Consider the following 57,671-nt stretch of genomic DNA (forward strand, 5'->3'; position numbering starts at 1 on the left):
CGTACCCTCAAACGGCGTGACCTTCCCGTTGTCGACACCGTCGTGGATGCATTACAATCCATCGCCTCCGGTCATGCACTCCCTCTATTTCCCGGCAAACTTGCTTCAGGCGGCTAAAGTGTTACAATTTTTCTATTAACTCATCTCTTACTGATGTTTTTCTCAAACTATGACTTCTTTGACGCAATAATTTCCGCCTATCTCTTTGCAATTCTGCAATCTTTTCAAACTCTTTGTCATTTTCAATTGATTCCCTGATTCTAATACTTCTCTCTCTTGAGAAAAGTAAGTATTCAGAATAGTTTTTCGCGTTACCATATATTGCAGTACCAAATGGGTTGTATGGATTTCTTGTATTCTTAATTACCCATAGTGAAACTTGATCTAATGTTTGAATTGATACATTGAGATCAATCAAGATTTTAAATAGCCATATTGAACCTGCCACTGACCCGCCGTACCAATTCAATTCTTTTTCTGCAAAGACTAAACCTTTAATTAGGAATACTAATTCTTGAGTTGATAATCCTGATACTTCTTTTTCCCAATCATTCTTGTTTATTCTATTAATATGTCCATAGCCATTCATATGCAATAGGCTTATGTGAGTCTTGAGATTATCAAGATCAGTCCCCACTTTTATTAATTGATTTATGATTGATTTATTATCCATTTTCAACTAGTTCAATTTATAAACTTTCTCAAAAATGCTTGATCGTTCGCTGCGAAAGGCATGGGTGCAGATCTGGGAGCGCCTGTGCAAAAGGGCCAGAAAGCCCGCATTGAAGCAAGCAGAGATGTACCCATGCCAATTAAAGAAATTCTATCTTGTGACTGACTTGCCTTATAAAAACCTTTCTATCGCTTTCTAATATACTCCGCCTGCTTGCGAAATCAATTCACTTTGTTTATTGTGATAAAAGCGCATTATCCTGATTGGTGGAGAGAACCATGACCACGTTTGAACTATCCCGCAGGCGGTTTAACGCATCCCTCATCGCAGCCGCAGCGGCGCCCGCATTAGCGACGACCGCATCGGCGCAGTCACAACTCAAAGACTGGCAGCGCGAATCGCTCGAAATGGCGCTTAAAAAAGCCGAAGACAATTACGACCCAGAAGTTCAACTCGTGCGCGGCACGGTCGGCAACATCGGCTACCACACAACACTCAAACAAGGAACGCCCATTCACCATACCCGCTCGTCGTCCGTCTATGCTGCGGCGCTGCTTGATTCAGGCAGAGAGGCCGACCTGCAACGCGCCCAAGATATCCTACGAAAAATCATCAGCCTGCAAGACCAGAACCCCGACAACAAAACCTATGGCATCTGGTCATGGTATTACGAAGAGCCGCTTAAGATGATGTCGCCGCCCGATTGGAACTGGGCTGACTTCAACGGCGTCCAGCTGTTACACGCATGGATCTACCACCGAGACCGCCTTGACGACGGCCTGCGCGAGGCGCTGCGCGAGTCGATCCTTCACGCCGCCCGCTCGATCCGCAAGCGTAACGTCGGCCCGGGCTACACCAACATCGCCATCATGGGGACCTATGTCACTATGGTTGCGGGCGAGCAAATGGACGACGACGGCCTGCGCGACTATGCGAAGAAACGCCTGCGCCGTTTTCACGAAGCCACCATGAAGACCGGGTCGTTCAATGAATACAACAGCCCCACCTACACCGTGGTGGCGCTATCGGAAATCACCCGCATGATGATGCACTTCGAGGACGCTGACGACCGCAAACTGGTCGAAGAGTTGAACCACACCGCCTGGAAACACACCGCCGTGCGCTTTCACCCGCCGACCGGGCAATGGGCCGGGCCGCATAGCCGCAGTTATCGAACGCTGCTCAATGATGACAGCCGCGTTTTTCAAGTGGTTGAAGTCGCGACCGGATTGCGAAAGAAGATTTCGGACAAACGCCCGCTTGACTTGGGGCTGGATGAATATCGGCTTGATTTCAAATGCCCAGATGAATTACTTACTCATTTTTTAGAACTCAAAGAGCCGAAGAGCATCATCGAAACCTTTCAAATCAACACGAAAGGCGATGTTGTCGGCACAACCTATTTACATCCCAACTACTGCATCGGCTCGGTTAATCGCGGCGACTTCTGGGTGCAGCGCCGCCCCATCATTGCCTATTGGGGAGACCGCGAAAATCCCCGATACTTACAGGTACGGTTTTTACACGACGGCTATGACTTTTGTTCGGCGCTTCCCTTCACCGTTCAAGACAAAAATTCACTGCTCTGTCATGTGGCTTTCGCGAACGACTATGGAGACACTCACGTCAGCCTCGACCGCATTCAAAACGGAACCATCAAAGCCAAAGACCTGCGCCTGCGCTTTGAATTCGGCGGCGCCGTCGACGGCTTAACGACCAAAATAGCAGGTTCACCAAGACGCACGGTTGGATTCAATGCAGATGACGGCGATATTTTGATTGACATGAAAACCGGGCAGAACTCCTTTGGCGACGGGCAGGATACGGTCCCTTGGGAAACTGGCGAAGGCGACGGTAAGAAGTGGGTGGACGCGGTCGCATTTCATTCAGACACAGAGCAGGAGATTATTCTTGATCGGCTGATTTCCGCGAATTTCGTCTTCGGGCTTACAGTTCGATTGAATACTGAACACCCAACAGGAAAAGGACGGCGCACCGACCAAAGCGGCGGGAGAATTAAAACGCATTGGCAGACAGAGAGCGGCGGCTTTTATCTGGAAACGCTTGACAGCCCGCGCCCGGTTAATGATGTAAAAAACGCGGTGGTCATCAAGACGCCGTAGAGAAAATGGAACCGAATAAATCAGGCTTTGGATTACTAAATGCTAACTCAAAAATACTTAAAAAACCGCTTAAATAGGCATGGTTACAACTCTGCTCGCTTCGGTGTGGGCTTTCAGGCCCTTTTGCACAGGCGCTCCCAGAGTTACACCCATGCCAAAATTGGCTTCTTAGTCTTTGATATGTTGGAAAGTATTTTCGTAATCAGTATTTTTGAGTTGGCTTCTAATAAATGACTGATTCAATTTACCCTAAACGATAATTGGGCGCTTCTTTGGTGATGAAGACGTCGTGGGGATGGCTCTCCTGCAAACTCGCTTGAGTCACCTGAGTGAACTGCGCTTTTTGGTGGAGTTCTTCGATGGTTGGAGTTCCACAATAGCCCATACCAGCGCGAACGCCGCCGATCAGTTGAAAGATGATGCCAGAGAGGCTGCCTTTATAGGGAACACGTCCTTCGATTCCCTCAGGCACCAATTTCTGATCTTCGGTGACTTCCGTTTGGCCGTAACGGTCTTTGCTGCCCTCTTTCATGGCGCCGACCGACCCCATACCGCGATAAATCTTAAAGGTACGCCCGCCATAGAAGATAGTTTCGCCAGGCGCTTCTTCGGCCCCGGCGAACAATCCGCCGATCATCACGGAATGAGCGCCCGCCGCCAACGCCTTGACTGCGTCGCCGGAAAACTTAACGCCGCCGTCTGCAATTAATTTGACGCCAGGGTATTTCTCGATTTCACATGCGCAATCAAATACCGCCGAAATTTGCGGAACGCCCGCGCCGCTGACCACTCGCGTCGTGCAGATCGAACCTGGCCCCATGCCGACTTTGACGGCGTCCACGCCCCGGTCGCATAAGAACGACACACCGTCTTTGGTCGCGATATTACCCGCAACGATGATCGCTTTTGGGTAATTCTGTTTAGCGCGCTGTACCGCATCGCCCACCCGCTTGGTGTAACCATGCGCGGTGTCAATGACGAGCGCATCAACGCCCGCTTCAAGCAAAGCGCCGGCGCGTTCATCGGTATCTTGCTCACTCACGCCAATGGCGGCAGCCACCCGCAATCGCCCCAGATCATCTTTAGACGCATTCGGGAACTTACGCTTTTTTTCAATATCTTTAATGGTAATCAGGCCTTTTAAACGGCCTTCGGCGTCAACAACGGGGAGTTTTTCTATGCGGTGTTTTTGTAAGACCGCTTGAGCCTGTTCTAAGGTAGTTCCCTCCGACGCGGTCACCAGGTTGTCTTTTGTCATATAGGTATGAATCGGCGCACTGGTTTCGTCCTCCGACAAAAAGCGCAAGTCACGGTTGGTCAAAATACCGACGAGTTTATCATCTTCCGTGATGGGGACGCCGGAGATGCGAAAACGCGCCATCAGTTCCAGCGCGTGCGCAATGGTTTCATTTGGCCCCAAGGTAAAGGGGTCGATTATCATCCCGCTCTCTGAACGCTTAACATGGTCGACTTCAGAGGCTTGGCGTTCAATCGTCATGTTTTTGTGAATTACGCCGATGCCTCCCTCTTGAGCGATGGCAATCGCCAGCCGGGATTCAGTCACGGTGTCCATTGCTGATGAGCAGAATGGACTGGAGATGCGAATGTTTCCCGCAAAGATCGTTGAAACATCGACCTCGTTGGGCACGAGTTCTGAATAGCCCGGCAAAAGCAGGACGTCATCGAAGGTGAGCGATACAGTGACGAATTTTTGGTCCCGGTCAATCATTGAAACGTTCACGGCTCCTATTTGTGTTTTGTTTGAAGCAAATCGGCCCGGCGATGCGCCAACCCAGGTGGTGATGATAATAGTGTAGCAGTCAGAAATAAATCAGGCCGACGAAAACCGTCGGCCTGAAGTGTGCATTCGTATGATAAAAAACGCAAGCGCGGCGTACAGGTTATCCTAATGGAACCGATGTACTGCCGCCGCCAGGAACAGCAATTTCATCAATTAAACGAAACGTGTTGATCGTCGTATTTAATTGTGCTGTACCACCAGTCGTATCCAAGACGGTAAAGGTAACGGTAAACAACGTCACATTACCCGTAGCGTCTGTTTCTTGAGTAGATTGGACGGTTACGCGGCCTTGGCTATTGATAATATCTGTGGTTGGCGTACCAAAGTTTGCGCCTTGGCTGACCGAATCCGCCCGTAATAACGCCGGATTGTAATCAACCGACACGTTGTATTCAACTAAACCAGTGGTATTTTTGTCAACAGCAACCACCGCAGTAAACGTTTCGTTGACATTGTAAGGCCCGCCTGCCACTGTAACGCCGAAGTTTTCAACCGGCCCGGGAGTCGCCGTCGGCGCTGGAGTCGCGGTTGGATCTACGAGTACAGGTGTTGCAGTCGGCTCTATCACTGGCGTCGCTGTTGCATCGACTGGAACAGGAGTTACGGTCGCGTCTACAGGAACCGGAGTTACGGTCGCATCCACAGGAACAGGGGTTACAGTTGAGTCAGCAGAAACAGGAGTCGCAGTTGCGTCAACCGAAACCGGGGTCACCGTAGCATCCACAGGAACAGGGGTTGCTGTGGGATCAGCCACTACTGGTGTTGCAGTCGGGGTTGCGTCGCCAATTACTGGCGTAGCGGTCGGATCAGTTATCACTGGCGTAGCAGTTGGTGTCGCATCACCGATCACCGGCGTAGCAGTTGGTGTCGCATCACCGATCACCGGAGTGGCAGTCGGAGTCGCGTCGCCAATTACTGGCGTTGCTGTCGGAGTTGCATCACCAATCACCGGAGTAGCGGTCGGGTCGGCTGGGACAGGAGTCGGCGTCGGAATTTCGGCGCCAGTTCCACTTTGAATGATTACGTTATCAATCGCCCACCACCAGTCATTGCCTGCTTCAAACATGATGAATGAAACAACCATTTCGCTGGCGCTGGTCGGGTTATTGATACTCAGAGCAACGGCTTCGTTGACCATATCGTCATGGAAGTTTGGATCTTCAGGATCAGACGTCCAACGCAACAACTCAACAGGCGCGCCGCCGTCGAATGAAACTTCAACGCGCACCTTTTGGGCGTCTTCGTCTCTCCAACTTGAATCAAACGACAGGTTCACTGTATTTTCAGTTACTCCCGCCAGAGAAATCGGAGGCGTACGCAATACGGCCAAATAACCGCCCAGCGATTCGGGATCACCCTTGTCATCCCATTCATCCGGGTCAACGATTGCGACGTTACCAACGCCCGACGTAAAGCCGGAGCGTTCTTGATCGCCCGCAACTTCCACCCATGCGTCTTTATTCGCAAACGCCCAGCCTTGCCATTCGGTCACACCTTGTTCTGGGTCAAATAAACCCGGAACGCCGCTACTGTCTACAGCCCAACCAAATGGGGGAACATTTGTCCAATCGGTTCCGTCACCGCCGACTTCGTCGACGAACGGCCCTAATATAACGCTTTCAAAATCTTCCGTTACTGGCATTGTCAGCGCAGGAATGGGGGTCGCCGTCGGCGGCAGCGGTGTGGCTGTCGGCGGAACCGGCGTTGATGTCGGCTCCGGCGTCGGCGTAATGGTCGCCGTCGGGATCGGAGTCACAGTCGGCGTCGGCGTCTTGGTCGGGGTTATATCAGCCTTCGCCTGGAAGGGTGAAAATTCGAGATCAAGCGCTTGCCATTTTTTAAGATCGCCGCTGGGGCCGGTGGGCAAGAACAAAGAGCTGCCCGGCAATGCGGGAACTTCACCATATTTATGGACTGTACCGAAGCGGTCTAACATATAGACGCCAACGATTTTTCCTTCGTCGTTGCCGACCAAGGTCAAGTCGCGGGCAAGATCAAATCCGAAGAACGGTTGATCGTCTAGAATGGTCGGATCAACAAAGTTGTCCGCCATGGTCGTACCAATGGAATTCACGATTTCGATGGCGCCCAAGCGGGTCAACAACGCATAGCCTTGACCGTTCGGGAAAATTTCGAGATCAACCGCAATGTTGAAGTTGAAGTACGGCGCATCCACCGAAGCGTCCATCAAACCGCTTGCGGGGCTTTCCCACGGAGCAGGAACGGGAACGCCCGCTTCTTCAACCATGGTATGAACCGCGCCGAATGCGTCTAAGACCGCATAGCCTTTGGTAACGAGAACGCGCTTGGTGTATTTGGTCGAAGCAATATTCAAGCGTTCGCTTGGAATCGCGATGGGGGAGAACAGTTTTGATTCATCGACGCCGCTGCCGGAGGCAATGGCGCTGCGGTTGTTTGAATCATCGACCAATGCCTGGTCCATGTCAACAAAGTCGCTGATAACTTCGAGGTCGCGAGCAACCGGGAAGTTAGCGAAGTAAGGCGCCGTCTTTTTGAAGGCGGAATCCGTACCGGCATAGTCTTGCATGTAAACAGGCTTGAAGCCAACGATGTTTTGGAACTGGTCGATGCCAGCCGTGCTCAATGCAAGTGAAACCGGCGTTTGTGATTCGTAATTTTTGACTTGTGCGACATTGGTCGGCGCGGTGTTCTTTTGGTACACAGCCAACAGGTCGCCGTTATTGATATAGTGAACGCCGCCGAATGCATCCAAGACATAAAGACCCTGGAAGCCATAGGTGGTTTGGCGCCAGTCAACCGCGATTTCGAGGTCGCGGGCGATAGCGTCGTCGCCGCCAGCGAATTTCACTGAGTCAGGCGCGATATCCGTTAATGTGAACGGGAAGTAAGGCAAACCGACTTGGTCGGCTTGTGCGCGGGTCGAGTTAAATTCAAGCACGGAATTGAAGTAATCAACTTGCGGGCCGTTGCCCGGCGTTGAGACGCCGATGCCTGGTTCGATCAATGCGCTGCCCAGGCTGGGGCCGGTAACAATGTTCCCGGGGCCTTGGACGGCTAAAGAGTGTGAACCCGCGAATTTATCTAAGGCGTACACGCCTGTCAAACGACCATTTTCGTTTGCCACGGTTTCGATGTCGCGCATCGAATCAAAGCCCAGATAGAACAGGCTCAGGGTTACGGGCATTCCATTGCGGTCAACTTCAAACAATTTGTTCAAACCAATCGGAAGCGAAGGATCGCTGACCGTCTTGGCGAGACCCATACTGTCAAAGCCGATTGCGCCGTCAACCAAATCGGGATTCAACTTGGCCGATTGTGAGCCGCCGCCGTCAAAACGCCCAGCAGGCGTTTCGGGGCCGAAGCCGATGGGCCAGGCATTGCCGAATTTCATCGCGATCCAGTCATAAGCCAAGGCTTGAGGACTGCCGCCGGATGTACGGCGAAAAGCGGTTTCAAAGAACTGACCAACGCCAATATCATCGGTGCGTTCGGATTCGTAAACTTTGACGCCGTCTTGCCAACCTTGGATCAACGACATGCCGTCGGCCGGGTCATCATCAATAATGACGATGCGAATCACGACCCATTCACCAGAAGCGCCGGTGCGGGTGTCGTTCTTGGTTCCATTGCCGTTGCGACTGTCATTGGTTTGACCAAATTCCCAACCAGCGGGGCCGTCGCCGCTTTCAGCGACATGGCCTAGCGTCCAATAAGGAACGCCGTCTGCGGCTGCGCCGTCATCAAGGCGAATATCCAAGACGGATTTTTCGCTGGTGGTGCCGAGGTCTTTAATGCGCATCACCAAAGTCATGCGCCCGTTCCAGTTGTTATAAATATCGTTAGCAAACGTATAGCCAGGCGCACTGTTTGAAGGACCGGAGTTGTCATCAATCCGGTTCCAAACGCCGCCGACCTGGGCGCCTAACGAAAAGTCGATGCTTTCGTATTCCAGGTTGCCTGCTTCCTGCCCCATCCAATCAACGCCGCCATTGGCGATGATGGTTTCAGGCAGCACATCGCCGTTGTAGACAAAGTCCCAACCAGCGGTGTCCGACAGGCCGTTTGGCGTCGCAGGGCCCTCGCCGGGGCCATAGGCTGACGACAAAGAGAAACGCAACCAACTGAATTGGTAGGTATTGACCGGGCTGGCGGAAAGAATGGTCCCGCTTTCGGGAACCACAGGGCCGTCAGCGCCCGCGAGTTGAATGCGGGAGTCATAGACCTTGGCGCCGTCGCGGTAACCGATGATTCGCAGGTTGGAATCAGCGGTATTTTGGTCTACCACAACAAGGCGAAGCACGGTCGATTCATTGACGCCGCCCGTCGCAACTGTTCCAGCGATACTGGAATAGCCCGACTCTTCGGCGTCATTCGCCGCAAACGTCCACCCTTGCGAGGTTTGCCCCAAAACCCAGGGAATGCTGACGCCGCCCTTATTAAAGGTCAACGTCACGGTAGACGTGGCGTCGGCGACCCCAAGATCGGTGGCCTTCAACACCATGGTCATTTGACCGTTCCAACTTGCGAGACCAGTCGGAACCGTCAAATCCCCAGCCGGAGGATCGTTAAGAGATAGATCCCAATCCTGGGCCAATGCGGGGAAAGCAAAACTGCAAACTAACAGCAACGGAAGTACACACGCTACGATCCAATTCTTCATGGGGCTATTTTCACCTCTTTTGAAGTCGTCCGCTCGAACCCAACGCATCCACGAGGAGTCGTAATCTTTTCGAATCGTTGAGACCAGATTGTTCATTTGGCCCCCCTCTGTGAAGCAGCCAGTTCTACGCCAAAACGGGCGCATCGTTTGTGTTAAACAAAAGAATGGACAATTATAATACTAGATTAAGGAATTTGACGCCAATGTCAAGAAAAAAAAGGGACTTATCCACATTTTTTCGTCATGTGCAGCCTATCAAGGCTCGTACCTAATCATTCTTTTGCTTCATAAAAATCTCTTCTTATAAAGCGTTGTCGTCAAAGCCCCTGCTTATTCACTACGATTTTCCTGTTGATTTTATCGAACACTCCGCCGCGACTGCTACGCACAAATGGCTGCTGCGCAACAAGTTGCTTGAGAGGCGTCAGTAAAATCTACGGGTACTTCCAAACCACACACTTTGCCAGTGCTCCGGCAGGGTAATTAAAGCGTTACTATAATAAACCCAAAATGATAAGAAGCAAGTTCTATTCCCTGGGCGCATTCAGTTCTATACTTTGCGCTCCGTCCCTACAAGGTTCGGTTCAAATAAAAGAATCTCAAGCAATTTCTTAACATTTTCACTGTTTATCGTGCATTATAAGGCGCGAAGAACATGCAACTTATTGCAAAAACTCGCTGGACTTTTTTTTAAAATTCGGCAATATTGTCCCATCACTTACCAATAAAAGGGGAAAACCGTGCAGCAGTCGCCCGAAGATGAAAAGCCCGATTTGTTAAATTCAGAGCCAGAACCTGAAAAGCGCTCGAATCTGTTCGACGAAGAAGACGAGAAAACTGAAGAGGACGCTGCGCTCGAAAAAGCCGCAGAAGAGGTGGAAGATGAGTATATTCCGACCACTGAACCAGGCGGCGTCTGGCCGTTAACTTTTTTCATTGGAGCCACATTGCTGTACCTGATGTTAGCGATCGGCAGCATTAGCGAAAAGTACGTCGACTTCGGCGACGGCAACTATCTATATATATCGTGGCGGGTTATGTTGGGCGAATTGCTATACAGCGACTTGCCCAGCCCTCAACCTCCGTTGTTGTTATTTCTCGGCTCGATTTTGATGGGGCTGGGTGGGGGCGAGGACATTTTTATTCGCCTCTGGCAGGTCATTCAACACGCGCTAACCGCCTGTTGCGTGGTCGCCATCGGCCACCGCATGTTCGCCCAAAACCTGGTTTCCTACCTGGCGGGGGCGATTTATCTCTTCCTGCCCGAGGGGGTTTGGTGGTCGGCGGGCTTTCAATCTGAGCCGCTGCTTATCTTACTGCAAGCGCTGAACTTGCTTTTATTTCTGACCGCTGTTCGAGAAAAGCAGGCGGGAAAAGCGCTCTATGCGTCTGCGCTGGTTTCGGTTTTATGCTGTTACGTCAACATGACAGCGCTGCCGTATGTCGTGCTGCAATGGTTCTTTGTCTGGCTGCATTTCCGCCCCATGATAAAAGAATACGCGCTGGCATTTTTAGCGCCCGCCATTCTGATGCTGACGTTTATGCTCTGGTACAGCAACGGGCAATATATTGACCACGTGTTTTTCCGCCAGGTGGGCACCTACCCCACTGAGTCGATGCAAGGCACGCTTTCTTACTTTATTTCTAAACTCGTAACAGACGGCGGCGACATCCTGCATTGGGAAGGCGGATGGGTTTTCGCCTCAATGGCGGGCATTCTTCTCTTCGCGGGCGACGACAGTACCAAAACCTTCCGGGCGAAACCTTATATTATCTGGTGGGCGATTTTTTCGCTGGGCTCGATTATTTTCGTCACCAAAGGCGGGACGGTCGAATATATATTCACTCTCGGCGAGCCAGCCGTCGCGTTGTTCGCTTCGTTTTTCATCTGCACATTTTTCATGGCGACCGGGGTCCCGGCGCCGTTTGGGACGGGCTTGCAGCCTGCGATTCAACTGGGCAAATGGGTATTGCTGATCTTTTTAGTGGTTCCGGCATTGGTGATGAAGCCCATACAGTTGAATTACTACACGTTTACCAATTCACCGGTTGTGTTTGAACTCTCACATGATGAGATGATTGCCATTCAGCGGCTCATTCAATCAAAGGCGGATGAAGACGATGAAATCCTGGCGCCGCCTTATTTCGCCTATCACGCCAAACGCAAAATAGTTGGAAATATGTCTTCGCTGTTTATCTTGCTGCACGCCTACTACACCGAGTGGGAGCAGCTCATCGAAGATCGCGATCTTCCGTTTGCGAATGAACTGCCCACCCGCAGCGGCTCGATCATCAGTTCGCCGCTGAGGCCGAGTTACGAACCTTCGGCGGTCCTGCAACTGGCCGCTCTGTTTGGCCGCGAGCCGAAACTGGCGGAAAGTTATCCAGCCATTGCGCTGTTTTTAGACGTTCGGAGCAAAATTCTTTCCGGCGACGTACCTATTATTATTGCGAACACCAATCACCCGTTTTTCCATGTACCGCCGCTGGACGACGCCATCCGCAAGGGCATGGTGCGCTCGCAAAACCAGCTCAGCCTCGCCAATCGCGAAGAAAACCTGATAATCTATGAATCGAGGAGATGAGGGAGGGGTAGGAATAGTCGGGCGCAGCACGCTGCGCCCCTACTGGGGAAAATTTATATCTTGTCTTTACCTGAACAAGACTGGCGTTCCTCACTACAGTTTTCGACTGGCGTTTTCAGCCCTTCCTGGATGGATACCCGCATGCCTTTAATTGAAAGAAGATAATCTGAATCATTCATCTTTTTGGGTAGTTCGGCGCTCTGTTGTTTCAATTTTTTTGCATAAGGATTCTTGCCTGATTTCTTAAAATCGTAGTTATCTTTCATAACGACAACCTTTTTCACGGTGAGATTTTCATTCCATACTTTATAATGAGCAATTATAGCCTTCGGAAATTTACACGGACATAAAATATTCGTTATCTTGAGAGGCTTCACCCGCCCCGCCAACCTTGAAAAAACGCGGGGGGCGGGCATACTATTCAACTGGCCTGGAGGCTTGCCTTTTTGTCGCTCCCGTGAATTCCATTCGCAATGAGCCAAACAAATCGAGTTCTGCCCCGTAAGCGCTATATCTTACCCCAAACAGGGTACTTAAGGAGTCTGACATGACAACTGTCAGCATGAAACAGCTCCTGGAATCTGGCGTCCACTTCGGCCACCAGACCCGTCGCTGGAACCCCAAGATGGCCAAATACATTTTTGGTCAACGCAACGGCATCTATATTATCGACCTCAAAAAGACGGTCCGCCTTCTGAAAGAAGCCTGCCGTTTTGTGCGCGATCTGTCGCAAGAAGGCGGCAAGATCATCTTCGTCGGCACCAAAAAGCAAGCGCAAGACACCGTCCGTGAAGAAGCCAAGCGCTGCGACCAATTTTACGTCAACCAACGCTGGTTGGGCGGTATGCTCACCAACTACCAAACCCTGCGCAAAAGCATCGACAAACTCAAATCGCTCGAAGAAATCCTCAGCGACGAAGCCAAGATGCACCACTTGAAAAAACGCGAGCGTCTCGAAATGTCGCGCCAGCGCGACCGCATCGACAAGTACCTCGCAGGCATTAAAGATATGGGCGGGATGCCGGACGCCGTGTTCGTCACCGATACCCGCAAAGACCGCATCGCCGTGCTCGAAGCGAGACGCTTGAAAATTCCGGTCATCGCCATCGTCGATACCAATTGCGACCCGGACATGATTGACTATGTGATTCCCGGCAACGACGACGCCATCCGCGCAGTGCGCCTGATCTCGTCGCGCATCGCCGAATCCGTCTTAGAAGGCCGTATGGCCGCAGCCGAAGGTCAAGACGATAAGACAGGCGAAGAAGACAATTCCGACACGCCCGTCAATTTGACCGCAGACGATAGCCCAGCCGCCAGTGCGCCAGCGGTTGAAACCGCCGCGCCTGCGCCTGCGCCTGCTGCTCCAGTCGCCGCCGCGCCCGTACAAGAAAGCGCACCCGTTGAAGCCGCTCCGGCGGTACAAACTGAACCCGGAAAAACTGAATAATCATAAGGATATAAGTACGATGGCTGAGATTAAAGCAACTTTAGTGAAGGACCTTCGTGAGAAAACCGGCGCTGGCATGATGGATTGCAAGAAAGCGCTGATAGAATGTGACGGCGATTTTGAAAAAGCAGAAAAATATCTGCGCGAAAAAGGCATCGCCGCCGCCTCGAAACGCAGCGGACGCCAAACCAAAGAAGGCGTCGTTTATTCGTACATTCACCCCGGCAACCGCATCGGCGTGTTGGTCGAAGTGAATTGCGAAACCGACTTCGTAGCGCGGACTGACGATTTCCAGACGTTCGCCAAAGACATCGCCATGCACATCGCCGCCTCCAGCCCTGCTTATTTGCAGCGCGATGAGGTTGCAGCCGACGAACTTGAGGCCGAGCGCGACCTCTTCCGCACCCAGGCCAAAGAAGCCGGTAAGCCCGACAACGTCATTGAAAAAATGATCGAAGGGCGCATCAACAAGTTCTATTCGCAAATCTGCCTTATGGAACAACCCTTCATCAAAGACATGAATGTTTCGATTGAAGATTTTCTAAAAGAAACCATGTCGAAAGTCGGCGAAAACATTCAAATCCGCCGTTTTGTTCGGTTCCAACTCGGCGAAGAGTAATCTTCATCGTGAATGACGACGCGGGGCGCGCCGTTCGGCGTCCCGCCAGAGCGAGACGCCATGGCAAAGCCACGCAGAGTACTCCTCAAGATTAGCGGAGAAGCCCTAGCCGGCGAAAAAGGCTACGGCGTCAATTTCCCCACTTTACAAACTGTTTCTCAAGAGATCGCCGCCGCCCATCAAGGCGGCGGTCTTGAGTTGACCCTGGTGGTCGGCGGCGGCAATATCTGGCGCGGCGCAGACGCAGGCGTCGCCTATATTGAAGAATCCTCCGCCCACTACATGGGCATGCTCGCCACTGTCATCAACGCGCTCGCGTTTCAAGCCAGCCTCGAACACGAAGGCGTATTTACCCGCGTTCAATCGGCGTTCCGCATGGAAGAACTCTGCGAACCCTATATCCGGCGTCGCGCCATTCGCCATATCGAAAAAGGCCGCGTCGTTATTTTTGCGGGCGGAACCGGCAATCCCTATTTCACCACAGACACCGCCGCCGCGTTGCGCGCCATTGAAATCGGCGCTGATATCGTTTATAAAGCGACCAAAGTCGACGGCGTCTATTCGTCTGACCCTCTGAAGAATCCAGACGCAAAGCGCTATGATGAACTGACTTACAAAGAGGTCTTAGCGAAAGGCCTGCGCGTGATGGACTCGACCGCCATCTCGTTATGTATGGAAAACAATCTGCCCATCGCCATTTTCAACATGAACAAACCTGGCGAAATTACCCGGGCGTTGCGCGGGGAACCCGTCGGCACGGTGGTGAAGGCTGAAGACTAACACGTTGGATGGATAGCAATGGATAACGAATTTTTAGAAGAATGCCAACTCGAATTTGAAGACGCCGTCGATTGGACGCGCCGCGAACTCTCTCACTTACGCACCGGACGCGCCACCCCGGCGCTGCTCGACAGCGTGATGGTTGAAGCCTATGGCACCAAGACGCCGCTCAAGCAAATGGCCAATATCAGCGTCCCCGAAGCGCGCATGTTGGTGGTCCAGCCTTGGGACAAAAGCCAGATCGGCGAAATTGAAAAGGCCATCCTGCAAGCCGACGTCGGCATTACCCCCAACAATGACGGCAAGATCATCCGCCTGCCGATTCCGGCTCTGACCGAAGAACGTCGGCGGGATTTAGTCAAAGTCTCAAAAAAATTCGGCGAAGAAGGCAAAATTCGCATCCGCCACAAACGCCGTGAGAGCGTCGAGTCGTTAAAGAAATCGCAAAAAGACGGCCTCATCCCTGAAGACGACGCCAAAAAGATGGAAGACGACGTTCAAAAACTCACCGAGCAATACACCAAAAAAGTCGACGACGTGCTCGACGCCAAAGAAAAAGAAATCATGGAATTTTAGGCGGCCTCGCCGCCTTTCGTGTTGTATTTATTCATCTGTACTTTTCGAAATGCTTTCTATATTTATCGCTTGGCTACGCTACGCTGACGCTCAGTGATACACTCCGGCCTAATTCACGATTCAATAAACATAAAATCTATCCCCTCTCCCCCTGGGAGAGGGCTAGGGTGAGGGCTTCGCCTTACTGATTGGCGCTGACGAATTAAGTTTTACTGCTCCCTCATCCTCACTTTCTCCCAAAGGGAGAAGGAACAAGCGGCGGCGTTTTCAAAACCGCGTCTCATCAATTGAATGGATACATAATTATCAACATTCTGTCCCCTCTCCCCCCTGGGAAAGCCTGCCTGCCGCAGGCTGTTTGCTTCACGAGACCAGAGTCCCGCCCTTAAAATAACATGCTTCGATTGGAAGGAACGTAACGTGATGAAAAATCGGATTCGCTTAATACTGTTGCTGCTATGTTTGTCGATGATCTGGGCGCCGTTTCTGTTATTCACGAATTCCTATCGTTTTTTTCAGTTTGAATTTTTTTTGAGCTACATTGATATCCCTTCGATGTTTTGCGTCTTTTTTCCGTCAATGATTCATCTATTGTTGTTGCACCATCCAAGGCAGATCATCCGCGCCGTCAAGAATTTGATCAATAACGATGAGAGTGATGTTGAGTCGTTAGAACTTTCAATGAGCATTTGGAGACACTGGGGATTATTGTTCGTTTCTTGGGGCGTGGTTATGACTTGTTGGAATGTATGGCAAATGATGCAATATTTTAGTGATTCCAACAGTATTTTTTCATGGTTGCAGCCAGCGTTCCTTTCAATGCAGTATGGTTCTTTACTTGCCATCGTCTTTGCCTTCCCCGCCTATTTAATCATCGAAAAGCGCCTGATCGCTGCGAGGATATCGTCAAATGGCTTGAAAGAGATATAATAAAAACAGGGGAGACATTATGAGCAAAAACCTGTTTTTGTTATACCTCAAAGCCTTGATCTGGTCGGTGTTTGTTTCGTATAGCCAATCGACCTTAAACGCCATCGTGCATTGCCTGCGCGAAGGGCGTATTCTCGACGATTACCCCGAATTCAACGATAGCCATCTGGGCGAATGCCTGCGCTATATCCTCAATGAAATGCCCGACGCTGAATGCCGCGAGGCGCTGGCTGAGGCGCTGCTGAAAGTCAAAGACGGCGCCGCGTCGACCATCTATCAAAATATGGTGATCGAAGTTGGCCATTACGTCACCGCCGGGGATTGCCTCACCGACCTGCCCGCCGGATGCCACGGCGTGGTCTCCCGCATCGAAGGCCAAATGATCGACGTGCTGTTTCGTCTGCCCGAAAAGCGTCTGACGGCAAAACGCGTCCATTCGTTTGAGGTGATGCCGGTTTATACCTTGACCGTTTCCGACGACAACGCCTAACATTTTTGAGCAATCAGCCCCTATTCAAATGCAGCGGAGAATGCGAACCTATGCGAAAGCGGCGTGCGCTGAAAAGAGACGACGCCGTGTTTGCGTGCTCAAGGGAGATAACTGAATGAAATTTGCGATCTGCAACGAGACGTTTCAAAACGCCGACTTTCAAACCGTGTGTGAATGCGCGTCAAAAGTCGGCTATGACGGCGTCGAAATCGCCCCGTTCACCTTCGGAAAACTGGCGACCGAACTTTCGCCCGGCGAGAAAAAAACCATCAAACAAATCGCCGATGACAACGGCCTCGACATCATCGGCTTGCACTGGCTGTTGGTGTTGCCGAAAGGCGTCGAAAATAGAATGCACATCAATTGCCCTGACGCGTCCGTGCGGAAAGAAACGCAGGACTACTACAGAGAGCTCATTCGCCTGTGCGCCGAATGGGGCGGCAAGGTGATGGTGCACGGCTCGCCCGGCGCCCGCAATTGGAGCGAAGGCGATAAGTATTACGACGTGTTCCAACGCGCGGTCGATTTCTTCGGCGGCTGTATGGACCTCGCGGCGGAAAGTGGCGTGACGATTTGTTTCGAGCCCCTGACTCATGCGGAAACCAATTTTATCAACCGCGCCCAGGACGGCCTCGATCTCATCAACGCCGTCAATCATAAAAATTTTCAATTGCATCTCGATATTAAAGCGATGTGCGGCGGCGAATACGCCTCGCCGGCTGATACGCTCAAACAATTTAAAGACGTCACCCGCCACATTCACGCCAACGACCCCAACAAGCGCGGCCCCGGCATGGGCGACGTGAAATATGAACCCATCGTCGCGGCGCTGAACGAAACCGGCTACGACGGCTACGTTTCTGTCGAAGTGTTCGATTACACGCCCGACGGCGAGACCATCGCCCGCGAAAGCATTGATTTTCTAAAATCAGTATTTAACTAATTGGGGAGAACTGCCATGAAACAATTTGTACAAGGTCTCTATGTCTTCATTGCGTTGTCTATCGTTGCGCCCGTTCATTCATTTGAAATCGAAGTTTTCGCCGGATCCAACGCCCGCGATTTGTGTCCGGTCGTCGCCGAAGCGCCAGCGATGGACGCAGGGCTGATCTGGCTTCAAGCCGAGGGGTCAGACGAAGCGGTTGCCTGTCAGGTTGTGCAACAAGCGGGCAAGTCGCTGCTTCATTTTATTGTGAATGATTTAAAGCCGTTTGAAAAACGCGTCTATCACAAAGCCGATGGCAAAGGCAAAACGGCTGACGCGGTTTCGATAGAAGAAAACGGCGCGACCCTTAAAATCAACATTGACGGTAAGCCGTTTACGGAATACCGGACTGAGACCTCAAAGAAACAACCGCTGCAAATTTTTTATCCGTTGTTCGGGCCGCAAGGCGTCCGTATGACCCGCGGCTTTCCGATGGAGAAATTTGACGGCGAATCGGAAGACCACCCTCATCATCAATCGTTATGGGTATCTCACGGCGACGTGAACGGCGTCAATTTCTGGCATCTCGGCGATAACCAGGGCTACCAGCGCCATCAAAAATTCGCGTCCGTTGCCGACGGCCCCGTTTGTGGACGCATCGAACAGGCGATCACTTGGGAAAATGAGGACGGCAAGAAATTATTAAATGAAACGCGCACCATCACCATTTGGGGAACCGGTGACGACGCCCGCATGATGGACTTCGATATTGTGTTGACTCCAGCCGACGGCGACGTGACCTTTGGCGACACCAAAGAGGGCGGGCTGCTTTCGCTGCGCACCGCCTATACCATGCGCGAAGTCTTGCCTGACAAGAAAAAAGGGACGGGCCTCATCACCAACGCGGAAGATGCGACGACCGCCAAAAATACTTGGGGCAAACCTTCACCCTGGTGCGACTATAGCGGCCCGGTGGGCGGAACCACCGCAGGATTGACCATTATGGATAATCCCGAAAACGTGTTTTACCCGACCCGCTACCACGTGCGCGACTATGGTTTGTTTACTGCAAACCCGTTTGGCCTGTCGCACTTTATCGGCAAAGACCATGACGGGACGCGCGTGTTAAAGTCAGGCGAGACCTGGCGTCAGCAATATCGCCTATACATTCACGCGGGCGACGTCAATCAATCGAACGTCAAAGCGATGTATGTGAATTACGCCGACGGCCCGAGGGTTGTTGTGAAATAGGAAGAAACGCAATTGGTTCATTTTGTAGGGGCACAGCGCGTCACGGCGAATGTGCCCCTACTTGTGTTAAGCGCCCGGCTTTGTTGTTACGATGGGTTAAGAACTCGCCGTACGATTTGTTAATCCTCAACATCACAACGCCTATCTTATTTTTTTCGCTGGAGAGATACACTGAGAGGTTGTCTCCTGCGTTATTATTTGTGTGGAGAAATTTTTGTAGTGGTAGCCAGAATTCTGTGCGGATTGAGTTTTCATCGCTGTATCTATCGCTGAGCCCTACGGGCGCGCTTTTCGTTCATACTTTTGACAAACGCTCTAGAACAGATTTGAAATTGGTGAGAATGTGATTGACGTAATCATTGTGAACTATAACGCATCGTCGTATCTGCAATCACTTCTCGATGCGCTGCTCAGCAAAGACGCGCTGGTCAAAAGCCGCCGCTTGCAGATCAGCGTCACGGTGGTCGATAACGCCTCCAGCGACGGCTCCGCCTCGATGGTGGAGACGCGTTTTCCGCAGGCGAAATTGATTCAACGCGAGGCGAACGACGGCTACGCTGCTGCGGTCAATGAAGGCGTCGCGGCGACCGACAACCGTGTCATCTTGTTGTTGAACAGCGACGTGTTTGTCACCATCGACCAGGTCGCCGCCTTGCAGCGTATCTGGGAACGGCTCGATTTTCCCGGCGTGCTGGCGCCGCTTCATCTCGAAGAAGACGACTTCCCTCAACAGACCTGGGGCGGTTTTCCAACACCGCAAGCGGAACTTAAACGCAAACGCCTCGAACAAGGCCTCAATCAGCGCGAACCCTGGGCGCGGCGCGAGGCGATGAACGAGGCCTCCCGCACACGCGAGGTCGATTGGGTTTCTGGCTCGTGCATGTTGTTTCCCCGCCTGACGCTGGAAGAAGCCGGGCCGTGGGACCAGAACTTTTTTCTCTATTTTGAAGACATCGACTGGTGTTTGCGCGTGAAAGAAAAAGGGCTTTCGGTTTTCCATACGCCCGAAGTGAGGGTTGTGCATGCGCACGGCGCCAGTATGGAACAAGACCCGGAATCAAGCGAAATCGAATATCGTCTCAGCCAGTGTTACTTTACGTTGAAACATTTTGGCGGTTGGGCATTATGGAAGTTGCGCTTCTATCTGACCTTGAAACAACTGGGGCGCTTTTTGCTCGGCGGGCGTTCGGGGTTCTCCCGCGGGACGTCGTGGGAAATTCTACGCAACCTCTGGCGAAACCCCATGAACCAATAACGGAGACGGAACCATGGCAGAGCCGCCGCGCGTTTTGCAGGTTGTTGCTTCGTTGCACGGGGGGGCGGCGCGGCATGTGTTGCATCTCTCCAAGGGATTAATCGCAACGGGTTGGAAGGTCACTGTCGCGTCTCCCTGCGATGACAACGCGTTTCTTCAAACACTGACGCAAGCAGGCTGCGAGGTAAACCATTGGGGCGGATTTCAACGTCTGCCGATTGTTGCCTATCAACGTCTACGAAGTTGGCTGCAATCGGGCGAATTTGACCTCGTCCATGTTCACGGCCATCGCGCTGCGATTTTAACGCGCGCGGCGGCGATACGGCTCAAACAGCGCCCGCCGATTGTGTATACCGTCCACGGCTACCACCCGCCCTATTATCCAAAAGCGCGCTCGCGCATCATCGTCAATTCGCTGGAGCGAATGCAGTGCGGTCTCACGGATGAATACATTTGCGTCTCGCCGAGTACGCAAGCCGACCTGGCGCGGGCCGTTCCCAAAGCGGAAGCCAAGTCGCAGGTGATCGCCAATGCGGTTCCCGTCAAAGAGACTCCACTTGCGGTGCGCCGCGAAAACCGCAACCGCATCCGTGAGGCGTTGGGCGTATCGAACGAAGCGTTTGTTTTGGGAACCGTGGCGCGGTTGCAATGGCAGAAGGGCGTTGACCGGCTGCTGCAAGCGTTTCAATGGGCCGGGCGCGAATCTGACGTGTTGCTCATCGTCGGCGACGGGCCTGACCGAAACGCGCTGCAAACCCAGGCGCGCCGGATGGGGTATGGCAAGCGCTGCTTATTTATTGGAGCGCAGAACGACGCAAGGCCCTTGTATCATGCGATGGATTTGTTCGTATTGCCGTCGTTATGGGAAGGCTTACCGTTGACGGTGCTCGAAGCCTGGGCGAATAGCGTTCCAGTGGTTGCGACGGACGTTGCCGGTTCGCGCGACTTGATTATCGACGGGGTGAATGGGCTGCTGGCGCAAAACCACCCCGATGGAATCGCCGCCGCGATCCACCGCTTCCATAAAGACAACACGCTCGACTCGACGCTGATCCGCAACGGCCTCGAAAGCCTCGAACGCGACTATTCGCTGGAAGGAATGATCGAAAAGACGGAAGCCGCGTATCGAGAATGTTTAAAATAATGCTGTTCAGCCCGTCTTGTTGATTTGGGGGATTGAAGTTAGGATACTTATTCGTCACAGCAGCACGAAAAATGAAATTTATGGTGGCTGTAGCTCAGGGGCAGAGCATCGGATTGTGGCTCCGAATGTCGTGGGTTCAAATCCCATCAGCCACCCCATTTTCCCCTACCAATACCTTCTAATTTAGGTTCTTCCGAAAACTGGGTACTTTTTTATAAACTGATTCGCTGCACGCGGCATGGGTACAACTCTGCTCGCTTCAGTGCGGGCTATCAGGCCCGTTTGCACAGGCGCTTCCAGAGTTGCACCCATGCCTCATTTGGTTTGTCCGTTTTTGACAAGCCGGAATACGTTTTCCTAAACAAAATCATTGCATTCATCAATGTAGGTACTCACTTACCGGATGAACCCTAATTTAATTTCTCAAATCAAAATGCTTCGGGGTTAGGTTGCGCTTGTCTCTGTCGCGGCTTATTGCCGCTGGCTCCGAAAGCCGCTCCACCCAATCCCCTGCGACATTTCTTATCTGCATTGGTGAAACGATTACGTCCGCATTGATTCCGCGATCAGCCAGACGCACTGATAGGGTTGCAGCGTGATTTCGTTGGTTTGCATGGATTGCCCGCTGATGAGGTCGAACGCCTCTTTGCGGCTGTGCAGCGTCGGCAGTTTGTATTGCGCATCTAGCGTGACGGTTTTGTTGGTCACGTTATGCAGCGCCGCGACCGCGCTGGCTTCACTGGCGGAGACGCGCTCCAAGATAAACACGTCATCGCTGAGCGAGTGGACGGTCTGATCGCTGTCGGGGTGAAATGCGCAATGCTGTTTGCGAATATTGAGACGGCGGATGTATTCGTCAAACACCTGCGCCGTCGGGGTTTCTTTGTCGCGCAGCAGGGTCTCGAGTTCGTCTTCTTTCCATTTGCGGCGGTTGATGGTGCGGGCGCGGCAGGTCTCAGCGACGCCGTCCTGCCAGTTGGGCGTCGCGGTCAGGCTATGGAAATAAATCGCCGGAACGCCCTTGAAACTCAGCGGGATGGTCTGCGAACACAAAAAGCGCTGAATGTGTTCTGCGCCGGGCGCTTTCATCGGCTCCGACAACGCATCGAAGTAGGTGATGTTGAGTTCGTACGGGCTCATGGAGCCGTCTGGATTGCTCTTGCTTGACACGCGTCCGCCGCGCGCTTTGACGGCTTCGACCAGCGCGTGGACTTCTTCGTCAGGAACCAGGCCTTCCAACGGACGTACGCCGACGCCGTCATGCGAGGCGGTGAAATTGAGAAACGTACAGCCGATGGGCGGCGCCTCGAGTTGCATGGCCCATTGGGTTAAATAGCACGCATTGCCGTTCAGCAGGGCGTGTAAAACCAGCGGCGGCATACTGAATTGATAGACAATATGGGCTTCGTCGCCGTCGCCGAAATAACTGACGTTTTCCTTATGCGGCACGTTGGTTTCGGTCAGCAACACCACCTCAGGCGCAACCAGGTCCAACACATCGCGGATAATCTTGACCACTTCATGAGTTTCACGCAGGTGGATGCACGGCCCGCCCAGTTTCTTCCATAAAAAAGCAATCGCATCCAGCCGGATGATTTTTGCGCCCATCGAAATGTAGTAAAACAAAATGTCGAGATATTCAAACAACACGTCAGGGTTTTCAAAGTTGACGTCAATCTGATCGTCGCTGAAGGTGGTCCATACATAGCGCTCGCCAGAACGGGTATGAACAGGCGTGAGCAATGGGCTGGTGCGCGGCCTGACCACGGTGCGTACGTCGGTGTCCGGCGGCAGTTCGATGAAGTAGTTGCAGGCGGGCGCGACGTTGATGGTGAAATCTTTGAACCATGAGCTCTGGCGCGAGACGTGATTGATGACCAGGTCCGCCATAAAGCGGTAGTCGGTGCTGAGTCCGCGAATGTCAGTCCAGGTTCCCAATTCAGGATCAACCGTACGATAGTCGATGACTGAGAAACCGTCGTCAGACGAATAGGGCGTGAAAGGCAAGACATGCACCGACTGAATGGCGTCGCGCACATGGCGTAGCAGAAAATGCCGCAAGGTGTAGAGCGGCGTGTCGTGCTTGGAGCGCACCATGTCGCCGTAGGTAATCAGTAGGCTGGAAGTTTCATCCCAAAGAGATTGTGAACGATTTGGATTCAAGCCGACGCCGTAGCGCCCGACCATCATATTCAACCGGGCGAGGCAGCGCGCCGACAGGTCGCCGTAGAGACTTTCAAAGCGTTGTTCGAGTTCGCTGAGCCGGTCGCGTGCGATGCTTTTAAGCATGATTAGACTCCCCGCAGGTTGGCGACGAGCGAGTTGAGTTTTCGCTGCAAGACTTCGTAACTGTAAAAACGCCGCGCGAGTTTGTAATTATGGTTAATGACGTGGTTGCGGTGGTTTTCGTCTTCAATCAACCGCCGCACTTCATCGACGAAGCGCCGGGTGATGTAGCCGTCGATGGCGGGAACCAAAAAGCCTTTCGGTTCGATGTCGCGCGCGTAGATCGAATAACGGTTGACGATGATGGGCTTCTTGAAATAAAAGCCTTCGAGCAGCGCGTTGCCGAAGCCTTCGTAAAGGCTGAGATAGGTTACGAGGTCGGCGTGGGGGTAGAGGTCCCACAGCGTGTATATTTTTTTGCCCTGGCTATCGAGCTGACGGTATTCGCCGATGCGGGTGGCGATGAAGCGCAGGTCGACGCCTTCTTCAGCGGCGTATTCAGCCAGCATGTTGCGGTATTCAAAGCCTTCGTCGCCCGCCTCGTGTGAAACGACTAATTTATATTTGGGGTCTTCCAACATCGCCACCATGTGGATGGCGTGTTCGATGCCTTTGCGCGGCACGATGCGGGTTGGCTGCAAGATCATTACGTCGTCGGGCGTCAGGCCGATCTCCGCGCGGATGTCAGAGGTGTATTCGTCTGGCAGCATGGGCGGCGGCGAATCGAAATCAAACACATTCGGCACCAACATCGCGGGTACGCCTTTGCGCCACGAGAGTTCTTCCTGGGCGGACTGATTGATAACCACGTGCTGAACGCTATGGCTGCGCGGTGGAAACGCCATGTCGAGATAATCCTGCACCGCGCTGACTAAAAAGCGGCTGCGCTCCCAATAGAAATCATGATGATGCCCAATGGAAGGCATTTGCGTTTCCGACAAAAATTCCGTAACGGCGATGCCCAAGGGGACGTGCATCGGAATGCTGAGCACGTTTTCTAAGACCAGAATGGTGATGTCATACGACCCGACAAATTCGTAGATGGTTTCTTTGAGATAGTCTGCGAGATCGCGAATGCGCTTGGTGATGATGGAGGAGCGGGTGCCGTAGCCCCAGATTTGTTTGTTGATCCATTCATTCTCAGGGAAACCGAAATGCGCTTCGGGGACGCAAAAACTGATCTCCGCCGGCTTGTCGATGCGTCCGGCGTACCAGAAGGTTTTGTGGTTTAGCTTGGCCTCAAACACATGCGACCATTTATTGGTCTCAAGCGAGACGCCGTCAGTACCAGCGAAGCGGGTGGATAAAAATCCGATGCGCTCTTTCATAGGGTGTGTTTGAACTCCCAGACGGCCCAGCCGCTCATAGCGAATTATTTTCGACCAATTGATGAAGAGCGGTGCGCGTATTGCATTGAATGACGTATGAAGCGATTATAAGCATAAAACCACAATTTGGGTGAGATGGAAGCAGAAAAAGTGAAAAAACTATCGAACGGTTTACCGACGATGGAGGAAATTCTCCAACAGTTGCCCGATATGCAAAACGGTCTCGAAGAAATGCGCGAAGTCGTTTTGGCGAACCTGGTCATGCTGGGCGAGATTCCATCGCCGACGTTTCAAGAAGCAGACCGGGTTCAATTTTTGGTAAACCGTTTTAGCGAATGCGGCCTGGCGAGCATCTCCACCGACGAAGCGGGCAACGGTTTGGCGGTCCACCCCGGGACCAAGGGCGACCGGAATATTTTATTGGTCGCGCATACCGACACCGTATTTCCGCGCACGGTCGATCATTCGATGAGCGTCGAAAAAGAATGCGTCACCGGGCCGGGCGTCGCCGACAACAGTTTGGGCGTTGCGGTATTGGCTTCGCTGCCGACGATTTTAGAGCATTTGAATATCAATCTGAGTTCTAACCTGATTTTGATGGGCGCCACCCGCAGCCTGGGGCGCGGCAATTTAAGCGGCCTGCGTTTTTTTCTCAGCAACTCTGAGATGCCGGTGCATTGCGGGGTTTGCGTGGAAGGGATGGAACTGGGGCGGCTGAGCTTTAACTCCATCGGTATGATTCGCGGCGAGATCCAATGTGAAGTGCCCGAAAATTACGACTGGACCGGCATCGCCGCCTCGGGCGCCATTAGCGTCATCAACGAAACCATCAATCAAATCTGCGCGATCCCGCTGCCCAAGAAGCCGTACAGCACCATTATTCTCGGCTCGGTCGAAGGCGGCAATTCATTCAACACCATCGCCACCGAAGCGCGGCTGCGCTTTGAGGCCCGCAGCGACTCGGTCGAAATCGTCGCCCAAATTGATGAACTACTCAACGACATCGTGGCGGAAATGAAATACCGCTCCAAGGCGAAAGTCACGCTGGAGACGCTGGCGCTGCGCCAGCCGGGCGGCATCGGTTTTCGCCACCCGCTGGTGAGGAACGTGCGCAATATCATGCAAGCGCTCGACATTCAGCCGCACGTCTCGCCCAGTCTGTCAGAACTTTCGGCCTTTATCGACCATAAAATTCCCGCCGTGACCATCGGCATTACCCACGGCGAGCGGCACAACCAGGAAGATGAATCCATCCAGATCGAGCCGATCTACAAAGGCCTCGCGCAATTGATCGGGTCGCTGATGGCGATTGACGGAGGGTATTGTGACAAAGATTAATGAATGGCTCGCCAGCAATACCTTTCATCACTCCCAGTATTGGGACCTGCTCAAGTTGGTGGAAGAAAAAGAGAAGCAAAACCTGACTATCTCGCTGTGCATCCCCACGCTGAATGAAGAAACGACCATAGGCAAAGAGGTCATCATCTTTATTTCAGAACTGATGAAGCGCTATCCATTGTTGGATGAGATCGCCGTGATTGATTCGGGTTCGACCGACAAGACGCTCGACGTGGCTTCGACCTTCGGCGCCGACGTTTATCTCTCAGCTGACATCCTGCCTGAATACGGCGAGAAGAAGGGCAAGGGCGAAAACCTGTGGAAAGCGATTTACCAACTCAAAGGCGACATCATTGTCTACGTCGATGCTGATATCAAAAACATTCACCCGCGTTTTGTGTATGGCCTGGTGGCGCCGCTGATCTACCGGCCTGAGATCAAGTACGTCAAAGCGTTTTATGACCGTCCGCTGGCTTTTTCGCAGGGGGTGCGTCCCTCCGGCGGCGGGCGGGTGACGGAAATTTTAACGCGGCCGATGTTCTCGTTGTTTTTCCCTGAACTGACGGCGATCATTCAACCGCTGTCGGGCGAATACGCCGTCCGTCGCGAGGTGTTAGAGCGCATCCCGTTCCCGATTGGCTACGGCGTCGAGACTTCGCACCTGATCGACGTGTATCATCAATGGGGCATGGACGCATTTGGTCAGACCGATCTCGACCAGCGCGTCCACCGCAACCAGGCTACGCGCTCGCTGGGCAAAATGTCGTTCGGTATCATGCAGACGTTTTTAAACCGCTGCGAGTCGCTGGGCGTCATCAACGAGATGCCTGATTTGGGCAAGGTGTTGTATCAGTTCCAGGCGCATGACAAAACCTACGAGCCGATTGAACACGCCATCGTCGAAGAAGAACGGCCTCCCATGATGGAGATCGCCGAGTATCGCGAAAAATTTCATCCCAATGACTGACGAGAGAATGCGGGTTGCGATTGTTCACTACCATCTTCGTCCCGGCGGCGTGACCCGGGTGATTGAGAACGCCGTCGCGTCGCTCAAAGAGCGGGTTGCGGCGGTCGCGATATCCGGCCCCAACGGCCCGACCTTCGAGCGCAAACGCTTTCCATGCCCGATCGTGGAGTTGCCTGCTCTCGCGTACGAAGAGGGAGCGCCCGCTTGTTCGCCGGACGAGCTCGCAATACAACTGCGCGAGGCGGCGACTCATGCGTTGGGCGGCGCGCCCGACGTGTGGCATATTCACAACCATTCACTCGGTAAAAACGCGACCTTGACCGCCGCCGTCCATCGACTGGCGCAACGCGGTGAACGGCTGTTGTTGCAGATTCACGACTTCGCCGAAGACGGGCGTCCGTCGAATTACCGCTTTTTGACAGAGCGGCTATCGCATTCAAACCCGGGCGGATTCTCTGAACAATTGTATCCCGACGCGGCCCATATTCACTACGCCGCATTGAACGCCCGCGACTTGAATATACTCGCAACCGCAGGCGCGCCAACGCAACGCTTGCACGCCCTCGCGAACCCGGTTGCGTTAGATGACAGCGAAGTTGACGTCATTGCCAGCGATCAGCGTTTCTTTTTGTATCCAACCCGCGCCATTCGTCGTAAGAACATCGGCGAGTTGTTGCTGTGGGCGGCTGCATCCAGGCCCGGCGACCGCTTCGGCGTCACGCTTGCACCAAACAACCCGACCGCGAAGCCAATCTATGACCGCTGGGTGCAATTCGCCCAAGAATTGAATCTGCCAGTTGAATTTGAGGTCGGCGCCAAATCGCCGCTGCCGTTTCCCGCGTTGATGCGCAGCGCTCATGCGCTGATGACCACCAGCGTCGCCGAGGGCTTTGGCCTGGCGTTTTTGGAACCCTGGCTGGCGGGACGGCCGTTGCTTGGGCGCAACCTGGCGGACATTACCTCCGACTTTGTTCAAGAAGGCGTCAACCTGAGCGGGATGTACGAACGCGTAGAGGTTCCGCTCGACTGGGTCGGCGAACGCGACTTTCGCCGGACGTTGGACCGGGGCCTCAAAACCGCATGGAGCGATTATGGGCGCGTTCCGGCGCCGGGCGATCAAGAGCAGGCTTTCGCCGCTAGCGTGACAGGCGGGCGGGTTGAATTTGGCCGCTTGCCCGAAGCCATGCAGGAAACGGTGATTGAACGCATTGCGAAATCCCAACAAGCCAAGTCAGAAATCTCGCCCGCATCGCTCGACGCCGCCATCGCCGACGCCCGCGTGGTACAAGACAACCGCCGCCGCATCCAAGACGCCTACAACCTGCGGCAATACGGCGACCGCTTATTCTCCATCTATCATTCCATCGCGCAGAGCGAACCGGCGCCGCTGGCTTCACTCGATGCAGGCGCTTTGTTAAACGCCTTCATGTCGCCGCAACGATTTTGTTTATTGAGGACCTGATGAACAACGCTCTTATTCAACGCATCCGCGCATTAAGCGCTCCGCTCGACCCGTTGCCAACGGGTTTAACGGCAACGGTCGCGCCCATGCCGGGGCTGCGCGCCGCAATTTTTGACGTATACGGGACCCTGATCGTCTCCGGCGTCGGCGACATCAGCCTCAGTCAGGAACACGCCCGCGACGAGGGTATACGCGAGGCGCTGCACGCCTGCGGTTTTACCGTGCGCAACGAATGGGCCGACGCGGCGTTTGGTCGCCAGCTGCTCAACTTGATTCATTCACATCAACAAATACAGCGCGACACAGGAACCGAATTTCCCGAAGTTGATATTCGCGCCGTATGGAAAGATTTGTTAATGGATTGGCGGCGGGCGGAGATCATCGAAGGCGAAGCCGTTGAAGCGGAGATATTAGCCATCGAATATGAAGCCCGCGTGAATCCCGCCTGGCCCATGCCCAGATTAAAAGAAACGCTTGACGAATTGCGCGAGCGCGGCGTGATTTTAGGCATCGTATCCAACGCGCAATTTTTTACTCCACTTTTGTTTGAAGCCTTTTTGGAGCAATCGCTCGACAAATTGGGGTTTGATTTGGATTTGTGTATATGGTCGTATGAGCATCTGCAAGGCAAGCCCTCGACCCAATTGTATGAACTCGCAGCGCAGCGCTTGCATGAAAAATATTCGATCTCGCCGCAACAAGCGGTGTTTGTCGGCAACGACAGGCGCAATGACGTCTGGCCCGCGCAGCAGGTCGGATTTCAGACGGCGTTGTACGCGGGAGACCAGCGTTCGCTGCGCTTACGCGAAGATGATCCCAACTGCTCTCGTGTACAAGCCGATGCGGTGTTGACCTCGGTCGATCAAATTCTCAGCCTGTTTCCCGCCGTCTAATTCGACGAACAGTTCTTTTTTTTGAAAGTTAATCGAGGCGCTTCCGTAGTATAATGAAAGGCGCCTTTTATCGCTGGTACGCCACGGCGGATTCGAGTGCGCTTTCCGCACACGGTTTTGATAAACGCTCCAGCAGGCGCGGGGGCGTCTGCTAGGTCGTATGGTTCTTAAACGATGGTCTATTTTGGCAACACGGAGAACGAAATGAATACGCGATTTAGGACGGCGGGTTTTCACCTGGCCTTGGCTGCATTGGTTTTGTTGAGTATCGCCGGGTGCGGTTTGAATGGAAAATATGAAGAAGAAGTTAGCCTGTCGGTCAACGCCGAAGGCGCCCGGACGATCAAGGTCGATACGGTAAACGGAAAAATCGACCTCAAAGCCGTCGATGGCGATGAAGTCAAAGTCTTCGCGATCAAAACCATCCGTGCTCGCACTGATTCCTCCGCCGAGGCGTTTTCTCAATCGGTTGAGATCAAGGCGGAGGTCGTGGGCGACGAGGTGCGAATTTACGCCAAGCACCCAAGAGCGACGTTCGGCAAATCGGTGTCGGTGTTGCTCGAAGTCGAATGTCCGCCCGATTTGGCGGCGAAGTTGAACACGGTCAACGGACAAGTGAAAGCCAATGGCATGACCAACGGCGTCGAGGCGAGCACCACCAACGGGCGTGTTGACTTGCTGGACGTTTCGGGCGGGGTGGTTGCCAACACAACCAACGGTCGCATTGAAGCGCGGCTTGGCACAATGGAAACGGCGGGCAAATTCAACACCGTTAACGGTTCCGTCGATGTTTCGGTGATGAATTGCCTGGCGGATATTGAGGCTGGTACGGTAAACGGTTCGGTCAAAGTCATGCTCCCGGCACACTTCAACGGATCATTGGATGCGTCGACCGTAAACGGAAGGGCTTCATGCGATTTAGAGATCAATGCCGAAATCAATAAGAAAAAACACGTCAAAGGAACCATCGGCGACGGACAAGGACCGAGCATTCGTCTCAATGCCGTGAACGGCTCCACAAAAGTGGAAGAATTACAGATAGAAGAAGTCCCGGTTTAATTATTGAGAGGACTTGTTGCGGCGTTCGTACCAGACGTGGAGCTTATCGCGGTTTTTTAGCGTACGTCCGGGCGAAAGTGAAATTGCAAATAACATTTTGGCGATTTCCCACCCGCTGAATTCGTGCACTTTTCGCGGCGAAGTTTGAATGGGCGCTTTGACGACAGTCAGGCGCCCAAGCCGTTTTAATTCTTTGCCCAAATGCAACTCTTCGGTAGCGAAATAAGTTTCGTCGAACCCGCCCGCCTGCTCAAAGGCCCGTTTGTGCACGAAAAAAAACGAACCCGCCGGCATGTGAAATAACCGCGAGGCAGTGTTCCAACCGATGAGGCATAGGTTAGCGAAAAACCCGGCGCGGCTGCTCCATTCGATGGTTGCGCCGCCGCCGATGGCGCCCTCTTCTAATGCGCGGCCCATTTGGACTACCGTCTGCGGCGAGATAAAACTGTCAGCGTCTACAAAAATCAGCGTTTCGCCGTTCGCCGCTTTTGCGCCGACGTTGCGAGTCGCGCCGATGTTGCGTTTGCCGGACGCGACCACGCGCGCGCCCAGTCGCTCAGCGATTTTCGCGGTGTCGTCGTCGGATGCGTCATCCGCGACGATGATCTCATATTCACGCGGCAGCGCCTGCATCGACTCTTGAATCGACTCGATGCAACGGGCGACGCGTCGCTCTTCGTTGTATGCGGGGATGACGAATGAATAGTCCATGAAGTATCCTAGAGGGTTTGTCATAAATATGTGCGTAAAGCGCGCCCGCAGCCGACCTAGCCTACGGCTAACAGGCTGCCGCAGGCAGGGGCCCAGCGATAGATACAGTTACGAAAACTTAATCCGCACAGTATTTTGGCAACCACTATTATAAACCTTTTCGCAGAATCAGTTTACTAGAATCTATCTCATATATACATGATCTTTCGCTGCGTGTGGCATGGGTATAACTCTGCTCGCTTCAGTGCAGCTCCGCCCTTTTGCACAGGCGCTCCCAGAGTTGCACCCATGCCTGAATAGAGACTTTACGACTGGAGCCCGGGGAGGGAGAATCCTGCCTGCCGCAGGCACGGCTCCCGACGAGCCGCGTAATATCGAAACGTTTTCAAATTATCACGGCTCCTCGCTATGACACAGATGTTTATGAGATAGGTATTATTCATACAACGGGTTTGAAGCCGCCGTGGTATCGCCTGCCAAGCGCTTTGAGGCGGCGCCGATAATGGCGCCGTTGGTCAGGTTTTGAATAAAGACCACAGCCCTTAAGTTGTTACGCTGCCAGCCGGGTTTGATTGACAATGAAACTTGTTTGGCGACGGGGGCGTTTTGTTTGGTTGAGATTTGGTTTATGCGCTTTATCGTGCGGACGACGGCGTGATGTTTGAGTACGCGGCCTTGGTTTTCGCCTCGCGTAACGTCGCTGGCGAGTTTGTCTTCCGTCGCTGCAACAAACAGCGCCAATTCGCCGGGGCCGAAGGCTTCATGCAGCGTGTATGTAATTTTCAGCGTCAATGTTGGCGAGTGAATTTCGTTGCTGATATTGCTGAACTGAATTTTCGCCGCGTCCGTTTTTTGCCAAGCGTCTTGGATGGTTTGTTTGGCGAGCGTCTGGTTTGATCCAAGAAATTGCTTGGTTCCATTCACAATCATCTGCGGCGTATAGACCTGGCTGGCGCGATAGAGGCGGGCGTAGTTCCACTGCCGCTGCGTACAATATTTATGAGAAAAGGGATCGGTCCAGCCGATGTCGTTCCAATAATCAACATGATAAGACAGAGGAATCACTTGTTCGTCGCTGAATCCCAAGTCCGATAAATGGGCAAGCACCTCGTCAGCGGGCGGGCAACTGGAACAGCCTTCTGAAGTAAAAAGTTCCACAATCACTGGAGCGCGATATCCATCGGGCGCGTCTTGGGCGAGCGCGCCCATGAGGGGAACCAGACAGGCCAGTGTTAATAAGAATCGTTTCATCACAGTCTCCACGTTCACATTCTCGCCGTGTGCATTATCATTTCACCATACCGCCGCATTGCGTCGGCGCCAAAATGATTTGGAGATGACAATGGACCTTGAAGCCTTTGAGCGCCTGGTGCGCGAACGCCGCGCCGTACGCCATTTTAAACCGGACCCGTTGCCCGAAGGCTTGTTAGACCGCCTGTTAGATGCGGCCCATTGGGCGCCCAGCGGCTATAATTTGCAACCTACACATTTTGCGGTCGCGACCGACCCCGAACTTCGACAACGGCTGTTGCCTTCGTGCATGGGGCAAAAGCAAATTTGCGAAGCGCCCGCCGTGGTCGTCTTTCTCGGCGACCGCGCTGTGGTCAAAAATAATTTTGAAAAAATGATTCAGGCCGAAAAAGACGCAGGCGTCATCAATGAGGGCTACGAACAAATGCTGCGCAAGATGGTGCCGTTGGCGTTCGACAAAGGGCCGATGCGGACGCATTGGTTATGGAAAAAATTCTTGTTGCCGATTGTGCGCCAGGTGAAGCCAGTGCCAAGGCTGCCTGCGGTCGAAGAAGAATACTGGCTGACCAAACAGGTGATGTTGTCGGCGATGGTATTTATGTTGGCCGCCAGCGCGGCGGGGCTGTCCACTGTGCCGATGGAAGGCTTTGACGAAACCAAAGTGAAAAAGATATTAAAAATCCCCAAGCGTTTTGTGGCGCCGCTACTGTTGCCGGTTGGGTACGCCGTCGATGGAGAATTGAAAAAAACGCGGCTGCCGATTGATAGCCTGGTACATTACAACGAGTGGTCAGCATGAACCAACAGGGAACGGCCCTCATCACTGGCGGATCGCGCCGTATTGGTCGCGAAATCGCGTTGACGCTGGCGCGGCAGGGCTGGCGTATCGCCCTGCATTACAACCATTCGTGCAATGACGCCGAACAACTCGCAAGCGAGATTCAAAAAAACGGCGGCGAATGCGAGCTATTTTGCGCTGACCTCAGCGAGGTGAAATCCGCGACGGCGTTGATTACTGAAACCTTTGAGCGCTGCCCCGACTGTAATGTGTTAATCAACAACGCTTCGATTTTTGAACGGGCGCCATTGCTTGAAACCGATGAAGATTTTTTTGACCGGCATTTCAATATTAATTTCAAGACGCCGTTTTTTCTGACTCGCGACTTTGCGCGGCGATGTAAACAAGGCAGCGTGATCAACCTGCTTGATACAAAAATCACCCAGAAATTCTCCAACTATTTCGCCTACACGCTGTCCAAGAAGGCGCTGTTTGAATTCACCCGCATGGCCGCGAAAGAGCTCGCGCCCGCCATTCGCGTCAACGGCGTGTGTCCTGGCTTGATTCTACCGCCGCCGGGCGACGACGAAGCCTACATCGAGCGTATGCAAAACCGCGTACCCATGAAGACGCGCGGGCGCCCGCAAGACATCGCCAGCGCGGTATTGTTTTTATTAGAGAATGAATTCATCACCGGAGACTGCATTTTTATCGACGGCGGCGAGCACCTTTTGAAGTGACGTTTATAGGAGCCGAATGTGATTATCCGCATCAAGAATTTACGCATCCCCGCCGAAGTCGGCGTCCACGCTTGGGAACATGGCGCGCCCCAACTGGTCGTCATAAATGTGCTGCTTGAATACGACGCAAGCGACGCCGCGAAAAGTGATGCGCTCAAGCACTCGGTCGATTATCAACTGATGACGCAGAAAATTTCCGAAGCGGTGCGCGCTGTCCATTTTCATTTATTGGAACGCATGGCGGAGCACGTATTGCAAATCATGATGGAAGACGAACGCATCATTCTGGCGGAAGTCGAGATCGACAAACCCGATGCGCTTACGCTGGCCGATTCAGTGTCGGTGTCAGCAAGAGCGCACCGCTAATTCTTCTTCGCCCAGGTTTCGAGTTCGTCGAAGACCACGTCTTTCATTAGAATCTTGATGCAAGACGCAATCGGAATCGCCAGCAGTAGTCCGTAAAATCCTGCGACCGCCGCGCCTACCATCATCACAATAATGACCTCGATGGCGTTGAGGTTTGAATCCTGGCTTTGGATGTAAGGCGTCAGAATCCACGCCTCTAAAAACTGCCCGCCCTGAAAGACCAGCGTCGGCCAAATCACCACCGCCAGCCATGAAAACTCAATGGTCGGGTCGCCGATCACTTCGAGATACTTAAACAGCATCGCCAGCGGCCAGATCAATCCCGACGCGAAGGGGACAATATTAAGAAAGCCCGCGATCATGCCCAGCAGCAACCAATAGGGTACGCCGACAAACCACCAGCCAATGGAAAGCATCGCGCCTAATATCACGGCGATGATGAGCCGTCCGCGAATGAAACTGCTGACCGATTTGTCCATCTTTTTGACGGTGCTGACCATGCGCTCGCGCTGGCTGGCGGGGATATAAATCTCGACGCCGCGCATCATCGGATAAAAATGCCATGCAAAATAAAAGAAATAAATCGGGATCAAGATCGCCGCAAGCAGCAGGTAGGTCGTAGTCCCGACGATGTCGCCGACGAAGCCGAGCGTGCCCTTGAGTGCGCCGGCGGTGCCTTTGAAGAGGGTTGATACGGTGGCGCTGATGGCGCCAAGATATGACCCTGCGTTTTCTTGCGCTCGTTCGGGCAGGCCTTGAAGGTGCTCGCGAATTTTTTCTTCCAGTTGATATTCTTCAATAAAATAACTGATGGATTGCAAAATATCTTTGAGGATGGTATCGCCTTGCTCGTTTTTCAGTGAATTGATATAGCCTTTGATGTTGAAGATCAAATCTTTGGCTTGTTGAAATAATACGGGGACGAGTATCGCGATTGAAATAATCAACACCAATATCAACACCGTAAACAATATGCTGATGATAAAAGGCCGCGACAAGCGAAAGCGTTGTTCGGCGTAATCAATAATCGGGTTGAATAGATACGCCATGCCCAGCGCGAGCAGCACCGGCATGAATACGCTTTGCAGATAATAGCCGAACCAGATCACCGCGACGAACAGCGTCATCCAGATCAAATCGCGCACCGGGCGCAACTGCCAAATGTGCCGGTCCGCCCAGACTGGCTTGGGGTTGTTTTCAGGCTGGTTCATGGCCGCTTCCTCAATGGCGATTTTTGTTGGCTTGTCTTTGCAATGATGAAACTCTAGTCAATCGAAATCATTGAAACTTGTCAAGCAATTCTCGTGTTTAATTTATGTACGAAGCGCGTGAAATATTATTTCAATCAATTCCGGGCGGCTTGAGATTTGATTCAATCGTGAGAAACGCTCGCCTGCGCTGGCGATGATTGCTAAGATGACAAAAACATAAATGCGCTGAGGAACCCCCTACTATGAAAGAACTATATGACTTCGCCTTGCAACTTGCCGACCAGGCGGGCAAAAATACGCTGAACTATTTCCGCCAATCGTTTGAAATCGAAACCAAGGCCGACTCGTCGCCTGTTACGATTGCGGATAAATCGACCGAAGAACTGATGCGCGTGGAAATTGAGAAGCGTTTTCCTGATGACGGCATCGTTGGCGAAGAGTTCGGCGTCAAAGAGGGCAAGACCGGGCGCCGCTGGATTCTTGACCCCATCGACGGCACCAAATCGTTTGTGCGCGGCTTCCCCGCTTACGGCAACCTGATCGGCGTGGTCGAAGGCGAGCAATCCATCGTCGGCGTGGTGAATATCCCGGCGATGGGTGAAATGGTATCGGCGTTTCAGGGCGGCGGCTGTTTTTATAACGGCGAACGTTGTCAGGTTTCGAAGGTCGCCGCCGCCGACAAAGCCACGGCGTTGAGTTCAGATTTTCGCGACTGCGCCGAGCGCTGGGGCGACAAGGCGCTGCTACGCTTGTTTGCTGAGACTAAGTTGCAACGCTCCTGGGGCGATTGTTACGGCTATTTGATGGTCGCGACCGGACGCGCCGAAATTATGGTTGACGCGTACCTGCATATCTGGGACGTCGCCGCGCTGGCCCCGGTGATACAAGAAGCGGGCGGGACTTGCACGGGCGTGGATGGCGCCTTCGACGTGAACGTCGATCACTTGGTCGCAACCAACGGCGCCTTCCACGAACAGGCGCTCCAAATTTTCCGGGGTGAATGATTCCGTTCGGTTATAATCTGACCAAGGAAGATTACGATCGTTTCGAGCGCTATGCGTACGTCACCCGGACAAATTTAGGGGAGAAAACCAGCGAAATTTTGGTCAACGAGTCGTTAAAATTCGTCGCCCAATGCCCCAGACCTGAACTCGAATAGAAAAAGAGAATGTAATTGGATTATTACTTTGATTTGTGATTAAAAATCGGTTTCGGACAATAACTCATAAGTCCATCAATGTGTTCCTTTAAGTCAGGTGAGATATGGTTCCACATCGGGTCGAGGATGAAATCAATTCCTTCTCTTCTAGCAAGTTTTGCAGCGGGGACGAAATCACTATCTCCTGCGACAAGAACAATTTTGCTAACTTGCTGCTTAAATGAAACAGAAGCAATATCGACCCCTAGTTTCATATCAATTTGTTTTTGCTTTATGTCCAAAGCAAAATCACCATCAACAAGATTCTCAAATTTGACCTTACCATTGATCAATTGCCGCATAACCTCTTTTTTGGGATACCATGTTGGCTGAGTGTCGTTTACTTTCCCAAGACGAAGCGCAACTTTTCTTTTTTGTTTTAATTGTTCGTATAATTCTAAACGGAATTGAGCAACAGGTGATTTTGATAAATCATACGTTTTTTTAGAAATTGGAAGTTGCACTTTTTTCTTCGAAGGAGGGCAATCATAAAAGAAAATACGATAAAGATGCTCTTTATCCTTTTTAGCATGGGTTACAGCATGAGCAAAGACTGCTTTCGCTACAACAATAGGGGTCTCTCGAATCGTATTTTGTGTAAACATGTGGGAAGCGTTTTAAGAAAAAACCACCGTCAATGAAAATCGCTGTTTTCATATCCCCCCTCCAAATGAAAAACTCCTTGGGATCGGCGCTCCTGTAATAATTCTAGGAACGCGTACTGCCAAGGAGCTAATTGTTTATAAAAAAACAACACTACCTATTTAACAAAAGATGGCAATGATGTCAAGCTATTTATTCGACAAATGCAACCGGGATGCGCTGTAAGGGGGCGGATTCGTTTTTGGGCACCGTCAGGGTCAAGACCCCGTTACTCAAAGCGCATTCAGCCAGATCAACCGCCGCCAATGCCGGCAGCAAGACCCGTCTCGAAAACGAAACAGAATCGTCCTCCCATGACATGGTCTGAGTAGAAAATTCGTCAACGCTAAAGCGCCGCTTGCCACGGACTGCCACCGCGTCTTCATAGACATCTATATCGAGGTCGTCTTGATGGACGCCGGGCATTTCAAACTGGAGAACAAATTTGCGGTCATCCTCAAACAAATCGACCGAAGGGCTCCAAGCCGTCTGTTGGGAGGTAAAATCAGCCATCTGTCCCCAAATTTTTAGCGGCTGCAGATGAGAATTTCGATGGCCGCGCGAGCGGGACGTAATCGAATTCAGCGGAGTCATTGTCCTTTTTCTCCTTGTATTTCTGTTCCGTGCTGAAAATCCGCTGTTGCATAGAATGAACTACCCCATAACAGTAGCAAAAAACAATCCAAATAACAATAAAAATATAGAAATCCTAAACATCCCTGCAAATACGTAGTTTACGTATTATAGTATGTATAATTTAAAATCAAAAATCAATCGGTTTTTTGCAGATTTAGAAACAAATGTGTCTCTTTTTGTGTAACTCTGGCCCAGTTTCTCAAAAACGGGATACCGAAACCTGGTCAATTTGACAGAGCGAGGCCCGCTGGGGCTTTATCAAATACCCGTGACTTCTATCCGCGCCGGATTGCTTGACTTCCAATGTTGACAGGCTATGCTTTTTCTTTCCAACACTGTTGAATAAAGATTCAACTTTCGTTTTGAATCGAGATGCATTTTTAAATGCAAAACGAAAATTATCCGAGAAGATTAAGAAGAGACAATGGTAAAACGTACCTATCAACCCAGCAAAATCAAACGCAAACGTTCACACGGTTTCCGTGCGCGAATGAAAACACGCGGCGGCCGCGACGTAATTAGACGTCGTCGCCAAAAAGGACGCCACCGTCTGACAGTGTCTGATAAATAAGCGCTGACGGGTTCTCATTACACTAAACCAAACAGGATCCGTCTGGAACTCGTTGAACGAGCGATTTCAAACTAAAGAACGGCTGCGAAAAAACAGCGAAATCCGCGAGGTTTTAAAACAACCGGGTACGCGGGGCCGCTTTATGACGGTTCATTTCAAGAACGGCCTGAGCGGCTGTTCGCGATTCGCTGTTGTAGCCGGACGCGTTGTGGGAAACGCAGTAACGCGAAACCGGGCGAAACGACGCTTGCGCGAATTATTCAGGCGCAACAAAAACGATTTCGCCCAGGCGGTTGACTTGGTGGTTCGGGTAAAACCGGCAATTCGTAACGCCGGATTTGAAGAGATTGAGCACGATTTTTTACGCATCTTAGACCAACGCAACGTGCGAAACCGCCCATCGCCCCCTCAGCCGTAACAAAGGCAAATGGCGCATTTTTTGGGGAAAACCTTTCACGACGCCGCACAATGGCCCCGGTGGTTCGCCGCCGCAATCATTCGGGCCTATAAGGGTTTCGTTTCTCCGTGGCTTGGGCCGCGGTGCCGGTTTACCCCGACTTGTTCTGAGTATGCAATTGAAGTCATCCAGTCGTTCGGCGTGTTGTATGGCGGATGGTTGACTCTTAAGCGCCTCGTTAAATGCCAGCCTTTGCATCCAGGGGGAGTTGATCTCCCCCCGCGCCCGAACGCCCCACAAGTGCGCCCGACAAAATAATGTTGCGGACTGACCTCAAACTCAGCCGCCCAAGTCACAACTGGATGCGACGCATCAATGGATAACGAAAAACGCCTCTTTCTAGCCTTCGCGCTTTCCATGTTGGTCATATTGGCCTTTAGTTGGAACAACGCAAAGAACGCGCCTCCGCGCAAACCACAAACGGAAACGCAACAGAACGCTGCCGCTCCCGGCCCGATTTCGTCTGCGTCGCCGACTGCGACCCAATCTCCAGCGCCAAACGCCCCCGTAAACCGTACGCAAGACCGTACGCAGTCATCTCAGGTCGCGAATGGGTGGGGTTGGTTAGAAACCTCCTCTGATTCGGTTGATAGCGGCGAAGTCGTGGTCGAGTCGGAACGCTACCAAATTCGCTTCTCTAAACAAGGCGCTTCCCCTGTCTCATGGAAACTGCTGAGTTACCCCCAATTATTCTCCAAAAAGCGATACCTCAAACTCGAACAGCAATATGGTTCACCCGTCGATAAAGAAATCGCCCAGTTAGAAATACAACTTTTAGAGCAAACCAAACAGACAGAAGACGAACAACAGCCCGTCAACGCCATCAACCCACTATTTGACGCAGGCCGCGCAGGCATGGTGGTGCGTTGGGGGCAAGACCGCTTTGATCGCGACGTTACATATACCTGCGACGCTGAATCGGTCACCGTATCCGGCGAGACCGAAATCGTCTTTCGCTCCGTTCACCAGGATATCGTTCTTGAAAAACGCTACCAGTTTTATCCCGACAGTTACAAAGTTGATCTAGAGATTCGCCTCATCAATCAATCAGACCAGCCGCTTGCGTTCCAACAGCAGGCTTTTTATGACATCAATTGGCAGGGCGGGTTTGGCTTTACGTCCCTGCGAACCGACGCCGCGAACAACGCGCACGTCCAAATGGGCGGGTCGGTCACAACAACGCTTCATCCCGCGTTACAGAAAACATTTGGGGTGTCAGGCGTCAGCGCGCCAGTATTTTTAGGTAGCCAGTTGGCTGGTTATCGCAACCCGACATCGTTGATTCCAAATGATGACGGCGAGCAAGTCGGTTGGGTGGGCGTGAGCCAAAAGTATTTTCTAGCGGCGATTATTAACCACACGCCGACCGAAGCCGCCATCCAAGGCTTAATCAGCCCGACCGATGACGAATTGCGCTTCAATAAACCGATGATGGGCGTACGTATGCGGATGGCCCCGTCGCTCCCAGCCGGCGCCTCGCACATCGACCGCTTCACGCTCTATGTCGGCCCCAAAGACGTCAAAGATATGGCGATGGCCGACGCCACCCTCGAAGACGCGCGACAGCTGTTTTTGTTTAGCAGTCTGACAGGCCCCATCGCATCATGGATGTTGTGGCTGTTGCAGTCCTTCTATTCTCTGGTACCCAACTACGGCGTTTGTATCATTTTGTTGACGCTGCTGATTAAGTTATTGATGTTCCCGGTCATGCAAAAGCAAATGCACTCCATGCGTAAAATGCAGGCGCTGCAGCCGCACATCAACCAACTCAAAGAGCAACACAAAGACGATGCACAGAAGATGCAGAAGGAACAGATGGAACTGTTCCGCAAGCACAAGGTGAACCCGTTGGGCGGGTGTTTGCCGATTTTTATTACCATTCCGATTTTTGTCGCGCTCTATTCGACCTTTAGTTTATCGGTCGAGTTGCGCGGTGCGCCGTTTTTTGGGTGGATCACCGACTTGTCTCAACCTGACGCCGCGTTTTACATTCCATTGGCGTCATACATCATTGACATCAACATCTTGCCGATTGCCTATACGCTGCTGATGTTTATCAGCATGAGTATGCAGAAAATGGAAGGCCCAAACGCCGCCGCCATGAAGATCATGCCGTTCGTCTTCGTCTTTATCTTCTGGCAAATCGCTTCCGGCGTCATTCTCTATTTTGTTATCAGCATGCTCATTGACGTGATTCAACGAATTATCATCGAAAAGACGAACAAAGAGGACCTGCTCGCGCCGCCTCCAACAGAAAAGAAGCGATCTGCGGCGCGCAAAAAAGCCTGACAGCGGCTCCTCACACAATGGGTTTCTTCCCGAACCCGGGAGGTGGAAAGATAGAATGAAAGAAATTACGTGCAAAGGATCAAGTATAGACCTCGCAACTGACGAAGCGCTGAAACAACTGGGCGCCTCACGCGACGAAGTCGCCGTCGAACCAATCTCGGCTGGCTCATCAGGTTTCTTAGGATTATTTGGCGGCAAGCCTGCGGTTGTTCGCGTCTCACTGCGGCCCGATGAGAAGATTCAAGCGCTCGTCTTCATGCGCAACATTCTGCGCATGATGAGCGTTGAATCGGAAATGGACGTCCAAAAAGTAGACGGCGAAGTCCTCATCACATTGGGCGAGAGCGCATCGTCGCTGATTGGCTCACGCGGCCAAACGCTCGACTCGCTGCAGTATCTTGTCTCGCGCTTTCTCAGCGGCGACAAAGACCGCGATGATTTCAGCAAAGTCGTCATCGACATCGACAACTACCGCGACAAACGCGAAGACGACCTCAAAGACATGGCGCTGCGCATGGCGGAGCAAGTAGCAAGCACCAAACGCGATATGCGCACCGATCCGCTTACGGCTCCTGAGCGGCGCATCGTTCACATGACATTGAAAGAAAACCCCGACGTGACCACGTTCAGCATCGGCGACGGCTCACGCAAACGCATCGTCATCGCCACCACCGACAAAGACGCGCAACGCGCCCGACGTAACGACAGTCGCAGCGGAAGCGGAGAACGTCGCAGCAGCGGAGGCCGTTCCGGCGGACGCTCCAGCGGTGGTCGCTCAAGCAGCAATCGCTCCGGCGGACGCCCAAGCAATAACGGTGGAAACAGCGGCGGCGAAGGCGAACGCAAAGGCGGCAACAGCGGAAATTCGCGCGGCTCGCGCGGCGGCAGCGGACGCCGTCGCGGCGGCAGTGGACGCGGACGCCGTCCCCAAGGCAGCGGCGGAAGCGAAGGCGGCGGCGCCCCGCAAGGCAATAGCGGCGGCGGTGACAGCTAAACGCAACGCAGAGTCCAACTCAGCATATCAAACCGCCCGGAACGTTCCGGGTGGTTTTTTTGTATCAGAATTCGATACAAAATTTAAATATCCATTTATTCTCTAGGGTTGATTCAGCATTTTACGCATTCGATCAATTGAAAAATCATATTTGATGTAACTCATCGGCATCCGGTTGATTTTTTGTGAGATTGATACAATTAACCATGGTTCTGTACGCCTTAAATCAAAGTAGTAATCTTCGAAAAAATACCGATAATCATTCATGGACCCTGTAACATGCCGATTATTTGTTTTCTTTATTGCGACGAACTTTTCCGTATCGGCTTCCATATCTGAATACGCTTTAATATCCAATCCATCCGCCTCAAAGTGCATTTCCAAATTCGTCCAAAACGTATCCCCGATGTTGACAATATCCTTTTTAAGAACGCCAAAAACAAAAACTGCGTAAAGAGTTGTTGTGTGAGTAAATAAAAGGCATTTTTTTCGATCAAGAAAAAAAAAGATTCACATGCCATTCATATCGGGAATCGATTTCGATTTCTGATAATGGCATGTGAAACCGCTTGAATTCATCAAGCAATTTCTTTGTACAACGCAAAGAAATAGGTGGATTCATTTTTTTGGTTCTTCCGTAAATTGGATACTTTTTTTATAAATTGAATTAAGATTTCGCTGCATGTGGCATGGGTACAACTCTGCTCGCTTCAGTGCGGGCTTTCAGGCCCTTATGCACAGGCGCTCCCAGAGTTCCACCCATACCTGATTGGTTTGTCAATTTTTGAAATACCGGAGCCTGTTTCTGAATAAATATTATGGCCATCCATCAATGTAAGTACTCACTTACCGGATGAACCCAAAAAAATCACCGGTACAACTCCATCCCTTCAATCTTTGATTGATTTTGCAGGATTTCGTCGAGCCGCCAGGAGCGAATGGTTCCAATAAAACTGAATTCTCTGAGGGAAGTGATACCATGCTACAGCATCATAAATGTCATCGCAATGTGACTTGACGTTATAGAAATCAAGGGCTGCCCGCTTCGCGGTCTTGACTCACCACCCTGCCCTGCCGCATGGATTCAAATATTTTCAACCCTCTATTCCCCAGGCGCATAGGCATTGGAAATCGGCTTCGGCTATAATAAACAAGCAAAACAAGTGCGAGGCGGTTGTCGATGGTATTGAAGCAGTCAGAAGTTGATTCCAGGGCCAATTTACCGTTCGAGGATGATTTCCCCATTCTCGAACTGCTGCTGCGTAATTACCTCTCCGGCGATGATATCCAACGAGTGCGTAAGGCCTACGATTTCGCGTTTGAAGCCCACCGCGACCAAAAGCGCGCCAGCGGCGAACCCTATATCAACCACCCCATCGCCGTCGCCGAAATTCTGGGCGAATACCAGATGGACGCTGACGCCGTCTGCGCGGGCCTGCTGCATGACGTGCTGGAAGACACGCCTTATACGCTTGAAGACCTCAAGCAACGCTTCGGCGAAAAAGTCGCCAGCCTGGTGCAGGGCGTCACCAAAGTGGGGCGCATCGGCCACGCCTACCGCAGCGAGAACGAAGTTGAAAACCTGCGGCGGATGTTGATGGCCACCGCTGAAGACATTCAGGTCATCGTGGTCAAGCTGGCCGACCGCCTTCACAATATGAAGACGCTGCATTTTCTGCCGCGCCCCAAACAGCGCCTGATCGCCCAACAGACGGTCGATATCTATGCGCCCCTCGCTCACCGCCTCGGCTTCGGGCGCTTTAAATGGCAGCTCGAAGACATGTGTCTGCTGTTTTTGCACCCCGAAGCCTACGACGTCATCAAAAACAGCGTCTCGCTCAAACGCCGCGAGCGCGAACAATATATCATCCAGGCGGTCCATGATCTCGAAGACGGCCTCGAAGAGAAGAAGATCACCGCCACTGTCGAAGGCCGCGCCAAACACTTCTATAGCATCTATATGAAGATGCAGCGCGACAACAAAACCTTTGAAGAGATTTACGACTTGATCGCGTTGCGGGTCATCTGTGATTCCATCAGCGATTGCTATGCGGTGTTGGGCGAGGTGCACACCATGTGGCGCCAGGTCGGGGGGCGTTTTAAAGACTACATTTCAAATCCCAAACCCAATAATTACCGTTCGATTCACACCACCGTGCTCGGCCCGCACGGGCGCCTGATCGAGATTCAGATCCGCACGCTCGACATGCACTTGATCGCCGAACAAGGCGTCGCAGCGCATTGGCGTTACAAAGAAGAAAAAAAGCGCCGTCCCAACAAAGCCGACGGCAAATGGATGGACGTTCTCACTCAGGAACTGCCCGACACCAACGATCCAGAAGATTTTCTGCGCTCCATCCGCACCGACTTTTTTTCCGACGAAGTGTTCGTCTACACGCCCAAGGGCGACCTGGTGCGCTTGCCGGTCGATTCGACCCCGATTGATTTCGCCTATCGAATCCACACCGAGCTGGGGCATATTTGTCACGGCGCTAAGGTAAACCAGCGGTTGGTGCCGCTCAATCATCCATTAAAAACCGGGGATGTGGTCGCAGTCTTGACCAGCGCCAACAGCCACCCGTCGCCCGCATGGCTCGACATCGTCAAGACCGCGTCGGCGCGCAACAAAATCCGCCGCTATTTGTTGGAATCCCGCTGGGACGAGTTGAAAGACACCGGGCAAAATAAACTGACGAAGGAACTTAAAAAGGCGGGCTTCAACGCGCTGGAATTTTATAATTCTGATAAAGCCCAATCCATCGCCAAGTCATTGAAAGCCAAATCGCTGGAAGAAATGTTTGTCAACATCGGCTTTGGGCGCATCTCGATCAAACAAGTGTTGGCGCGACTGCTTCAACCAAAAGCCAAACCGAAAACGCCCAAAAAAGAGCCGAAACAATCCGACCAAGGCTCGCTGGTCAAACTCGGCGATATTGACAACATCATGTACCGCCTGGCGTTGTGCTGCAATCCGCTGCCGGGTGACAACATCACCGGGTTCGTCACGCGCGGGCGCGGCGTCACCATCCATAAATCATCCTGCCGCAACATCCAACATCACAATGGCGAAGCCAACCGCATCCTGCCGCTGTTTTGGGAAGGAAACCGCAGCGACCGCCATTTGATTTCTATCGAAGTTCGCTCCATCGACCGCCGCAACCTGCTGAGTGAATTATCACAAACCGTCGGCTCAACCGGGACCGACATTCTCTCGTGCCACAGTGAGTCGGTGGGAGAGTTGGCGGTATTTCGTTTCAAGATTGAGATTCGCTCGACCAGCCATCTCAACTCGGTCATGCAACAATTATTGGGCGTCGCCGGCGTCAAAACCGTTCGCCGAATGAAGGACGAACCTGTGAACCATACAAATGCGCAACAAACAAAAATAGACGAAAAACCGTCATGATTTTTGACCATTCATTTTCGATTAAACGAACTATAATGCGGTCGCTGTCCCGGCTGCGGTACTCACTTCACCGGAAACTCCACCTGGCGGAATTTTGAACTTTTTTTTGAGGTGCGCTAATGAGACAAAACGCCCAAGGCGGATTCACGCTGATTGAGTTATTAATCGTCGTCGCCATTATTGGAATATTGGCCGCGATTGCCGTGCCGAATTTTTTAAGCGCACAAATCCGCGCCAAGGTCGCGCGAGTAAAGACCGATATTAGCGCACTCGCCAAAGCGCAGGAAATGTATTTTCTTGATAACAACAGTTATCCGCCCGAATCAGAAGACGATATCTTCACCGGACGCAGGCCTCCGCAATCACGCGGCCTGTTTTTTTTAACGACGCCGATTTCCTATATGAATTCTCTGCCCAGCGATCCGTTTCAAGACACGGCGGAAAAACGCTTTAACCATGCACAAGCCGCCTATGAAACCGGCGTCTATAAAAAAGGCAAAAATAACGTCGCGTATGCGATGTTTTCACAGGGGCCTGACATTGCTGAGAACGGCATCTATTCAGGCCAAGCCTTCACCGGCCCTCAACGCAACAACGGACAGGGAAACAGTTACGCCACCTCCAACGGCATCACCAGCGCTGGCGACATATTCTGGTACGGCGGCGACCCCGGCGTAACCAGGGGCCTCATTGTTGACGGCAGAACCTACAACGGAGGGTTCCCTCCAAACCTGGGCGGATAATTCGCCTCTTCGTCTTGCGCTCGCAGGCGCTGTCCGCAACAATAGGGCAGCGCTTTTTTGTTTTGGTGGGCTGCTTCGCGAGCCCACCCTACCTTGGTTTATGTACAATATCAGATCGTAGGGTGGGTTCTTAACCCACCAGATGAAACCGGGGAAATCGCATGCGTTTTCCATACCTTGGTTAATGTACAATATCAGCGTGCCGGAACCTGCCTGCCGCAGGCAGGCAGGTCAGTGATAGCCGAAATCCCCCCTAGCCCCCCTTAATAAGGGGGGTGGCGCAAAGCGCCGGGGGGATAAAAGGTTTGCGGAAGAGAATAGTAAAATGGACTTCTCAAAGTTAAAACGCACATCACTATTCGACCGCAAGAGCCTTGTCGAAGAAGCCAAGACCTCGCGCCCGGCTGACAGCCCGGCCTCGTTTCAAGATTTTTGGAACGCCCTGCCGCAATTTTTGAAAGTCAACGACCTGCGCAAACTGGTCGCCGCCATACAATCCGCGCGCGAAAAAAAGAAACCCATCATTTGGATGATGGGCGCCCACGTGATTAAAGTCGGACTCGGCCCCTGGATCATCGACGCCATCGAAAATGGGTTTATCACCGCCGTCGCCATGAACGGCGCGGGCATCGTGCATGACTTTGAACTGGCGCTGGCAGGCTCGACCTCAGAAGACGTGGCGGAATCTCTCGTCAACGGCAGTTTCGGCATGACCGAAGAGACAGGGAAAATCATTAACGAATGGATCGTTGCAGGCGCTGCGCAAAACCAGGGACTCGGCGCCGCGATTGGACAGCGAATCGCCGGATCAGATTTCAAACATAAATCATTGAGCATCCTCGCGGCGGCGCATGAGAACGGCGTCCCGGTCACGGTGCACGTCGCTATCGGGACGGACGTGATTCACCATCACCCGGAGGCGTCAGGCGAAGCCATCGGCAAGACCTCGCTAGCGGATTTCCATAACCTATGCGAGACCGTATCGCAACTGGGCGAGGGCGGGGCCGCGATCAATGCAGGCTCGAACGTCATTCTGCCGGAAGTATTTTTGAAGGCGCTGACCACGGCGCGTAACCTCTGCGGGCCGATCCACAACTTCACCACCGCAAATTTTGATATGGTCCAACACTACCGCCCCAATACCAATGTAGTGAACCGTCCCATCATCGGCGGCGGGCAGGGGTTCACCTTCACCGGACATCACGAAATCATGCTGCCCCTGCTGTTTACAGCGCTGAAAGAAATTGAGTAGTGAAATGGTGGGTCAAGAACCCACCCTACAACTGCTGCGCTGAAGGAAATATAGACAAGGACAACCAATTGATCTCTTTTATGCTCCATGATCGAAATCGGCTAGAATGATGTTGATCTATAAAACTTCGAAAACGCGAGGTGAATAATGAGCGCTCGTGAACTTCTCATACAAGCATTGAAACTTGAGCCGGAAGATCGATTCTCCATAGTGGAAGGACTCATACAAAGTCTGGATGCGCCGAATAAACATATTGATGATCTATGGGCCCACGAAGCAGAACAACGTCTTCTTGCGTATCGGGAAGGCAAACTTGGAGGTATTGCGATAGAGGACGTATTCAAGGAAGACTAATGCGCGTCGTTTTTACTGAATTTGCAAAACAAGAGTTAGACAATGCGGTTGATTTTTATAATCAAGAATCTTCCGATCTTGGAAAAAAATTTAGCAACGAAGTAAAAATGGCGGTTCACCGTATCACCCACTATCCACACGCATGGTCCTTGCTCCGGGGTGAAGTTAGAAAATGTCTATTGCATGCGTTTCCTTATAACGTGCTGTACTCCGTTGAAAAAGATCATATCCTCATCATTGCGATTGCGCATCAACATAGAGAACCCGATTACTGGATTGATCGCAACGCCACTTAGACTGCAGGGGTTCGATCAAACCTACCCCCTGGCGCTTGAGGCGCCTTCCCCCCTTAAAAAAAGGGGGGCTTTTCCGCAATGTGTTTTATATAAAACATCCTGTACTTCATCCGCCTAAAAGTTACCAAAATACAAATATAACAAAATTTCTCTACTTTAATGGCTGGGTGGCAAGGGCAAGGCGGCGCAAAGCGACGGCAGCCCTTGAGTAAATCATGATCCCCCCTGGCGCTTGCAGCGCCTTCCCCCCTTAAAAAAAGGGGGGCTTTTCCGCAATGTGTTTTATATAAAACATCCTGTGATTCAGCCGCCTAAAAGCTACCAAAATACAAATAGAACAAAAATTCTCTACTTTAATGGCTGGGTGGTAAGGGGAAGGCGGCGCAAAGCGACGACAACCCTTGAGTAAATCATGACCCCCCTGGCGCTTGAGGCGCCTTCCCCCCTTAAAAAAAGGGGGGCTTTTCCGCAATGTGTTTTATATAAAATATCCTGTGTTTCAGCCACCTAAAAGCTACCAAAATACAAATATAACAAAAATTCTCTACTTTAATGTTGACATTTACTGTTAAATAAAGGAAAATATTTATAAAGTAGCGGGGACCAAACGCCTCACCCTAAGCGGAAACACATCCCCGCCTCTCTCAGATCAGAAAATCAAACACTTTTTGGAGGACATACCATGGCTTACGAATTACCCGCATTGCCTTACGCTTACGACGCTCTCGAACCGAACATTGATGCGCGCACGATGGAGATTCACCACACCAAACACCATCAGGCCTATATCAATAAAGTCAACGACGCCCTCAAAGGCTCCGAATTTGAAGGCAAAGCAATTGAAGACGTGATTGCCAACCTCGGTTCCGTCCCTGAAGCCATTCGCGGCGCCGTGCGCAACAACGGCGGCGGCCACGCCAACCACTCGCTGTTCTGGACGGTGATGGGCCCCAACGGCGGCAGCCCCTCCGGCGAATTAGCAGCAGCCATTGATTCGGACTTGGGCGGATTTGAGAAATTCAAAACCGATTTCAGCAACGCAGCCGCAACCCGCTTCGGCAGCGGCTGGGCTTGGATTAGCGTTGACGGCGGCAAACTTGTCGTCGAAAGCACCGCCAACCAGGATTCGCCGCTCAGCGACGGTCGTACGCCGATTCTCGGCCTCGACGTTTGGGAACACGCCTACTACCTGAACTACCAGAACCGCCGTCCTGACTACATCTCCGCTTTCTTTAACGTTATTAACTGGGATGAAGTGGCAAAGCGCTTCGCGGCCGCCAAATAAAATGTTCAGAATAACTTTCCAATTGGAAACTTAACAAAATATGTATAGTATCTAGGCGGCTGCGTGAGGCGTGATTGCGTCAAACAAGGCCGCCTCGTTTCTTTTCGTTGTTTTGTAAGCAACGAACTGCGCCTCATAATTCGCTCATTTTACCAAGGAGAATGATTGATGAAAAAACGCACCCTACTCGCAATTGCCGCTGTTTTTGGATTGATGATCGCAGCAGGCGCTATATTAAACGCGCCCCAAACCGTTATGGCTCACTGCCAGATTCCCTGTGGAATCTATGGCGACGACGGACGCTTCGCCACCTTGGCGGAACATATCACAACGATGGAAAAGTCAATTACATTAATCAATGAATTGGCCGAAAAAGAAGGCGCCCAAAACGCGAACCAGCTGACCCGCTGGATCATCAACAAAGAAGCCCACGCTGACGAGTTCGCTGATATCATCACCAAATACTTCTTGCAACAACGCCTGAAACCAGCGGAATCAAAATCGGGCGCCGCGTATGACGCCTACATCAAAAAATTGACCTTGTGCCATGAGATGTTAGTGGGTTCGATGAAGGTCAAACAAAATTCCGACGTTGCGCATACCAAACAACTTAGTGAATTGCTTGAAGCGTTCCATACGGCCTACGCCGCTAAGTAATTCAAAATATTCAACCCTGTAATAAAATGCGGTCAGGATGTCAAAAAACATTCTGGCCGCTTGTATTTTATATGTTGTTTTTGATTCTGGCGGCTATACTTTGGAGAGAAGAAAGTTAAAGTTAAGTTAACTATGGCAATCTGGCACCAACATACAAACGACTGTTTTATCATTCACATTGATGAACTTCACCTCTCCGAAGAAATCATTGATCGTGTTCGGCAAGTATTGACTGTTGCGTTTTTAAACAAAAATTTTCAAGTGATTCTTAACTTGGAAGGCTGCACGATGATTGATTCATTTTTCATCGGCCTCATTATTCAAACCTACCGGGAATTACGCGAATTGGGCGGAAACCTCCGCTGCGCCGCCGTCAACGACAACGTCAACCATGCGTTTGAAGTGATCCGTCTTAATCAAGTTATTGATATTTGCGAAACGGTTGAAGACGCCATCCAAAAATTTGAGTCTGAAAAAAACGCCCAAGTCTAGCCAACGATTTTCTATCGACGCAAAAAAGCCGCTTTTAACCAAAGCGGCTTTTTTAATCGAGACCATTTACAAACAGACCCATCAAAACAAGGCAGCGACATTCACCTAATCGGTCGCGCCCACATTTTTTTCAATATGGTTAACTTGATTGATGTCCCAAATCGGCGCGTAGTGGATCCACCAATCGCCGGGCTGCATTTTAATATATAACAAGTCGCCAATTACCAGAGGGCTGTCGAGGCTCGGCCGGTCGGATTTATTTTGAGAAACGCTGAAATGAAACAGTTGTTCGTTTCGCTGCGCAAATGACGCGCCTGGAACGCCATACCAATAATGCACCCACTCAAAGTGGACATTACTATCACTGGGAAGGTCAGCGGCAGACGCTTGGACGGGACAACCCATTTCTTGAATTCGGACCAATGAAGTCTGAAACGGGACCGAGTCGAGATAGTGATAGCGGAAGCAAAAAGAACGTCCGCCTTTAAAATCATCTTTCATCCGGCAGCCATGCGTCGGCCCCCAAAACTGGACCGCGCCTTTGATGCGATTGTAGCCATTGATGTAATGGTCAAGCCCCGTCCCTTGAATCGAGGCTTGAGGCTCTCCATCAATGAACATATAGTCGTCGCCTTCAAAATAATAATGTTTTTCGTCGCCGTATTCGTCTGATATGGTTTTGACGCTGCATCCCATATAACGGCCTTTGCCGTCATACTCAAACACGGGGTAGATATACCCAAGGTATCCATCACGTTTTTGGGCTTGGGCGTAAAAATACATTGCGTCTTTATTGATTTCATCGAGAGCGAGCCGGTATTCAAAATTCAATTGCACAGGCGCGGCGTTTGTTGATTCGATAAAAATCTGGGCTTCTTCATGAAACGGCATATACACTTGCGTCACCAGCATTTTTTTATGCGGCAAGTAACCATAGGCGGGAATGCTCCACCCAGCGCTGGCATCCACCACATTAAAAAATTCCGCGAAGGTGCATTCTACGGCAGGTTCCACCATTGAATCCCAATAGATTGTGAGTTTGAGATTCATAAACACGTCCATGGTGAAATCAGGCGTGGTGAATTGGAGATATTGAATCGCCGCCGGGCCTTTTAAAGACGCCACCAACGTCCTCGAATCGGGGGCGAGAGACAAACTGCCGGAGCGCTTATTTAAGTCTTCAAAATGCTGGTCTGCGGTTGATGAAATATATTTAAATAAATCGGCCTTGGCTTGCTGGGTGGTTTCATCAAACATCGGGGAGAAGGTTTTGGTTTGGACGCCGTCGCCCCACCGCACCGCCTGCACTTGGTATTGAACGCCGCTGTTGCTGTTTTCGATTGCGATGCGGCAACGCTTTTCGTAGGGCATGGGCATATAACATACATTGCCGCCGCCGCTGTTTTGAGGATGGTAGACGAACAAGGTTGTGAAAGGCTCGACTTTTTCAGAAAAGAAGTCGCGAACCGGAGCATCAATTCGCGGTTCAGGTTCATCATCAAAATAGACGCGGATCGCGCCGCTCACGTTGCCTGAAAGCCATAAGCGGGTAATGCAGCCCGGGCCTTCGCCGTTGAATAAGACGTTCCATTGTTTGCCGTCGTCTTCAAAGTTTCCTTGAAACACATCGGCGTCAAATAATTCGCCGGTATTATGGCTTGAGGTATATTCCACGGTTTCAGAAGAATACAAAATCGCCATCGCGGCGGGATTAGCCATGCGCTTCATCATGTAAGCAACGTCGCGTAGGTTCGACGCCGCCGCGACTGTAACCGGCGTCTTGACTGGCGCAGCGGCTGCGCCCGGATTATCGGGCGGCGGCGGGCTGCAAGCGCAGAATACGCTTAGAAGAAAACCCAAAATAACGAACGGCGCGACGGACGCCTTAGGCATGTGACGAATAGGATGTGGGATCAGGGACGCCAGATTCATGAAACCCTTTCTTTCGCAATTGGCAGCTGTCGCACAAGCCGCAATGTTCGCCCGCGCTTGTAGGATCATAACAACTGTGCGTGTGTTCATAGGGAACGCCCAACGCATGGCCCCGTTGAACGATCTCGGCTTTGCTCCACTCAATCAATGGCGTATGAAAATGGACCGGACGGCCTTCTACGCCGGTTTTCAGCCCCTGACGCGCCATTTCTGCATACGCTTTCATAAACGCAGGGCGGCAGTCAGGGTAACCGCTATAATCCAGCGCATTCACGCCAATGAATATATGATGGCGTTCGCAGACTTCCGCATGCGCCAACGCAAACGATAAAAAGATGATATTGCGCGCCGGGACATAAGTCACGGGGATGGCGCCCGCCATTTCATCCACCGAGCGCCCTTTGGGGACGTCGATCTCGTCTGTCAGGGCCGAATGCCCGAACTGCCGCAAGTCGATATTCACAATCCGATGGTCGCTAACGCCGTAATGTTGCGCCAAGCGCTCCGCTGCTTCGAGTTCAATCGCATGGCGCTGACCATAGCGAAAACTCAGCGCGGCGCAGTCATACCCCTGGTCGCGGGCAATCGCCAGCGTGGTCGCGGAATCCAACCCGCCGCTTAATAAAACCACCGCCCGTTTTGGTTGCGTTTCATTCATTGGATTTCTTATACGCCTTTCGCATCCGGCGCCCAGATATATTTATGGAGTTGCAGTTGCAATCGCGCTTCAATGCCGTCGTCGAGAATCCACTGCGCCAATTTAACAGAATCGAGCACGCCGAACGACGGCGAAAAATAGATGATATAGTTTCCAAACAGGGCATGGTCATTACAAACGGCGACCGACCAGTCGTAATCTTCACGATTGGCGATGACGAATTTCAACTCGTCCCGTTCAGACAACAATTTTAGGTTGTCCCAATGATTGCGACGCGCCATGCGGCTGGAAGGCGTTTTGACGTCCATAATCTTGATGACTTGCGCCGGGAGGACATCAATCGCAAAGGCGCCGCTGGTTTCGACGAGCACGGTTGCGCCCAGATCAAGCAAGCGCTGGCACAGTTCGGGCGTATTGGGTTCTTCGAGCGGCTCGCCGCCGGTAATTTCGACCAAATCCGCGCCCAGTTGTTGGATTTGAGCAATCACGCTTTCGATTGCCTGTTCAGTCCCTGACTCAAAACTGAGCGCATAACCGGTATCGCAATAGGCGCACCGCAACGAACAGCCCGCTGTACGCACAAACGTGCAGGGACGCCCGGCGTAAGAAGACTCGCCCTGGATGCTGCGGTAGATTTCTGAAATTCTCATTGGTATCGCTCTTTAACTATCTGAAGTCTTCTCAAAAAAGATGCACAGGCGCTCCCAGAGTTGCACCCATGCCAGAATTGGTTTTCAATTTTTAATGAATGTTAATACCATTATCGCAATCATTGTTATTGAGATGGTTTTTAACTTTCACCATTTTGGCGTGTCAGTCAAAGCAAGGCAAGCGTAAGCCCGCTCCCTCGCGTTATGGACGAAAGGACATTATTATAATAGTTTCTGCACCGAATCGGCATCCAAGCGATCTAAATCAAATTGAATAAAAAAGCGAAAATATGAAGTATCACATTCAAACCTTTGGCTGCCAGATGAACGTCTACGATACCGAGTCGCTGGCGGGGCTTTTAAACCGCGCCGGACACGAGTCGACCGAAAATCTCGAAGAAGCCGAAATGATTCTGCTCAACACCTGTTCGATTCGCGAAGGCGCCGAAGAGCGCGTCCGCGGGCGCACCGGGCAACTGAAACAATATAAAGATATCGCCAAACTCAAATACCTGGGCATCTGCGGCTGTATGGCGCAAAAAGAAGGCGAACGCCTGCTCGAAAAAATCCCCTATCTGGATTTGGTGATGGGGCCGGGCGCCATCGGTTCGGTATCGCGGCTGGTGGATGAAATGCAAAGCAGCAAAGGCCCGGTGTTAGACCTGCACGGCCTCGAAGACGACTACGACGAAGTCTTCCCGGTTTCAAATGATGAAGTGGCGTACCCGCGTTTTGTGTCGGTCATGAAAGGCTGCGACAAGAAGTGCACCTTCTGCGTTGTGCCCTTTACGCGCGGACCGGAACGCTCGCGGGCGCCGCATATTATTCTGCAAGAAGTTGAAAACCTGGTCAAAATGGGCCACAAAGAAGTCACCCTGATCGGCCAGACCATCAATGCGTATCAGTGGAACGAAATTGATTTCGCCAAACTGTTAGAGATGGTCGACGCCGTGCCCGGTTTGGAGCGTTTGCGGTTTACCACCTCTCATCCCAAAGACGCAACCCAGCCCATGCTGCGGGCGATGGCGGAACTGCCCAGCCTGTGCGAGCAATTGCACTTGCCGGTGCAATGCGGCTCCAACCGCATCCTGCGCCGCATGAAGCGCTTATATACCAAAGAAGAATATCTCGACATTATCAGCGACTACCGCCGCCGTTTTACGGGGGCCGAGATTCCACCGTCTCTCACCACCGACCTGATTGTCGGCTTTCCCGGCGAGACCGAAGAAGACTTTGAGATGACGCTCGATCTGATGCGCGAAGTGCGCTATGACGCGGCGTTTATGTTTAAATATTCGCCCCGGCGCAGCACCGCTGCGCTCAAACTCGATGGGCAGGTCGATGAATTCACCAAGGCGCGACGGCTCGATAAGTTGATCAAATTACAAAATGAAATCGCCCGCGAACTCAGCGACGCCATGGTCGGCAAGACAGTCGAAGTTATGGTGGAACAAGTTCACCCAGAACCGCAAAAGGGCATGACCTACGGGACCCGGATGCGTACCGGGCGCATCGTCATGCTTCCAAAAGAACACGGCCCGTTTGACATTGGAGATATTGTTGCCGTTACGATTACTTCGGCGGCCTACTTCACGTTATATGGAGACCCCGTCAGTAAACAGGTGAAAACCATTGTGGCGTAAACGGTTTCTTATTTTTGCACTGACCCTGACGTGTCTCGCTTGGCCTGGTTCAAGCATGGCGCAGATGGCGCAGATATTGAATCCCGCCTCGAATGCGCTCGACCCGATTACCCAGCGGGCGCTGGATGAACTCAACCGCCTGACCTTAATGGGCACACCAGAGCAAGTGCAGGAACAATTGCTGCGCGTCATCAACAGTTCAGGCTACATCAAGCCGCTGGCGCGGGTGTTTTATCAGCTGGCGGCGCAAAATGAAGGCGACGCCACCCAAGCAGCGCAACATTATTACAACGTGATTGATAAATGGCCCGAGTCGGCCTGGGCGCAAAAGTCGCTCACCGAACTGGTCCCATTGATTTTGATGAGCGAGGGCGAGATCGGTTCCGCCTATATTCAATCTCTTTGGGAAAAACAAGAACCGCTATTGGCCGAAGCAGACGACGCCATGCAAGTTGGAGAAAATTCGCAAACGCTTCGCGCCGACGTCTTCCTTAATCTGGTGTATCTCGCCAACCAACAAGATCAGAGCGGGCGCCTGGAAGCCTTGTCTCAACACCCTCTCGCCCAACAACCCGCGACCGCCGAAACGGTGGCGTTGGCGCGCGCTTCCTCGTCGATTCATTCGGGGCGTTCTGAGTTGGCGCAAGCGCGCCTGCAAGCCTGGTTGTCAGACTGGCCCCATTCGCCCTTGCGGGCGTATGCTTATGTTTTATTTTATGAGTCGTCCGCTGATCCTGCCAGCAGAGATGAGTCGGTCGTTCGGGTCAGGGAAGATTATGCGGAAACTTTAGAAGCGAAGTTGCTCGAGAGGGTCTTGTCGAGCAGCGGCCGATTTTAAAGTAATACCAAAATACACAACAACATAAAACAGAAGTTGAATTCTGTTAGCCGCCAGCGTTGACCATTTCTTCGACTGGCTCAGGCTTAACCATGTCTATGCCCGCCGTCTCATCGGTGATTGCATCTTCATTGGCTAACTCTCCGGTCTCTGGCCCTGCCTCGGGCTCCTCCGGAGATGAGGTCCCCGGGGGCGAGTCACCGCCGAGTCCACCGCCTAATCCACCACCGCTTAACTGACTGAGCGCTTTCAGCACCGTTGGGAGAAACTCGTTGCGCTTCTTCTTGGCCAAGGTGCTGTTACTTTGCAAGTCGACTTCAATTTCAGGCGTACATTCATACATCACAAATTCAACAAATTTGCCGGATTTCAGTTCGCGGTATTCATCGGGCCTCAGGTCTTTCCCCAACGGAATATCAATAATCCAACCGTGAGATTCTGCGACGGCTTGGTCGATCTGTCGTTCAAACGCGCTGTATTGCTTTCGCTTGTCGATGATGCGGGTCAAATATTCCCGGTCAATGGTGACTTCTTTTCGTTTGCTGGGCGGCAGGGTTTGTAATTCCGCCATACGCTCATCGACTTCTTTACGCGCTTTATAGATATCATCTAACGTGATGGCGATAATCTCCGGCCCATTCAACGAATCCTTATTGGATACGGCGAACACATTAATCAGCGCTTTGAGATGGGCTTGATACATCTTGGTGGTGTAGGTCCGCACCTCATAATTGTCGCCATAAAAAATCACGTCTCGCGGATACACCTTCAACATTGATCGCGCTGACGACGTATTCGATTGTAATTTTCTGACGATGCCCTCACGAAAAGCCGGGCACAGTTCTTTGGTCACCATAAATTGGCGATATTTTTTGTGGTCATACTCAGAGAACGCCATCTTTTCAGTAAATTGCCACGTGAAGAGCAGGCTTTCTGAATTTTCAATTTCATCTGGAGTCAGATTAATTTCTAAATCCTGGAGTTGTTGTTCGATGTTGCTGCGGTAACTCAATGAACTCTTATAATCGTCTTCGAGAGAACGTAAGAGCTTATCGAGAATGATCTGTTGAAGAGCGCGTCCCACAATATGGCTGCGCAATCCTT

General features: G+C 52.0%; 50 protein-coding genes, 1 tRNA gene and 1 pseudogene (1 of these 52 running past the window's edge). 37 read left to right on the top strand and 15 right to left on the bottom strand.

Going from position 1 to position 57,671, the window contains the following annotated elements:
- Positions 1–121: 121 nt before the first annotated feature.
- Positions 122–673 (bottom strand): hypothetical protein, encoded by a 552-nt coding sequence (locus P9L94_06675; GenBank protein MDP8243748.1) that lies wholly within the window; start codon positions 671–673, stop codon positions 122–124.
- Between the two features lie 278 nt (positions 674–951).
- On the opposite strand from P9L94_06675, the gene P9L94_06680 reads away from it, so the two are divergent.
- Positions 952–2,796, top strand: a complete 1,845-nt coding sequence (locus P9L94_06680) for a hypothetical protein (GenBank protein MDP8243749.1) — start codon at positions 952–954, stop codon at positions 2,794–2,796.
- A 244-nt stretch (positions 2,797–3,040) separates the two neighbouring features.
- Here P9L94_06680 and guaB read toward each other — a convergent pair whose 3' ends face one another.
- Entirely contained in the window at positions 3,041–4,525 is a 1,485-nt protein-coding gene (guaB, locus tag P9L94_06685) for an IMP dehydrogenase (protein ID MDP8243750.1), read from the bottom strand.
- 172 nt (positions 4,526–4,697) lie between these two features.
- Positions 4,698–9,335: a cohesin domain-containing protein gene (locus tag P9L94_06690; protein MDP8243751.1), complete on the bottom strand. Its 4,638-nt coding sequence runs from the start codon at positions 9,333–9,335 to the stop codon at positions 4,698–4,700.
- 644 nt (positions 9,336–9,979) lie between these two features.
- On the opposite strand from P9L94_06690, the gene P9L94_06695 reads away from it, so the two are divergent.
- Positions 9,980–11,824, top strand: a complete 1,845-nt coding sequence (locus P9L94_06695; protein ID MDP8243752.1) for a glycosyltransferase family 39 protein — start codon at positions 9,980–9,982, stop codon at positions 11,822–11,824.
- A 53-nt stretch (positions 11,825–11,877) separates the two neighbouring features.
- Here P9L94_06695 and P9L94_06700 read toward each other — a convergent pair whose 3' ends face one another.
- Complete coding sequence (locus tag P9L94_06700) at positions 11,878–12,108, bottom strand: hypothetical protein (protein ID MDP8243753.1); 231 nt, start codon at positions 12,106–12,108, stop codon at positions 11,878–11,880.
- A gap of 263 nt (positions 12,109–12,371) precedes the next feature.
- On the opposite strand from P9L94_06700, the pseudogene rpsB reads away from it, so the two are divergent.
- The 11 genes and pseudogenes from rpsB (at position 12,372) to P9L94_06755 (ending at position 21,402) form a co-directional block, all read left to right on the top strand.
- Positions 12,372–13,049 (top strand): annotated as a pseudogene (rpsB, locus tag P9L94_06705) (30S ribosomal protein S2).
- 244 nt (positions 13,050–13,293) lie between these two features.
- Positions 13,294–13,893: a translation elongation factor Ts gene (gene tsf, locus P9L94_06710; GenBank protein ID MDP8243754.1), complete on the top strand. Its 600-nt coding sequence runs from the start codon at positions 13,294–13,296 to the stop codon at positions 13,891–13,893.
- Between the two features lie 12 nt (positions 13,894–13,905).
- Positions 13,906–14,673, top strand: a complete 768-nt coding sequence (pyrH, locus tag P9L94_06715; GenBank protein MDP8243755.1) for a UMP kinase — start codon at positions 13,906–13,908, stop codon at positions 14,671–14,673.
- An 18-nt stretch (positions 14,674–14,691) separates the two neighbouring features.
- A complete protein-coding gene (gene frr, locus P9L94_06720) occupies positions 14,692–15,249 on the top strand; it encodes a ribosome recycling factor (protein ID MDP8243756.1) in 558 nt (185 codons plus the stop codon).
- A 423-nt stretch (positions 15,250–15,672) separates the two neighbouring features.
- Positions 15,673–16,179, top strand: a complete 507-nt coding sequence (locus P9L94_06725; GenBank protein MDP8243757.1) for a hypothetical protein — start codon at positions 15,673–15,675, stop codon at positions 16,177–16,179.
- 19 nt (positions 16,180–16,198) lie between these two features.
- On the top strand, positions 16,199–16,669 hold the full coding sequence (locus P9L94_06730; GenBank protein ID MDP8243758.1) for a hypothetical protein: 471 nt from the start codon (positions 16,199–16,201) through the stop codon (positions 16,667–16,669).
- 115 nt (positions 16,670–16,784) lie between these two features.
- Entirely contained in the window at positions 16,785–17,612 is an 828-nt protein-coding gene (locus P9L94_06735) for a sugar phosphate isomerase/epimerase family protein (GenBank protein MDP8243759.1), read from the top strand.
- Between the two features lie 15 nt (positions 17,613–17,627).
- Positions 17,628–18,845: a PmoA family protein gene (locus tag P9L94_06740; GenBank protein ID MDP8243760.1), complete on the top strand. Its 1,218-nt coding sequence runs from the start codon at positions 17,628–17,630 to the stop codon at positions 18,843–18,845.
- A gap of 343 nt (positions 18,846–19,188) precedes the next feature.
- Positions 19,189–20,100: a glycosyltransferase family 2 protein gene (locus tag P9L94_06745; protein MDP8243761.1), complete on the top strand. Its 912-nt coding sequence runs from the start codon at positions 19,189–19,191 to the stop codon at positions 20,098–20,100.
- Positions 20,101–20,113: 13 nt separating this feature from the next.
- Positions 20,114–21,244 (top strand): glycosyltransferase, encoded by a 1,131-nt coding sequence (locus tag P9L94_06750; protein ID MDP8243762.1) that lies wholly within the window; start codon positions 20,114–20,116, stop codon positions 21,242–21,244.
- A gap of 83 nt (positions 21,245–21,327) precedes the next feature.
- Positions 21,328–21,402: transfer RNA gene (locus P9L94_06755), tRNA-His, on the top strand.
- A gap of 385 nt (positions 21,403–21,787) precedes the next feature.
- Here P9L94_06755 and P9L94_06760 read toward each other — a convergent pair.
- Together P9L94_06760 and P9L94_06765 are read right to left on the bottom strand one after the other, a co-directional pair.
- The gene (locus P9L94_06760) at positions 21,788–23,533 is read right to left on the bottom strand and encodes a sugar phosphorylase (GenBank protein ID MDP8243763.1); all 1,746 of its coding nucleotides are present in this window, start codon (positions 23,531–23,533) and stop codon (positions 21,788–21,790) included.
- 2 nt (positions 23,534–23,535) lie between these two features.
- Positions 23,536–24,798: a glycosyltransferase family 4 protein gene (locus P9L94_06765; GenBank protein ID MDP8243764.1), complete on the bottom strand. Its 1,263-nt coding sequence runs from the start codon at positions 24,796–24,798 to the stop codon at positions 23,536–23,538.
- A gap of 150 nt (positions 24,799–24,948) precedes the next feature.
- Between P9L94_06765 and P9L94_06770 the strand changes: the two genes are divergently transcribed.
- The 5 genes from P9L94_06770 to P9L94_06790 all read left to right on the top strand — a co-directional run bounded on the left by P9L94_06770 (position 24,949) and on the right by P9L94_06790 (position 30,517).
- Complete coding sequence (locus P9L94_06770; protein ID MDP8243765.1) at positions 24,949–26,136, top strand: M20/M25/M40 family metallo-hydrolase; 1,188 nt, start codon at positions 24,949–24,951, stop codon at positions 26,134–26,136.
- Positions 26,123–27,103, top strand: coding sequence for a glucosyl-3-phosphoglycerate synthase (locus P9L94_06775; protein ID MDP8243766.1), 981 nt, complete (start codon positions 26,123–26,125; stop codon positions 27,101–27,103). Before P9L94_06770 ends, P9L94_06775 begins: the two co-directional genes overlap by 14 nt.
- A complete protein-coding gene (locus tag P9L94_06780) occupies positions 27,096–28,565 on the top strand; it encodes a glycosyltransferase family 4 protein (GenBank protein MDP8243767.1) in 1,470 nt (489 codons plus the stop codon). The genes P9L94_06775 and P9L94_06780 overlap by 8 nt, the downstream gene beginning before the upstream one ends.
- Positions 28,565–29,458, top strand: coding sequence for an HAD family hydrolase (locus P9L94_06785; GenBank protein MDP8243768.1), 894 nt, complete (start codon positions 28,565–28,567; stop codon positions 29,456–29,458). The genes P9L94_06780 and P9L94_06785 overlap by 1 nt, the downstream gene beginning before the upstream one ends.
- A 204-nt stretch (positions 29,459–29,662) precedes the next feature.
- Complete coding sequence (locus P9L94_06790; GenBank protein ID MDP8243769.1) at positions 29,663–30,517, top strand: DUF4097 family beta strand repeat-containing protein; 855 nt, start codon at positions 29,663–29,665, stop codon at positions 30,515–30,517.
- On the opposite strand, the gene P9L94_06795 is transcribed toward P9L94_06790, so the two are convergent.
- A complete protein-coding gene (locus P9L94_06795) occupies positions 30,518–31,228 on the bottom strand; it encodes a glycosyltransferase (protein ID MDP8243770.1) in 711 nt (236 codons plus the stop codon).
- Positions 31,229–31,663: 435 nt separating this feature from the next.
- The gene (locus tag P9L94_06800; protein ID MDP8243771.1) at positions 31,664–32,479 is read right to left on the bottom strand and encodes a DUF1223 domain-containing protein; all 816 of its coding nucleotides are present in this window, start codon (positions 32,477–32,479) and stop codon (positions 31,664–31,666) included.
- Positions 32,480–32,570: 91 nt separating this feature from the next.
- On the opposite strand from P9L94_06800, the gene P9L94_06805 reads away from it, so the two are divergent.
- The 3 genes from P9L94_06805 to folB are packed head-to-tail and all read left to right on the top strand — an operon-like array spanning position 32,571 to position 34,363.
- On the top strand, positions 32,571–33,278 hold the full coding sequence (locus P9L94_06805; GenBank protein ID MDP8243772.1) for a nitroreductase family protein: 708 nt from the start codon (positions 32,571–32,573) through the stop codon (positions 33,276–33,278).
- A complete protein-coding gene (locus P9L94_06810; protein ID MDP8243773.1) occupies positions 33,275–33,997 on the top strand; it encodes an SDR family oxidoreductase in 723 nt (240 codons plus the stop codon). The genes P9L94_06805 and P9L94_06810 overlap by 4 nt, the downstream gene beginning before the upstream one ends.
- A gap of 18 nt (positions 33,998–34,015) precedes the next feature.
- A complete protein-coding gene (gene folB / locus P9L94_06815) occupies positions 34,016–34,363 on the top strand; it encodes a dihydroneopterin aldolase (GenBank protein ID MDP8243774.1) in 348 nt (115 codons plus the stop codon).
- Here the strand turns inward: folB and P9L94_06820 are convergent.
- The gene (locus P9L94_06820; GenBank protein MDP8243775.1) at positions 34,360–35,574 is read right to left on the bottom strand and encodes an AI-2E family transporter; all 1,215 of its coding nucleotides are present in this window, start codon (positions 35,572–35,574) and stop codon (positions 34,360–34,362) included. The two genes, folB and P9L94_06820, sit on opposite strands and share 4 nt — an antisense overlap.
- A 242-nt stretch (positions 35,575–35,816) precedes the next feature.
- On the opposite strand from P9L94_06820, the gene P9L94_06825 reads away from it, so the two are divergent.
- The gene (locus tag P9L94_06825; protein ID MDP8243776.1) at positions 35,817–36,578 is read left to right on the top strand and encodes an inositol monophosphatase family protein; all 762 of its coding nucleotides are present in this window, start codon (positions 35,817–35,819) and stop codon (positions 36,576–36,578) included.
- A 178-nt stretch (positions 36,579–36,756) separates the two neighbouring features.
- On the opposite strand, the gene P9L94_06830 is transcribed toward P9L94_06825, so the two are convergent.
- Positions 36,757–37,377, bottom strand: a complete 621-nt coding sequence (locus P9L94_06830) for an NYN domain-containing protein (GenBank protein ID MDP8243777.1) — start codon at positions 37,375–37,377, stop codon at positions 36,757–36,759.
- 190 nt (positions 37,378–37,567) lie between these two features.
- On the bottom strand, positions 37,568–38,008 hold the full coding sequence (locus P9L94_06835; protein MDP8243778.1) for an Hsp20/alpha crystallin family protein: 441 nt from the start codon (positions 38,006–38,008) through the stop codon (positions 37,568–37,570).
- 466 nt (positions 38,009–38,474) lie between these two features.
- Here P9L94_06835 and rpmH point away from each other — a divergent pair, with 466 nt between their 5' ends.
- The 13 genes from rpmH to P9L94_06900 all read left to right on the top strand — a co-directional run bounded on the left by rpmH (position 38,475) and on the right by P9L94_06900 (position 50,846).
- Positions 38,475–38,621: a 50S ribosomal protein L34 gene (rpmH, locus tag P9L94_06840; protein ID MDP8243779.1), complete on the top strand. Its 147-nt coding sequence runs from the start codon at positions 38,475–38,477 to the stop codon at positions 38,619–38,621.
- A 52-nt stretch (positions 38,622–38,673) separates the two neighbouring features.
- Positions 38,674–39,039 carry a ribonuclease P protein component gene (gene rnpA / locus P9L94_06845; protein MDP8243780.1) on the top strand — a complete coding sequence of 122 codons (366 nt, stop codon included), beginning with the start codon at positions 38,674–38,676 and terminating at the stop codon, positions 39,037–39,039.
- A gap of 9 nt (positions 39,040–39,048) precedes the next feature.
- The gene (yidD, locus tag P9L94_06850; protein MDP8243781.1) at positions 39,049–39,336 is read left to right on the top strand and encodes a membrane protein insertion efficiency factor YidD; all 288 of its coding nucleotides are present in this window, start codon (positions 39,049–39,051) and stop codon (positions 39,334–39,336) included.
- Positions 39,337–39,393: 57 nt separating this feature from the next.
- On the top strand, positions 39,394–41,367 hold the full coding sequence (locus P9L94_06855) for a YidC/Oxa1 family insertase periplasmic-domain containing protein (protein ID MDP8243782.1): 1,974 nt from the start codon (positions 39,394–39,396) through the stop codon (positions 41,365–41,367).
- A 55-nt stretch (positions 41,368–41,422) separates the two neighbouring features.
- Positions 41,423–42,361, top strand: coding sequence for an RNA-binding cell elongation regulator Jag/EloR (gene jag / locus P9L94_06860; protein ID MDP8243783.1), 939 nt, complete (start codon positions 41,423–41,425; stop codon positions 42,359–42,361).
- 1,180 nt (positions 42,362–43,541) lie between these two features.
- Positions 43,542–45,767, top strand: a complete 2,226-nt coding sequence (locus tag P9L94_06865) for a bifunctional (p)ppGpp synthetase/guanosine-3',5'-bis(diphosphate) 3'-pyrophosphohydrolase (GenBank protein ID MDP8243784.1) — start codon at positions 43,542–43,544, stop codon at positions 45,765–45,767.
- A gap of 119 nt (positions 45,768–45,886) precedes the next feature.
- Complete coding sequence (locus P9L94_06870; GenBank protein ID MDP8243785.1) at positions 45,887–46,510, top strand: prepilin-type N-terminal cleavage/methylation domain-containing protein; 624 nt, start codon at positions 45,887–45,889, stop codon at positions 46,508–46,510.
- A gap of 325 nt (positions 46,511–46,835) precedes the next feature.
- Positions 46,836–47,762, top strand: a complete 927-nt coding sequence (locus P9L94_06875) for a hypothetical protein (GenBank protein MDP8243786.1) — start codon at positions 46,836–46,838, stop codon at positions 47,760–47,762.
- A gap of 147 nt (positions 47,763–47,909) precedes the next feature.
- Positions 47,910–48,116 (top strand): addiction module protein, encoded by a 207-nt coding sequence (locus tag P9L94_06880; protein ID MDP8243787.1) that lies wholly within the window; start codon positions 47,910–47,912, stop codon positions 48,114–48,116.
- Complete coding sequence (locus P9L94_06885) at positions 48,116–48,412, top strand: type II toxin-antitoxin system RelE/ParE family toxin (GenBank protein MDP8243788.1); 297 nt, start codon at positions 48,116–48,118, stop codon at positions 48,410–48,412. Before P9L94_06880 ends, P9L94_06885 begins: the two co-directional genes overlap by 1 nt.
- A gap of 682 nt (positions 48,413–49,094) precedes the next feature.
- Positions 49,095–49,697 carry a superoxide dismutase gene (locus P9L94_06890; protein ID MDP8243789.1) on the top strand — a complete coding sequence of 201 codons (603 nt, stop codon included), beginning with the start codon at positions 49,095–49,097 and terminating at the stop codon, positions 49,695–49,697.
- 168 nt (positions 49,698–49,865) lie between these two features.
- Positions 49,866–50,354, top strand: a complete 489-nt coding sequence (locus tag P9L94_06895) for a superoxide dismutase [Ni] (protein ID MDP8243790.1) — start codon at positions 49,866–49,868, stop codon at positions 50,352–50,354.
- 132 nt (positions 50,355–50,486) lie between these two features.
- Positions 50,487–50,846, top strand: a complete 360-nt coding sequence (locus P9L94_06900) for an STAS domain-containing protein (protein ID MDP8243791.1) — start codon at positions 50,487–50,489, stop codon at positions 50,844–50,846.
- Positions 50,847–50,951: 105 nt separating this feature from the next.
- Here P9L94_06900 and P9L94_06905 read toward each other — a convergent pair whose 3' ends face one another.
- The 3 genes from P9L94_06905 to P9L94_06915 are packed head-to-tail and all read right to left on the bottom strand — an operon-like array spanning position 50,952 to position 54,086.
- Entirely contained in the window at positions 50,952–52,778 is a 1,827-nt protein-coding gene (locus P9L94_06905; GenBank protein ID MDP8243792.1) for a DUF2961 domain-containing protein, read from the bottom strand.
- Complete coding sequence (gene queC, locus P9L94_06910; GenBank protein MDP8243793.1) at positions 52,732–53,436, bottom strand: 7-cyano-7-deazaguanine synthase QueC; 705 nt, start codon at positions 53,434–53,436, stop codon at positions 52,732–52,734. The genes P9L94_06905 and queC overlap by 47 nt, the downstream gene beginning before the upstream one ends.
- An 8-nt stretch (positions 53,437–53,444) precedes the next feature.
- A complete protein-coding gene (locus tag P9L94_06915; protein MDP8243794.1) occupies positions 53,445–54,086 on the bottom strand; it encodes a radical SAM protein in 642 nt (213 codons plus the stop codon).
- Positions 54,087–54,376: 290 nt separating this feature from the next.
- Between P9L94_06915 and miaB the strand changes: the two genes are divergently transcribed.
- The gene (gene miaB / locus P9L94_06920; protein MDP8243795.1) at positions 54,377–55,729 is read left to right on the top strand and encodes a tRNA (N6-isopentenyl adenosine(37)-C2)-methylthiotransferase MiaB; all 1,353 of its coding nucleotides are present in this window, start codon (positions 54,377–54,379) and stop codon (positions 55,727–55,729) included.
- On the top strand, positions 55,719–56,567 hold the full coding sequence (locus P9L94_06925; protein ID MDP8243796.1) for a hypothetical protein: 849 nt from the start codon (positions 55,719–55,721) through the stop codon (positions 56,565–56,567). The genes miaB and P9L94_06925 overlap by 11 nt, the downstream gene beginning before the upstream one ends.
- A gap of 46 nt (positions 56,568–56,613) precedes the next feature.
- Here the strand turns inward: P9L94_06925 and P9L94_06930 are convergent, their stop codons facing one another.
- On the bottom strand, positions 56,614–57,671 hold the 3' portion of the coding sequence (locus P9L94_06930) for a hypothetical protein (protein ID MDP8243797.1). 676 nt of this gene lie beyond the right edge of the window; only the last 1,058 of its 1,734 coding nucleotides appear in the window; its start codon lies off the right edge, out of view; its stop codon occupies positions 56,614–56,616.

The organism is Candidatus Hinthialibacter antarcticus (assembly GCA_030765645.1).
Taxonomy (GTDB): Bacteria; Hinthialibacterota; Hinthialibacteria; order Hinthialibacterales; family Hinthialibacteraceae; genus Hinthialibacter; species Hinthialibacter antarcticus.

Bases quoted from the DNA above. Each gene is read 5' to 3' on its own strand.
- P9L94_06675 (MDP8243748.1), bottom strand. From the start codon at position 673: ATGGATAATAAATCAATCATAAATCAATTAATAAAAGTGGGGACTGAT.
- P9L94_06680 (MDP8243749.1), top strand. From the start codon at position 952: ATGACCACGTTTGAACTATCCCGCAGGCGGTTTAACGCATCCCTCATC.
- guaB (MDP8243750.1), bottom strand. From the start codon at position 4,525: ATGATTGACCGGGACCAAAAATTCGTCACTGTATCGCTCACCTTCGAT.
- P9L94_06690 (MDP8243751.1), bottom strand. From the start codon at position 9,335: ATGAACAATCTGGTCTCAACGATTCGAAAAGATTACGACTCCTCGTGG.
- tsf (MDP8243754.1), top strand. From the start codon at position 13,294: ATGGCTGAGATTAAAGCAACTTTAGTGAAGGACCTTCGTGAGAAAACC.
- pyrH (MDP8243755.1), top strand. From the start codon at position 13,906: ATGACGACGCGGGGCGCGCCGTTCGGCGTCCCGCCAGAGCGAGACGCC.
- frr (MDP8243756.1), top strand. From the start codon at position 14,692: ATGGATAACGAATTTTTAGAAGAATGCCAACTCGAATTTGAAGACGCC.
- P9L94_06725 (MDP8243757.1), top strand. From the start codon at position 15,673: ATGAAAAATCGGATTCGCTTAATACTGTTGCTGCTATGTTTGTCGATG.
- P9L94_06730 (MDP8243758.1), top strand. From the start codon at position 16,199: ATGAGCAAAAACCTGTTTTTGTTATACCTCAAAGCCTTGATCTGGTCG.
- P9L94_06735 (MDP8243759.1), top strand. From the start codon at position 16,785: ATGAAATTTGCGATCTGCAACGAGACGTTTCAAAACGCCGACTTTCAA.
- P9L94_06740 (MDP8243760.1), top strand. From the start codon at position 17,628: ATGAAACAATTTGTACAAGGTCTCTATGTCTTCATTGCGTTGTCTATC.
- P9L94_06750 (MDP8243762.1), top strand. From the start codon at position 20,114: ATGGCAGAGCCGCCGCGCGTTTTGCAGGTTGTTGCTTCGTTGCACGGG.
- P9L94_06760 (MDP8243763.1), bottom strand. From the start codon at position 23,533: ATGCTTAAAAGCATCGCACGCGACCGGCTCAGCGAACTCGAACAACGC.
- P9L94_06765 (MDP8243764.1), bottom strand. From the start codon at position 24,798: ATGAAAGAGCGCATCGGATTTTTATCCACCCGCTTCGCTGGTACTGAC.
- P9L94_06780 (MDP8243767.1), top strand. From the start codon at position 27,096: ATGACTGACGAGAGAATGCGGGTTGCGATTGTTCACTACCATCTTCGT.
- P9L94_06785 (MDP8243768.1), top strand. From the start codon at position 28,565: ATGAACAACGCTCTTATTCAACGCATCCGCGCATTAAGCGCTCCGCTC.
- P9L94_06790 (MDP8243769.1), top strand. From the start codon at position 29,663: ATGAATACGCGATTTAGGACGGCGGGTTTTCACCTGGCCTTGGCTGCA.
- P9L94_06795 (MDP8243770.1), bottom strand. From the start codon at position 31,228: ATGGACTATTCATTCGTCATCCCCGCATACAACGAAGAGCGACGCGTC.
- P9L94_06800 (MDP8243771.1), bottom strand. From the start codon at position 32,479: ATGAAACGATTCTTATTAACACTGGCCTGTCTGGTTCCCCTCATGGGC.
- P9L94_06805 (MDP8243772.1), top strand. From the start codon at position 32,571: ATGGACCTTGAAGCCTTTGAGCGCCTGGTGCGCGAACGCCGCGCCGTA.
- P9L94_06810 (MDP8243773.1), top strand. From the start codon at position 33,275: ATGAACCAACAGGGAACGGCCCTCATCACTGGCGGATCGCGCCGTATT.
- P9L94_06820 (MDP8243775.1), bottom strand. From the start codon at position 35,574: ATGAACCAGCCTGAAAACAACCCCAAGCCAGTCTGGGCGGACCGGCAC.
- P9L94_06825 (MDP8243776.1), top strand. From the start codon at position 35,817: ATGAAAGAACTATATGACTTCGCCTTGCAACTTGCCGACCAGGCGGGC.
- P9L94_06830 (MDP8243777.1), bottom strand. From the start codon at position 37,377: ATGTTTACACAAAATACGATTCGAGAGACCCCTATTGTTGTAGCGAAA.
- P9L94_06835 (MDP8243778.1), bottom strand. From the start codon at position 38,008: ATGACTCCGCTGAATTCGATTACGTCCCGCTCGCGCGGCCATCGAAAT.
- rpmH (MDP8243779.1), top strand. From the start codon at position 38,475: ATGGTAAAACGTACCTATCAACCCAGCAAAATCAAACGCAAACGTTCA.
- yidD (MDP8243781.1), top strand. From the start codon at position 39,049: ATGGCGCATTTTTTGGGGAAAACCTTTCACGACGCCGCACAATGGCCC.
- P9L94_06855 (MDP8243782.1), top strand. From the start codon at position 39,394: ATGGATAACGAAAAACGCCTCTTTCTAGCCTTCGCGCTTTCCATGTTG.
- jag (MDP8243783.1), top strand. From the start codon at position 41,423: ATGAAAGAAATTACGTGCAAAGGATCAAGTATAGACCTCGCAACTGAC.
- P9L94_06865 (MDP8243784.1), top strand. From the start codon at position 43,542: ATGGTATTGAAGCAGTCAGAAGTTGATTCCAGGGCCAATTTACCGTTC.
- P9L94_06870 (MDP8243785.1), top strand. From the start codon at position 45,887: ATGAGACAAAACGCCCAAGGCGGATTCACGCTGATTGAGTTATTAATC.
- P9L94_06875 (MDP8243786.1), top strand. From the start codon at position 46,836: ATGGACTTCTCAAAGTTAAAACGCACATCACTATTCGACCGCAAGAGC.
- P9L94_06880 (MDP8243787.1), top strand. From the start codon at position 47,910: ATGAGCGCTCGTGAACTTCTCATACAAGCATTGAAACTTGAGCCGGAA.
- P9L94_06885 (MDP8243788.1), top strand. From the start codon at position 48,116: ATGCGCGTCGTTTTTACTGAATTTGCAAAACAAGAGTTAGACAATGCG.
- P9L94_06890 (MDP8243789.1), top strand. From the start codon at position 49,095: ATGGCTTACGAATTACCCGCATTGCCTTACGCTTACGACGCTCTCGAA.
- P9L94_06895 (MDP8243790.1), top strand. From the start codon at position 49,866: ATGAAAAAACGCACCCTACTCGCAATTGCCGCTGTTTTTGGATTGATG.
- P9L94_06900 (MDP8243791.1), top strand. From the start codon at position 50,487: ATGGCAATCTGGCACCAACATACAAACGACTGTTTTATCATTCACATT.
- P9L94_06905 (MDP8243792.1), bottom strand. From the start codon at position 52,778: ATGAATCTGGCGTCCCTGATCCCACATCCTATTCGTCACATGCCTAAG.
- queC (MDP8243793.1), bottom strand. From the start codon at position 53,436: ATGAATGAAACGCAACCAAAACGGGCGGTGGTTTTATTAAGCGGCGGG.
- P9L94_06915 (MDP8243794.1), bottom strand. From the start codon at position 54,086: ATGAGAATTTCAGAAATCTACCGCAGCATCCAGGGCGAGTCTTCTTAC.
- miaB (MDP8243795.1), top strand. From the start codon at position 54,377: ATGAAGTATCACATTCAAACCTTTGGCTGCCAGATGAACGTCTACGAT.